Raw genomic sequence first — 57,671 nt, forward strand, 5'->3', positions numbered from 1 at the left:
TGCCGAATCAGACCATAACAAACACATTCATGGCTAAAGCCATTCCTACAAGTACACTTTACCTAGAACCTAGAACCTAGAACCTAGAACCTAGAGCCTAGAGCCTAGAGCCTAGAGTAGAGGGAGACTATTACCCAAAAACCCACACTGCGAGGCTGATCGCTGATAGCTCTGTGTTGGGTTTCGCTGCGAACTACCCAACCTACGCCAGACCCTCAAACTTTACTCTTTCTAACTCGTATCTTTCCCCTTTCTAACTTGTAACTTTACTCTCGCAAACTTGCTTCCCTAACCTTGTTATGCGATAAAGCGTTTTATATTTGTAATACAATTAAGGTGTACTGTGTCTCGTAAGAAAACGACCAAGTCAAAAGGCTCTTCAGGTTTAAATCGTAAAAATAGTGAAGCATTTATTGCTAAGTTCTCATCTCACCCAGATACGCATCTATGCCCGTCGGGCTTGATGTATAAAGTGATTGATGAAGTTGAAGGGGAGCGAGTAACAGAGTTTGATACAGTGGTTATTAATCAACGTATTATGCTTGCGGATGGCAATGTGATTGCCGACAGTTATAAAGCGGGTATGCCTGAGGTGTTCGCTTTATCCGAAGCTATAGAAGGGTTAAGAGAAGGTTTGTTATTAATGAATATCGGTTCTCGCTATGAATTTGTGATCCCTCCAGAGCTTGCTTGGGGTAAAAAAGGCAACGGTGGCAAGATTGGCGCAAATGCAGTGCTACATTTTGACGTTCGTTTAATGCGTTTAGCTTAACTCTCTGAGTATAGTTCCCTTAGCATAAGTCGACAGAGTACTTAAAACGCGTTAACGTTCACTATTGGTTTACTGAGGAACATTATGGGCGCAATTACTTCACGAGTTTACTTTCTTCGCCATGGCGAAATCGCTACACCTGGAATTCTTTCTGGGCAAATCGATGTCGGTTTATCTGAGCAAGGCCTTGAACAAATGCGCCAAGCCTCTGCTGAGTTCATAAATTTAAATGCCATATATAGTTCACCGCTAAAGCGTTGCTCAGTCCACGCTGATTATTTAGCAAATCAATACTCACTGAATGTACAGTATTATAACGCGCTAAAAGAGTTTAATTTTGGTGATTGGGATGGCCAAGACTACCAACAGCTTTGGCAGCAAACGAGTAAACCTCATATCGGTGATTTTTGGCAGCATCCTTGGCAAGTAAAAGTCCCCAATGGTGAATCTATGGCAGACTTTTACGCTCGGGTAGAGGCATGGTGGCAAACATTTTTACAATCACTGTATGAATCTAAGCATGAACAGTCATTGGTAATAAGTCATGCTGGGGTGATTAAACAAATCCTTGCTATTGTTTGTCAGATGCCAAAACAATCAGCCACGCATTTAAATGTTTTTCATCTTCCTTATGCAGGGCTTATTACACTCGATGTATATATAGATGAACAAGGACAAGCTTGGCCTAAAATTGTTTTTTAGCCATCTAGAGCGATATTCATTGAATTATTTACTTAGCCCGCCATAATACTCATATGCTATGGAATGGAGTGAAATTCTCCAGCTGTTCCCGCAACTGTGATCCATCTAAATAATGGTCAGCCAGATACTTAGCACTAACAACTAATCATCGAGCGGGTCAACTCACATCATTTTCTGGTACTTACCAGTGTTTTCTTGTGCGTTGTGATTACTCGCCAAGAGAGAATAAGCTTGCAACAAAATAGCCTTAGCGCTGCGCCATTAATATCAGTGTCTGATTTAAGTTGGGGTACTGCGAATAAAACTATACTTAAATCAATTAACCTTGAGTTAAAAGCAGGGCAATTTATCGGTCTACTCGGCCCTAATGGTGCGGGTAAATCAAGCTTGCTGCGTTGTCTTTATCGTTACTTGAAACCTCAGCAAGGGGTTGTGCTGCTAAGCGGTCAAGATATTTGGCAAATCAGTGCTGATGAATATGCAAAGCAGGTTGCAGTGGTTTTACAAGAGTCTCCATCGCAGTTTAATTTGTCTTTGTTCGATGTAGTGAGTTTAGGCTTAACACCTCATAAGCGACTTTTCAGCGCCACGTCTGCCAAGGATAAGCAGCGTATTTTTCAAGCGATTGAGCAGGTTGGTTTATCTCATCACAGTGAACAAGCATTTGATTCGCTCTCAGGTGGCGAAAAGCAAAGAGCGCTTATTGCACGCTCTATCGTACAACAACCTAAGTTGCTCATCATGGATGAGCCTACCAGCCACCTTGATGTTAAATACCAAATTCAAATAATGGAGTTAGCAAAGTCCCTTGATTTGACTGTGCTTGCCTCTTTCCATGATTTAAATCTTGCTGCGAGTTTATGTGATGAATTATTGGTGATTGATGAAGGGTGTTTGGTTTGTCAGGGACAACCAAAAGCGGTGCTAACAGAGCAGCTTTTGAGTGATGTATTTGGTGTCTGCGCAGCGGTATCTGCTCACCCGCAATCAAGCTCTGATAAGTTTATTCCGCACATCACTTATTTTTATGGTTATCAGACACAGGAGCATCAAAATGACTGATGCAATGCGTTTAAGTATCTGTGTTGTCGTAGGGCTTATTAGTTGTTTTTTAGCATTGAGCTTTGGTGCTGCAAATACGCCACTGAGTGATGTTTTTAATGGTTTGTTTAGCCAAGGTAGCGATGAATTTGTGCAGCGTATTATCTGGCAGTTGCGTATGCCAAGAACGGTGCTGGCATTTTTAGCTGGTTCTGGGCTTGCCCTTGCAGGATTAATTTTGCAGACCGTAACCCGAAACCCGCTTGCTGATCCTTACTTGTTTGGTATTTCTTCTGGGGCTTCATTTGGTGTGGTGTGCTTTATAGCCCTAACCGGTGTGAGTTTTGGCTTTAGTATGTCAGTTGCAGCATTTGCCGGAAGCTTACTTTCTATGCTGTTGCTTATTGCTATTGCAGGGCGTCGCCATGTTGGCCAAGTTGAGGCCATGTTACTTGCTGGTGTTGCTCTATCTTTCTTATTTAGTGCTCTGACTAGTCTGCTGCTTTATTTTAGTGATCCACAAGCCATCACCGCCATTTTGTTTTGGACGATGGGCAGTTTTTCTCGTGCCCAGTGGGACACTCTTTGGCTGCCATTTACCGTTATTATCGCCTGCATGACACTGATGATTGCATTTCGTCGTCAACTTAATGCAATGCTGCTTGGTGATGAAAGTGCTGCAACCTTGGGTATTCATGTGCAGCGCTTTCGGATCATGATGCTGCTGCTAAGTTCATTGATCACAGCGGTGCTTGTTGCTATGTGTGGAGGCGTTGGTTTTGTCGGCCTGATGATCCCACATATTGTGCGCTACTTTTCACCGCAAGGCAGCAGCCATAACTTAGTTATGACATCCTTGGTCGGAGGTATTTTTATGGTGTGGGTAGATGTGTTATGCCGAACCCTATTGAATAACCAAGAACTACCCGTAGGTGTGATCACAGCCGCTATCGGTAGCGTGTTCTTTTTATTCTTACTTTATTTTCGTAAACAGAGCAGGTAGCGAATGTTTAATATCATGCCTATTAATCAGCAGTTTTCAGCTGTAATTCAACAAAAAATAGACCTTAAAACAAAGCCGTTAGGCGCTTTGGGTCAGCTTGAAAGTTGTGCTAAACAATTAACGCTTATTTTTTCAAAGCAACTTGATAGTGAGCAGGCGCTAGTTGCCTTTAAACCGGTTATTTCAAACCCTTCTCTAGTTATATTTGCAGGCGATCATGGTGTGGCAAGCCAAGGTGTGTCGATTGCTCCTAGCAGCGTTACATCACAAATGGTGGCAAACTTTGCAGCAGGAGGTGCAGCGATTAATGTATTTTGTCGCCAGCTTGGCTGGCAGCTAGAAGTTGTTGACGCTGGAACATTCAGTACTTCACACGATAAAAGTGTGCATAACCAGCGTTTAGGTGAAATCACTGCACCACTGAATACTGAAATGGCCATGTCACTTAGCCAGGTTGAAAAAGGGTTTGCATTAGCCAAGCAGCGAGTTTATTCACTCTATGAGCAAGGTTGTAATACCATCGCCTTTGGTGAGATGGGCATTGGCAATACCACAAGTGCAGCGGCATTAATGGCTGCCTTGTTGTCGTTACCAGCCAGCCAGTGTGTTGGTAAAGGCACTGGTGTGAGCGACGAGGTTGTTGCTAAAAAAATCAAGGTTGTTGAGCAAGCCCTCCAATTGCATCAAGCTCACTTAGATGACCCACTAATGACACTCGCTGCATTAGGCGGTTTTGAAATTGTTCAGATCACCGGTGCCATTTTAGCTGCTGCGGAGCTCGGCATGGCGGTGATCGTGGATGGCTTTATTTGTACTGCAGCAGCGCTTGTTGCAACTCGCATTAATGCAAACGCTCGCGATTACATGATATTTGCTCATGCCTCTGATGAACAAGGGCACAAAGCAATGCTCAATGCCTTGCATGCAGCACCTTTATTGCAGCTTGATTTACGTTTAGGAGAGGGCACAGGTGCTGCGCTTGCTTTACCTTTACTGCAAGCATCTTTGGCGTTTTATAATGACATGGCAAGTTTTGCCGATGCTAATGTTGAGCAAGTTGTCTGATATGAGCGATGAACAACACACTTCTGACTCTACCCCAAGTCAGCTTCAACTATTTTTACTGGCGCTTAGTTTTTTAACGCGTATCCCCGTTAAGTTAAACTTTGCAGTATCGAGTCAGGCACTCAATCAGGCCAGCCGTTATTTTTCATTGGTCGGTGTGTTATTAGGTGTACTTTTAGCGCTGAGTTTTTTACTGCTAAGTTGGTTATTCCCTGCAGCCATTGCAGTCGCGTTAGTTATGGCGTTTAGCTTGATAATCACAGGGGCATTTCATGAAGATGGCCTTGCAGATGTCTGGGATGGCTTTGGTGGTGGTTGGCAAGTAGCAGATAAGCTGAGCATTATGAAAGATAGTCGCTTAGGTACCTATGGTGCTGCGGCGTTAGTGATGGCCTTATTAATTAAGTACCAAACACTCGTTGCACTTAGCGAGGTAACCAGTACTGTGATTATTGCACTTGTTTTAGGGCAAAGCTTGAGCCGGGTTGTTGCAACAAGCTTAATTGCAGATATGGACTATGTAAGTCAGGACGCCACATCTAAAGTAAAACCAATTGCGATGCATTTAAGCACGCAAAGTTATCAAATACTGCTAGCAACTGGCGGTGCGGTGTTAGCAGTAGCATGGTTGTTTTTTGGCTTCACTCTAGGGCAATTATTAATACTCATCAGTGTGCTTTTTGTTACTCGTTTACTATTAAAGCGTTGGTTTGAAAAGCAGTTATCTGGCTATACCGGTGATTGCTTAGGAGCAGCCCAGCAAGTGACAGAGCTTGTTACCTACCTTTGCTTGGTGAGCTTATTATGAGCCAGCAACATACTTTAATTTTAGGCGGTGCTCGCAGCGGTAAAAGCCGTTTTGCTGAGCAGCTGGCAACAGATTCAAACAAGCCGCTTATCTACATCGCCACAGCCAATGCGGCTGATGAAGAAATGACAGCCCGAATTAATAGGCATCAAGCTGAGAGGGCTAAGCATTGGCAACTTGTTGAAGAGCCTTTGTATTTGGCTAAAGCACTACAACAACACAGCCAAGCTGAAAACTGTATTTTAGTGGATTGTTTAACCCTTTGGTTGAGTAATTGCCTATGCCAGCAGGGGGAAGCATTTTGGCTTGAGCAAAAAGCGGCCTTACTCGATGTGCTATCGCAATTGCCGGGTGAGGTGATTTTTGTCAGCAATGAAGTGGGTCATGGCATTGTGCCGCTCGGTGAATTAAGCCGTCAGTTTGTTGATCATTCAGGCTGGTTGCATCAAGCCTTAGCACAGCAAGTTGCACGTGTTGAGTTTGTGATTGCAGGTCTTGCACAAACCTTAAAAAGAGAGCAATGATGAAAACATTAATGGTGCAAGGCACGACCTCAGATGCAGGTAAAAGTACTCTTGTAGCAGCACTTTGCCGGATCTTTGCTGAGCGAGGCATAAAGGTTGCGCCCTTTAAGCCACAAAATATGGCATTAAATAGTGCTGTAACCGCAGATGGTGGCGAGATAGGTCGCGCACAAGCTTTGCAAGCTGTAGCGGCAAAAGTGCCCGCAGAAGTCGATTTTAACCCTATCTTATTAAAACCTAATAGCGATACCGGAGCGCAGGTAATCGTTCATGGTAAAGCGCTGTCGAATATGGAAGCGGGCAGTTATCACGACTACAAAAAAGTGGCGATGGATGCTGTTCTTACTTCGCAGCAGCGCTTAAGTGAGCGTTTTGAATTACTGGTTGTTGAAGGTGCTGGGAGCCCTGCAGAAATTAACCTGCGCGAAAACGACATTGCCAATATGGGTTACGCTGAGGCGGTAGATTGCCCGGTGATCATTATTGCAGATATCGACAAAGGCGGTGTGTTTGCCCATTTAGTTGGAACGTTAGCCTTGTTGTCTGAGTCGGAGCAAGCGCGCGTTAAAGGCTTTGTGATTAATCGTTTTCGGGGCGATATAGCGTTATTACAAGGCGGCCTTGATTGGTTAGAGCAATACACCAATAAGCCAGTGCTTGGGGTATTACCTTATTTACATGACTTAGCACTAGATGCTGAAGATGCCGTTGCTATAACTAATCAGGTCGATAAACCGCAATTACGCATAGCAGTGCTGCTACTTCCTCATATCAGTAATCACACAGACTTTGATGCACTGCGATTACAATCAGAAATCGATTTACAGTATGTACGTCATACTCAGGCTATTCCAAGTGTTGATCTGATTATTATACCGGGCAGTAAAAATGTACTCAGCGATTTAGCGTTTTTAAAAAATGAAGGTTGGCATAAACAAATAACACGTCACTTGCGTTATGGCGGTAAAGTGCTCGGAATATGTGGTGGGCTGCAGATGTTAGGCAACTACCTTGCAGATCCACATGCTGTGGAGTCTAATTTAGGCAGCGCAGCAGGGCTAGGGCTTGCTGACTTTGAAACGCAATTAGGGCAACAAAAAGTACTAAGCCAAGTCTCTGGTATTCTTCATTTAAACAATAGCGATAAAGTAATTTCAGGTTATGAAATTCACGCCGGGATTAGTCAAGGTCCGGCACTTGAAAAGCCATTTTTGAGCTTTAATGATCACCCAAGTGGATTCAAAGTAGATGGTTTTATTAGTGATGATAACCAAATAGCAGGTACTTACTTACATGGCTTGTTCGATACCCCTGAGGGCGTATCTGAGCTAATAACTTGGCTTGCAACAAATAGCCAAATAAAGCCAATTGATATTAACTTAAACCGTGAACAGCAGTTAAGCCGTTTAGCTAGTGTAGTAGCAGAGAATCTCGATATTGAACAAATCATCAATATTTATGAGAACTTCAATTTAGAGACATAAGGAACAACAATGAGCGAACAGAATCAAGATAAGCACCAACAACGCCAACAAAAAGTAAAACAAAAAGTCGACGAACGGATTGCTGCTGCACAAAAAGAGCAGGGTATTTTTCAGGTTATAACTGGCAACGGTAAGGGTAAATCGACTTCTGGTTTTGGTACTGTTGCACGTGCGGTAGGTCACGGAATGAAAGCCGCTGTGTGTCAGTTTATTAAAGGTACATGGGAGTGCGGTGAACGCAACCTACTCGAAAAAGCAGGGGTTGAATTTGTTATTATGAACACCGGTTTTACTTGGGAAACACAAAATAAAGAGTCAGATACAGCTGCTGCGCAAGTGACATGGCAAGAAGCGAAAAGAATGCTGAAGGATGAGTCGATTAACCTCGTTATGCTCGACGAAATAACCTATATGATCACCTACGGCTATATTGATTTAGACGAAGTGCTAGAAGCCATTAGCTCTCGCCCTGCTATGCAATCGGTGATAATTACAGGTCGTGGTGCGCACCGTAAACTAACCGACTTAGCTGATACAGTCAGTGAAGTCAGAAACGTAAAACACGCTTTTGATGCAGGGATAAAAGCGCAAAAAGGGTTCGATTTTTAACATGAAGGCCATCAAGTTAGCACTTTTAGGTTTTTTATTTTATTTACCTGCATTGGCTCAGGCTCATGAAATTAAAGAGCCGCAGCGTATCGTTGCCTTAGCACCGCACATCGTTGAAAACCTATTTGCGATTGGAGCAGGAGAGCGCATTGTCGGTACCGTTGACTATGCAGACTTTCCTCAGCAAGCGAATGATATCGAACGAGTAGGCGGCTATTACGGCATTAACATGGAAAAACTGTTGTCGTTAAAACCAGACCTAGTTCTGGCTTGGAAAACGGGTAACAAAGCCGAAGATCTCGCTTACATTGAAAAATTAGGTATTCCGGTAGCGTACAGCAATCCAAATCAGGTTGATAATGTGGCTGATGAGCTGCGTAAACTAGGCACGCTTACGCATTTGCAAACCAAGGCAAATAAAGTAGCCAAACAGTTTGAAGCTAAACTCAATGCTATTCGTACTGCGCAAGAAGGCAAACCGAAAGTGTCAGTGTTTTATCAATTATGGCCTGAGCCAATGATGACAGTTGGCGGAAATACTTGGATCAATCAGCTATTAACTATTTGTCATGCGGATAATGTGTTCGCTAATAGTGATACAGACTACCCGCGCATTAGTATTGAAAATGTATTGGTTGCCAATCCAGAGGTAGTGATTATTCCAGATGAAAAATCGAAAAAGCCTCAGCCTAAAATTGATTGGCGACAATGGCCTGAATTGCCAGCGGTGCAACATAACCAGTTTATTAGTGTAAACGCAGACTTATTGCACCGTTTTACAACCCGAATGCTTGATGGTTTGACCGACATGTGTGGTAAAATAGACGTTTCTCGTCAGCAAATACAGGCTTCAAAATGAACGATTGGCAAACATTTCTAGATACCGAGCTTGCTAAGCCCTACATGCAAGAAACCTTGCAATATGTGGCCGATAGACGCGCAGCAGGCGTTACCGTTTATCCGAAAGACGAACAGGTATTCTCAGCTTTTGAAGCCACACCTTTAAATGAAGTTAAGGTGGTTATTTTAGGGCAAGATCCTTACCACGGAGAAGGGCAAGCCCATGGTTTATGCTTTTCGGTATTACCAGAAGTTAAAAAATTACCACCGTCTTTGAAGAATATGTACAAAGAGTTGGCTACTGATATAGAAGGTTTTGAGATTCCTCACCATGGTTATTTGCAAAGCTGGGCCGAACAAGGCGTGTTCTTACTCAACACGGTATTAACGGTTGAGCAAGGGCAAGCTCACTCTCATAAGCACCTTGGTTGGGAGCAATTTACTGATGCAGTAATTGCGCTTATTAATCAGCACTGTGACGGTGTGGTGTTTGTGTTATGGGGCGCACATGCTCAGAAAAAAGGCAAACACATTGATACCTCGCGTCATCATGTGATCCAAGGCCCGCATCCATCACCGCTTTCTGCACATCGTGGCTTTTTTGGTTGTCAGCATTTTTCAAAGACAAACCAGCTACTTACTGATCAAAATAAAGCGCCAGTAAATTGGTCGTTGCCGCAAATGCAAAAGGCCCTTGCGGGCCTTTAATTAAAAGTCTAATTCATCAAGCTCAATGCTGTCTGTGAAATAGTCTAACTCCTGTAGTTCTTTGCGAAGTTTATGCTTGTCTTTCAAAGCTTCGATTTCGCGCCATTTTCTCTTTTTATTTTTTGTAGAGGTCTTTTTTGTTTTACTAGGACCTTCTAATATTTCTAAAATATCGTCTAGGCTATCCATGAACTTCTCCTATTGATTTTTTGAACCTCGGAAATACCTATACCACAGGCTGCTCAAAAATAGAATAAAAAAGTGACAATACTGTTACAGAAGTGTGATTGATAGATGAATAGATCAAAGGTTTAGTTATTTTAGAAACAAAAACGCCACCTAGCGGTGGCGTTTTAAAAAATGCTGTAATTTGAATTACATTGCTTTAAAGCGTGCTTCTAATTCAAGCTGTGCTTGTGCAAAAGAACGAATACCCTCAGCAAGTTTTTCTGTCGCCATAGCATCTTGGTTATGTAACCAACGGAACTGACTTTCAGTTAGTGGTGCTGGTTTTTCTTCAACAGTAAAGTCGCTCTCTAGTAGGTACTCTTGTGCATCCGTTAATTGGCCTAACTCTTCTAAAAGACCCGGGCTAATCGTTAACTTATCACAGCCAGTCAGTGCGATGATCTCGCCTGTGTTACGGAAGCTTGCGCCCATAACAACTGTTTTGTAATCGTGGCGTTTGTAGAATTCGTAAATGCTACGTACAGATTGCACACCAGGATCGTTTAGCGGATCAGTTGGTTTTTCCATACCGTTAGCAACGTGCCAGTCTAAGATACGGCCAACGAATGGTGAAATTAAAAATACATTTGCATCGGCACATGCGCGTGCTTGTGCTTCAGAGAATAACAGCGTTAAGTTACACTTAGTGCCTTCTTTTTCAAGCTGCTCAGCGGCTTTGATGCCTTCCCAAGTTGATGCAACTTTGATTAGGATTTTATCTTTGCTAACACCTTCTTTTTCGTAAAGGCTCAGTAAAGTGTGGGCTTTGTCGATAGTCGCTTGAGTATCAAATGATAAACGTGCGTCTACCTCTGTAGAGATATAGCCCGGTACGATTTCGCTAATTTCTTTACCAATTAATACAGCAAAGTAATCACATGCTAATTCAAGTTGTTTAGCTGCATCTTGCTCGGTTTCTTTGGCATATTGCCACGCTTTATCTAAATAAGGCTTATACGCTTCAATTTCACTGGCTTTTAAAAGTAGAGATGGGTTTGTTGTTGCATCTTCTGGTTGGTGCTTTTTGATAGCTTCGATATCACCTGTATCTGCAACAATAGATGAATGCTGTTTAAGCCTTTGTAGTGCTGAAGTCATTTGCTTTCCTCATTCCAAGCAAGTTAAAAGAAAATCCATTATAGCGGCCTTTATGCTGCAACACTATGACAGTGTTTAATAGGTCAAATGTCCTTAATACAGAAAACTAGAACATTATGTATGAAAAGAACAGCGGATAAAGGCAGGACGAAACAAAACGTGCATTTTGATTCAATTAATGTTGAAATTGACATCAAACAAATTACAAGTCAATAGCTAAGTATGATCACTGTTATTTCACCTGCAAAAAATTTAGATTACGAAACACCAGCCACGACCGATAAATTCACTCAACCTGAATTACTCGAGCACAGCGAAGAGTTAATGTCAGTTTGCCGTGATTTAACACCAGCGCAAATTGGTAGCCTAATGAAAATCAGCGATAAACTAGCTGGTTTGAATGCGGCACGCTTCGCCGAGTGGTCACAGCCATTTACTCAAGATAACGCAAAACAAGCCGTGCTAGCCTTTAATGGTGATGTATACGGTGGCTTAGATGCGCAAACTCTAAGCGATGCTGATCTTGATTACGCACAGTCGCACTTACGTATTTTGTCTGGTCTTTATGGTGTGCTTAAACCATTAGATTTAATGCAAGCTTACCGCCTTGAAATGGGCACTAAGTTAGAAAACCCACGTGGTAAAAACTTATATGAGTTTTGGGGCAGTGTTATCGCCGAAAAGCTTAATACAGTGCTTGCTGAGCAAGATAGCAAATACTTGGTAAACCTTGCTTCGAATGAGTATTTTAAAGCGGTTGATAAAAAAGCATTAAATGCACAAATCATCACCCCACATTTTAAAGACTGTAAAAACGGCCAACATAAAGTGATCAGCTTTTATGCGAAAAAAGCCCGCGGCATGATGGCACGTTACATCATTGAAAATAAAATCACCCAATTAAGTGATTTAAAAGATTTCACCGTTGCAGGTTATTACTTTAGCAGCGATGCAACAGCAAAAGAGTTAGAGCCTGTTTTCTTACGAGAAGAGCAGAACTAAACTTTTAGCAAAATGAATTGGAAGAGCCGTGCTTAGCACGGCTTTTTTATGGTTTTAATACTCTAAATTAGAAATGGCGTTCATCTTGCTAAATACTTTGTTGAGCGATTAATTCAACAAGGTACAAAAATGTTAAAAATTCCGACAGTAAGTGAAGCTGAAAAGCTGATAGAAGAAAAACTCGGTGGCTGGGTTGATATCATCATAAGCCATATCCCTAACTTTATTGTTGCAGTAATCATTACTATCGTGTTTTCACTGCTGGCACGTATCGTTGGTTCAATGCTTAGAAAGCTATTACGTCGTTCGTTAGAGTCTTCGCAAATAGCAGACTTAATGTCATCGATAGTAAAAGTCATCGTATTATGTGTAGGCTTATTTGTAGCCCTTGATTTCTTGGGCCTCAGAGGCACGGTCACCTCATTACTTGCTGGTGCTGGTATTGTTGGTCTTGCGATTGGTTTTGCCTTTCAGGACATGACAGAGAACCTTATAGCGGGTATTGCTATGGGTATTCGCAAGCCATTTAAAACTGGCGATGTTATTCGCACCGAAAGCGTGTTTGGTACTGTACGGGCGATTAACCTTAGAAACACCCTCATTGAGAACTTTTATGGGCAACTTATCTTAGTCCCTAACAAGATTTTATTTAGGAACATACTCAGTAACTACAGTACCTTAGGTGTGCGTCGTATCGAAGTGCCTGTGGGTATTTCGTATGCCGATGACCCCGAGCAAGCCGCAGAGGTGATTGTTAAAAAAATCAATGAGTTTGATTTTGTAATTAAGCAAGAAGAAACCGCTGTTTACGCCGAAAGCTTTGGTGATAGTAGCGTTAACTTACTAGTTTGGTTTTGGATTAAATACCCCGGCGAAGCGGATTTCATGACAGTACGCCACAAGGCTGTTGTGGCAGTTAGAAACGCCCTAAGCGAAGCTGATATGACCATCCCATTCCCAATCCGCACGTTAGATTTTGGTATCAAAGGCGGCGAGAAATTAAATGCCATGATAAGCGAAAAACAGCAAGATAAAGACGCTGAGGTAGAGCAAACCGATGAGTAAAATTTACTGACTCATCGGCGAGATTTACACAGGGAAGTGTGTTTGAGGAGGGAAGTTAAGTAAAAGGTATAGTTGATTACTAGCACCAATAAGCTAAGCTTGATTGTAGTAGTATAAAATAGGATTATATCTGGATTTGATCTATTTAAGATGAGTAAATTATGGCGATGGTAAAAAAAAGTATCACTGTGACTGCCCAACAAGAAAAATGGATGCAAGCCCAGCTCGCTTCAGGAAATTATGCGAGTGACAGTGAGTTACTTCGAGATTTGATTAGAAAAGAGCAAATGCGAGCTTCTGAAATTGAAGCTATTCGTATGAAATTGATTGAAGCAGAGAAAAGTGGACTCTCAGATAAATCACCAAATCAAATGTTAGCTAGTTTCAAGGAAGAAGCGAGTAAGGATGGGAAGTTATAACCTTATTTAACCCTCATTACATGTCGTTTCTAATCCAAGCTCGTTCATTAGGGTAGTCGACTATTACTCTCAAGTACTGTAGTGCTGATCCCCCTAGCGCACCATCAATTTGTTTGTCCATCATTGAAGACATAAATTGATGAAAATTATTATCTTCTCTCCGAGTAAACCAAACAGGGCCCACCACTTTATTTGCTATTTTTAGCTCTGGCACTCTGATCATTGACTGTTTAGATAACAAACATGCTTTTTCTATCACCGTCCATTCAGGATGAGATTTCACCCAATTGTCAAATATGGACGCAGTGATAAAAGAGGTTGCAACTTTTTCACCGGATAAATTAAGTTGCTCAAGAGCTTCATTTGAAGGCCAAGCAGAAGCGCCCGTATCGAATAACATTGGAATCGTTACACCATCTACCGATATATTAATGCTCGGAAAACCTAACGTATAATTACCTAATTCATTCTTTTGGAAACCTAGAGGTACTTCTGAGAAGTTATTGGTTTCAGGTAGGTTGGATAAAATTGTGATGCTTTTATCTAGGTAATTAAAATCGATGATTTTTTCAGCATGCCACCTGCCGCCTAGGGTGCCATCCAACTTATTAGATGAATTTATTTCTTTTCTTGGCACTACTTGTAACTGACCTGCCCACCAATTGTTCAGTCCTGCGACGGGTATCCAAGCACTTTTATCAAATTGCGGCATGTCAGTAACTTTAATGACACCGTCTTCTGTTTCTCTACTTTCAACCTTCCATTGATATTTTTCACTGAGTTCTTTTGAAATAGCATTCCAACCACCACCAGTATCGGTGAAAAATTTTACTGTTGTGCCATCACTGAGCTTTGGGGTTAAGTAGATTAAATTATTATCAAATTGACTTGGTAGTTCAGTGGATACGCAAAACAGAGGAGTAATAAGTAGTAAAGCAAATATCAGTTTTTTCAAAATAAACCTTCCAATGGTGATTTGAGTATATTGATGCATTATGTCGATATCTGAGAAATAACTCAAATAACCTAAATAGGTTAAATAAGCATGAAGTAAGTTGATAGTTTTAACTTGCGCGAAATAAATTTTACGCCTACATTAAAGTATTGCACCCTAACAACAGGTATGCACAATCGGCTTATCGCTGACAGCTTAAGGCTTACAGCTTTGTTAAAGTTTTGTCCTACAAAAAAAGCGCAAGCAGTTTAACTGGTTGCGCTTTTTATCTATTTGATATGCCAACGATTAGTGAAGGATACGTGCTCTGATTGTCCCTTCAACTGCACTTAGCTCTTTAAGAGCGACTTCTGATTGGTCTGTATCTACATCAATTACTACGTAACCAATTGATTCGTCAGTTTGTAAGTACTGGGCTGCGATATTAATGCCGTGCTGTGCAAACGCTTGGTTAATTTGCGTTAGAACACCTGGGCGGTTGTGGTGCACGTGTAATAAACGGCTGCGGTTTGCAAGCTCAGGCAGTGATACTTCAGGGAAGTTAACTGCCGTAATGGTTGAACCATTATCTGAGTACTTAGCAAGTTTACCTGCTACTTCAATACCGATATTTTCTTGTGCTTCTTGTGTTGAACCACCAATATGCGGAGTCAGAATCACGTTATCGAACTCGCGCAGCGGTGATACGAACTCTTCATCATTTGATTTTGGTTCTACAGGGAACACGTCGATTGCAGCGCCGCTCAGCTTTTTATCACGCAGTGATTCTGCTAATGCATCGATATCAACAACAGTGCCACGAGAAGCATTGATCAAGATGGCGCCTTGCTTCATTACTTCAAGCTCAGCCATACCAATTAGGTTCTTCGTTTGCGGTGTTTCTGGTACGTGTAAGCTAATAACGTCAGCACGTTGTAGTAACTGAGTTAGGTTATGAACTTGTGTTGCATTACCCAGCGTTAGCTTGTCTTCGATATCGTAGAACTCAACGTTCATACCGATATTTTCAGCCATGATACCTAGCTGTGTACCAATGTGGCCGTAACCAATAATACCTAACGTTTTACCACGTGCTTCAAATGAACCGTTGGCTGATTTTAACCAACCACCGCGGTGTGCTAGGGCATTACGCTCTGGAATACCACGAAGTAATAATAAGATTTCACCAAGTACTAATTCTGCTACAGAGCGGGTGTTTGAGAATGGTGCGTTAAATACTGCAATACCACGTTCACGAGCACCTTGTAGGTCGACTTGGTTAGTACCGATACAGAAGCAGCCGATTGCGACTAGCTTTTCAGCTGCTTCTAATACCGCTTCATTAATATGAGTGCGAGAACGAAGGCCTACAAAGTGCACATCTTTAATGCGCTCAATGAGCTCGTCTTCAGGTAAGGATGTTTTTACGTAATCAATATTACTGTAGCCATTACGCTTAAGCGTTTCTACAGCACTTTGGTGCACGCCTTCCAGCAAGAGAATTTTAATTTTGTCTTTTGCTAACGATACCTTACTCATATCCTCATTCCTATTTACTTTATTTGCGGCCCATTTTTGGTGCCGATAATGACTTTATCTGCGCCGCGATGGGCAAATAAGCCGTTTGTTACTACACCAACAATCTGGTTGATTGTTAGTTCTAATTCTTTGGCGTTGCTGATGTCTAAATTGTGCACGTCTAATATGACGTTACCGTTATCTGTCACAACACCCTCACGGTAAACAGGGTCACCGCCCAGTTTTACTAGTTCACGAGCTACATAGCTGCGTGCCATTGGGATCACTTCAACCGGCAGTGGAAATGCGCCTAATGTTGTAACTTCTTTAGATTCATCAACAATACAAACAAATTGTTTTGCTACCGCTGAAACGATTTTCTCGCGTGTCAGCGCTGCACCACCGCCTTTGATCATCTCATTGTGTGGGTTGATTTCGTCTGCGCCATCAACATACACATCAAGGCTTGATACATCGTTTAGTTCGAATACTTCAATACCCAGTGCTTTTAACTTTTCAGTTGAAGCCTCAGAGCTTGAAACTGCACCAGTAATGGTGTCTTTTACTGTATCAAGTGCATCAATAAAGTGATTCACTGTAGAGCCTGTACCTACACCAACAATGGTATTTTCATTTACAAACTCTAGGGCTGCCCAGGCAGCGGCTTTTTTTAATTCATCTTGCGTCATAATTATGTGCTCAGTTAGCTGTCAGAGAGGGCCTATAGTATACAAACAGTTTGCTTACCATTGGTAGATTTTCTCTGGGGTTATAATGTGTTTTAACGGTACATCCCACGATTCAATTGGCAATGCTGAAACATGCTGACATTGATGGGCAAGGCCTATCAAAATCGGTTTTTGCCAGTTTTCTTGGTAATACCGAGCCAACGTTTTGTCATAAAACCCACCGCCCATTCCTAAACGGTTACCTTGATCATCAAATGCCACTAATGGCATAAGTAAAATATCAAGCTTGTCTAAAGGACATATTTGACTGCAATTCAACTTGGGCTCCAAGATACCATAGCGGTTTGCAGTCATGGGTGAATTTTCTTCATACCTCTGAAAGTATAAAGTTGTGCCATTGAAGGGGTGGATGATAGGCAGATATAAATGCTGTTCTTGCATCCATAATTCTTTAATTAACAAAGAAGTGTCTAATTCACCATCACTGCTGAAATAAATGCCAATATGGGCATTTTTAGGTGTTTTTAGCGATTTTAGGTGTTGAGTAAAATTCACTTTTAGCGCAATTGCTGCATTTTTTTGTTGTTCAACAGTCAGTGAATTGCGCTTTTTTCGAATAGATTGTCTGATTTCTGCTCGTGTGTTGCTCATGTCAATATTAGTGTTAACTTTCTAAAAAGGAGAAAAGTTCAGGAAAAAGCTCCACTACACCCAAAATGATCAATAACACAATGACCATTGCAATAAGCGAATAGAGTAGGGTGTTTGAGCGTTTTTTAACAGGCTCTGTTAATTCGTCTTCAAGTAGCAAGTCATCTTCTTGCCAGCTATCGTCGCTATCAGCAACGCTATTATTTTCAAGCTCAGGTAAACGTTGCTCTAAGTCATCAAGTTTTTCTTCTAGGCGAATAAGACTACTGGTGATGTAATCTAGGGCATCAAAAATACGTTCTTCACGCTCTTTGGCCTGTGCGGCTGTATTGCTTGGTTGGCTGCCGGTGGCTGCTTGGTTAATCGGTTGGAGCTTGGCTTTAATGCCAACACTGGCGAGTAACTTTGCTTGTTTTAGTGCTTTATCTTGCTCGCTTGGTGCAAATAATGGCTTATGCTCAAACAGGGTCGCAACTTTATCTGTTGTAGTTTTTAGTTTTGCAGCTAGTTGCTCTGTTGCTTGTGCTTGGTCGACACCGGCTTCAAGCCCTGCAAACATAACGCGAAATTTTTCTGCCATTTGCTGATTATCCAAATCCTTAAATCAATGACTTGAGTATATACCCAAAAAGATTAGCGTAAAAACAAAAGCCCGTATAAAACGGGCTTTTTCTGTTATGGTTTTGCAAATACGCTGTTTAGTATTTTGCAGCTTTACCTTCGGCAGGCAGTGATTTAAGGATAAAATCACGTAAGTCATTATTTGATGACTCAAGATCAGCATGACGTAAATACATCATGTGACCACTGCGATAGCCTTTAAAGCTTAAGCGATCTTTCATTTTGCCACTTGGATCTAACTGCCACATTGTGTATTTAGCATCAAAGTAGTTTGTAGCACCATCGTAGTAGCCAGATTGAATCATCACGTTTAAGTATGGGTTTTGTGCCATTGCTAAACGTAAGTTTTCACCTGTGTTGTTGCCTGAGCGATCCCAAGGGTGAACATTACCAAATAGGTTATATTTGATATCGGTTTTGTAATTAAGCTCTTCACGTAGGTAATAGTTAATCGCTGGCGTGAATGAGTGTAACCATGAAGTAAGCTCAGCCCAGTAATCAGGTGACTCACCTGCATCACGCTTGTCGATTCCTAGGTAGCGAGAATCTAAACGGCCCACAGTTTGGCCGCGCTCGCGTAATAGCTCTTTCCAGAAGAAGTTATTTGGAATATCAAGGTTATTTTGCTCAACAAACTTCTCAGATAAACCTGCGTATTTTGCTGCTTGCTTGATGATGGCACGTTTTTCATCAGCAGGTAAGAAACCACCTTTAGCAATTGCAGGTAAGAACTTATTCACTGTGAATTGTTCAACTTCAGGTAATAACTCGTCTAAGTCTTTTGCTTGTAAATCTGCGCTAAGGGCTTTGTGGTACCAAGCGGTTGCTGCAAAGTAAGGTAGGCGGTTAGCAGCTTCTACCGGGCCTTCACGTTTAATACCAATTTCAGTTGGTGATACTAAGATAACGCCGTTGATATACATCCATTGGCGATTTTGTAATTCATGAGCAAGACCAGAAACACGAGTCGTACCATAGCTCTCACCAATTAAGAACTTAGGTGAACGCCAACGCTCGTTGCGAGAAACAAAGGTGTTTAACCATTCTGCTAAGTATTTGATGTCAGCGTTAACACCAAAGAACATTTTTTGTTGGTCTGACTTACTTGGCAACTCACCTTTTTCATTTTCAAGAACGCGCGAGTAACCGGTGTTAACTGGGTTAATATAAACAATATCAGCTACGTCTAAAATTGAGTAAGGGTTATCTTTTACGCCATAAGGTTGAACAGGGTAACCTTCGTCATCAATTTTTAATACACGTGGTCCAGTATAAGCAAGGTGCATCCATACTGACGCAGAACCTGGGCCACCATTAAACGAAAAAACTAAAGGGCGTTTTGTTCTATCGTCTACTTTATCGCGGGTATAATAAGTATATTGCAGCGTTGCAACGGCATCACCTTGCTCATTCCAAACTGGCTGCGTGCCTGTGGTTGCGGTATATGAAAAGCGCTCACCATTAATGCGGGCTTTGTGCTCTGTTACCACTTTGCTGTCAACGTCAATACGACGTCCGTTATCAGCAAAGCTTGGAGTACTGAAGGTCAGTGTTAGTGCTGTCACTGACAAGCCAATAAAACTAACTAGTTTCATGTTGATTCCTTATTATTCGAATTGCAGCTATTAAAAAGTAAAGCAAACTCGATGACAAACTAATGAGACTAGTGACCAATATTAGCTGTTAAACAGAAAAATAACCGAAAATGCTGAGCTGGTTACAAAAAAGTGCATTTTTTTAGCAAAGATATTTTGCTTAATTATTTAGCTAGATTAAAAAATGGCGTATATTTAGCGTGTTTATAATCTGTGTACACGTGCTTAAGAAAGAGAAGTTGCAATGCAAAGAGTATTAGTAGTTGAAGACAGTAAAGTAGTACAGCAAGTGTTACGTCACCTCGCTGCTCACTATTTAGATGTGGCTGTCGACTTTGCGTGGTCTTTAAAAGAGGGCGTCTCTTTAATTTCTGAGCACGATTACACTTTAGCTTTAGTCGATTTAACGCTACCTGATGCGATGAATGGCGAAGTAGCTAAATACACCTTATCAAAAAACATCCCGACCGTTGTTCTAACATCAAAAATTGATGAATACATTCGCCAGCAAATGTTAGAGCTTGGTGTGGTTGATTATGTGGTTAAAGATAACCGTGACTCATACCATTATGCGATCAAACTTGTTGCACAATTACTTAGAAACGATGGTAGTAAAGCGCTGGTGGCTGATGACTCAGTACTAAGTCGCACTTTAATGAAGCAAATGCTCGAAAAGCAGTTGTTTGATGTACGCGATGCTCAAGATGGTGAACAAGCATTACAAATGCTTAAAGACGATCCTGAAATCAAGCTACTACTTACTGACTATGCAATGCCAACAATGGATGGTTTTGAGCTCGTTAAAGCGGTGCGTAATTTCCGCGGCCGTGATGATTTAGCTATTATCGGTTTATCAGGTGCCGGTAAGCATGGTTTATCGGCGCGTTTTATTAAATACGGCGCTAACGACTTTTTAACTAAGCCGTTTATGAATGAAGAGTTTCATTGCCGTGTTATGCAAACCATGGAGCAGCTTGCTTTAATAGCCGATATAAAAGAAAGCGCATACCGCGACCATTTAACTGGCTTGCATAATCGTCGTTATTTTTATCAATACGCAGAAAAACTGCTTAAAAATGTTGAGCAAGAAAACGTATTGGCTTTGCTTGATATCGACTTCTTTAAAAATGTGAACGACCAGTTTGGTCACGAAGCGGGTGATCAGGCGCTAAAACAAGTGTCTTCATTTTTAAAGACTAAGTTTGATGACTTCACTATCGCGAGAATCGGCGGCGAAGAATTTGCCGTGGTACTGCATAATATGGACTTAGCTAAGGCCGAATCAAGGCTCAATACCTTCAGAGAGCAGTTAGCAAGCCATGCCTTTTCAATTAACGGTGAGCCATACTCATTAACCATGAGTATTGGTATGACCCAATTCCAAAAAGTATCGCTTACAGCTGCGATGCGCATTGCTGACAAGGCCTTATATCAAGCCAAACAGCAAGATCGGAACTGCTTAGTTAAACTATAGTTGTGCTAATTGCACCAGCGCTGGTTAATTGTTAAAAAAATGCACCAATAGGGTGCATTTTTTTTGTGCAAAAACCAATTTTTATTTTTAAGTTATTGAAAATAAGTAATAAAAAATAGTGGCACAAAGGTTGGATTGTATAAGCCAACAGGATAACAATAAGCGTCCGAAGGGGGCCACTATGAAAATGATTAGTGCAATAATAAAGCCATTCAAACTTGATGATGTACGTGAAGCATTGGCTGATTTAGGCATTGAGGGGATGACAGTTGTCGACGTTAAAGGCTTTGGCCGTCAACGTGGTCATACTGAGCTATATCGTGGAGCTGAATACCAAGTCGATTTTATTCCAAAAATCAAACTTGAAATTGCAACTCGTAGCGAAAATTGTCAACGCGTTGTTGAAACCATCACAAAAATTGCTTCAACAGGCAAAATTGGTGACGGCAAAATTTTTGTTTACGACTTAGACCAAATCGTTCGTATCCGTACGGGCGAACTTGATGAAGAAGCAATTTAAGGGGGAATTATGGAAAACACTATCGTAGAGTTGAAGTTCTCACTCGACACTTTTTACTTTTTAATGTCGGGTGTTTTAGTAATGTGGATGGCGGCTGGTTTCGCTATGCTTGAAGCAGGTTTAGTTCGTGCAAAAAATACAACAGAAATCCTAACTAAAAACGTTGCACTATTTTCTATTGCCTGCACTATGTTCTTATTAGTGGGTTACAACATCATGTATGTTGATAACGCAGAAGGTGGTTACATCCCTTCATTTGGCGCATTAATCGGCACTCAAGCTGCTGATGCGGATCACTCTTTAGAGTCTGATTTCTTCTTCCAAGTTGTGTTCGTAGCAACAGCTATGTCAATCGTATCTGGTGCGGTTGCTGAGCGTATGAAGTTATGGGCATTCTTAATTTTCACTGTTGTTTTAACTGGTTTCATCTACCCAATCGAAGGTTACTGGACTTGGGGCGCAGGTTTCTTATCTGAAATGGGCTTTGTTGACTTCGCTGGTTCTGCAATCGTTCATGGTGCAGGTGCAGCAGCAGCGCTAGCAGGTGTGCTTTTCCTAGGTGCTCGTAAGGGTAAATACGGTAAAAACGGTGAAATCTACCCAATTCCTGGTTCTAACTTACCGTTAGCAACTCTAGGTACATTAATCCTTTGGATGGGTTGGTTCGGCTTTAACGGTGGTTCACAGCTACTTGTTTCTGACGCTGAAAACGCAACAGCGGTTGGTAAAATCTTCTTAAACACTAACGCAGCAGCAGCGTGTGGCGCAATCGCAGCACTATTCGTATGTAAAGTGTTATGGGGTAAAGCTGATTTAACTATGGTTCTTAATGGTGCACTAGCAGGTCTAGTAACTATCACTGCAGAGCCTGCATCTCCAACGCCATTACTTGCTTGTTTACTTGGTCTATTAGGTGGTTCACTGGTTGTATTTAGCATCGTTGCTCTTGATAAAGCGAAAATCGATGACCCTGTAGGTGCTATCTCTGTACACGGTGTATGTGGTGCATTAGGTATCATGTTAGTACCACTTTCAAACTCTGATGCAACCTTTGTTAATCAATTAATTGGCTTAGTATGTATCTTAGGATTTGTGTTCATCGCGTCATCAATCGTATGGGCAATCCTGAAAAATACCATGGGTATCCGTGTTACCGAAGAAGAAGAACTAAACGGTATGGATCAACATGACTGTGGTATTGATGCTTACCCTGAGTTTGTATCAGTTCGCAGTAACTAATCTTGGTGCGTGCAAATAGCACGCCCATAACAATATCATTGTGTGTTCAAATCAAAGCTCTACTTAGGTAGGGCTTTTTTGCGTTTAAATAAGTCTTTTCTGATAGGCGAAATCGCTATTTTTTGACTATGCTTAATGTTCATTTCTAACAAGGAAAAACGATGGATAACAAACTCTTGCTTATAATTATTTCGCTGTTTTTACCGCCTGTTGCGGTATTTTTAAAAGCGGGCGCAGGTAAAGACTTAGTGATTAACATTATTCTATGCTTTATCTTCTTTATACCTGCTGTGATCCACTCACTCTGGTTGTGTACACGCTAAACGAGTTTAAGTGACTGTTAATTTTACAGGTGTTAATATTGCGCTGTTCAAGGCGTAATCCTGTAAAATTAACTGACCAATAGCGAACTCAATGGCTGATAAAAAAACTCCTGCAAAAAAATCGTCTAGTAAACCGAAGGCGACATCAAAAAAAACTACCGCTAAGCGCTCACGCGCACCTCAAGGGCCAGCTAAAGCTAGTGTATTAAGAAAACTTTGGTCAATTTTTTGGAAGCTTTCACTTGCTGTGATTGTTGCCATGGTGCTGTATCTAATTTATTTAGATGCAAAAATTACTCGCCAATTTGAAGGCAATAAATGGCAGTTACCTGCACAAGTGTATGCTCGTGCAATGAGCTTTTATCCTGGGCAGTATTTGTCTCAGCAAGAGGTTATTTGGGAGTTAAACCGTTTAAATTATTCATCTGTAAATAAGCTAAGCCGTACAGGCCAGTATGTTAAATCAGCTAACAGTATTAAAGTGTACCGCCGTGAATTTGAATTTTATGATGGCCTTGAAGATTCACAAGTGATTGAGCTGCGTTTTTCAGGGCAGAAATTAGCAACCATCAAAGATAAATTTGGTCGTCGTTTAAATAGCGCTCGATTAGAGCCTGTTCAAATAGCTCGCATTGGTAATGATTCAAAACAAGACCGCGAGTTTGTGCCGCTAGATAAATTTCCGCCGATGCTAAAAGACACTTTACTGGTGGTTGAAGATCGTAATTTCTATCAACACCATGGCGTATCTGTGTGGTCAATTATGCGCGCTTTATACAGCAATATTAAAGCCGGACGTACAGTGCAAGGGGGCAGTACCTTAACCCAGCAATTAGCAAAGAATATATACCTTACCCGTGAGCGTTCACTGGTACGTAAGTTCAATGAAGCGCTTATCGCTCTGATATTAGATTACCGCTACAGCAAAGATGACATTTTAGAAGCTTACCTCAATGAAGTGTATTTAGGTCAGTCTTACAATCAAGGCGTTCACGGTATGGGTCTTGCCGCTGAGTTTTATTTTTCAAAGCCTGTGGATGAGCTTGAATACGACCAAATTGCGCTATTAGTGGCTATGGTTAAAGGTCCTTCATATTACAACCCACGTCGTTATAGTGAGCGTGCAATGGAGCGTCGTGATCTAGTACTGCGCTTAATGGTTGAAAATAAATTGATTGATACCCGTGAATACCGTGCGGCATTAAAGCGTCCAATTGATATTGCACCAATGAAAGACAGTCTGCAAAAGTCGTATCCGGGTTACTTAGAATTAGTTAATCGAGAATTAAAGCGCCTGCTACCTGATCAGCAAGTGTTAGATGCCGGGGTGCGTGTATTCACCTATTTTGACTTACAAAAGCAAACGGCCATGGAAGAGTCGGTTGAGGCAAGTTTACCTTATCTAGAAAGACGCCCTAAAACAGAAGAGCTTGAAGCGGCGATGATCTCTGTCAACGTTGAAAAGGGTGGGGTGTCGGCATTAGTTGCGGGCCGTGACGTACGTTATTTTGGTTTTAACCGTGTACTTGATACCAAACGTAATATTGGTTCACTCGTTAAGCCTGCCGTTTATTTAACAGCATTTGAAAGTGGTCAGTTTAATGTTGCCACCTTGGTGGATGACTCTCCGCTGCAAGTGACTAATGAGCAGGGGAAAGTTTGGCAACCAGAGAACTTCGACAAGCAGTTCCGCGGCCCTATGCCACTATACAAAGCATTTAGTAACAGTATTAATATTCCTGCGGTTAACACTGGCCTTGATGTTGGAGTTGATAAAGTAGCTGATACCTTAAAGCGTTTAGGTGTAGAAGGGCGTATTGATCAATACCCGTCATTACTTTTAGGTGCACTTGAGCTTTCAAGCTTTGAAGTAGCGCAGCTATATACAACCCTTGCTGCTGATGGTCAGTACCGCGAATTAACGTCTATTTCAGCACTGACTGACTCAGTAGGTAAGGTGCTTTATAAACATGATGTCAGCTCACAAAAACGTTTTGATGATGCATCAATTTACATGACTAAGTACGCAATGAAGCGCGTGACAAAAGATGGTACAGCAAAGCGTTTAAACGCCCACTTCCCATCAATTCAACTTGCAGGTAAAACAGGCACTAGTAATGATTTACGCGATAGCTGGTTTGCAGGTTTTGACCAAAATACCGTAACTGTTGCATGGATTGGTCGCGACGATAACAAGAGCACAGGTTTAACGGGCAGTGTTGGCGCACTAGAAGCTTACATTCGTTACCTTAAACCACTCAACCCTGAAGCCATAGCGGATACTCGCCCTGCTTCTATTCGTTGGGCATTCATTAATGAAGAAACTGGTCTGCAAGCGCCTCCTGGTTGCGGCAAAGTGGTGCAGCTACCCATTCGTGCCAGTGAGTTTGAGCCTAGACCAACTTGCGTTAGAGATTAACATCACTAACTCGCATTAATACTTAAATAAACGAATTGGCAAAGAATAAAAAAAGCCCCAGCATTGAAAAATGCTGGGGCTTTTTATTAACTTGCTTAACGCTTATTAAAGCTTCGCGAATGCGCGCTCTGCTGCTGCAATGGTGTCGTTGATCTCTTTTTCAGAGTGCTCAGCGCAAACAAAGCCTGCTTCAAACGCCGAAGGAGCTAGGTAAACACCTTCTTCTAGCATTAAATGGAAGAACTTTTTGAAGCGCTCTAAATCACACTCAGTCGCTTGTTGGTAGCTAGTTACTTTTTCTTTATCAGTAAAGAAGAAACCGTACATACCACCTGCGTAGTTTGTTGTAAGTGCAATGCCTGCTTTTTTAGCTGCGGCTTCAAAGCCTTCACAAATTGCTTTGCTCTTTGCTTCAAGTTCATCGTGCAGGCCTTCAGCACTTAATAGCTCTAAAGATTTTAAGCCGGCAGCCATAGCAATTGGGTTACCTGATAATGTACCCGCTTGATAAACTGGGCCAACAGGTGCGATGTAATCCATGATTTCTTTCTTACCACCAAAAGCACCTACTGGCATACCGCCACCGATCACTTTACCTAAACACGTTAGGTCTGGCTTGATGTTGTAGTAAGCTTGTGCGCCGCCTAAAGCAACACGGAAACCTGTCATTACTTCATCAAAAATAAGTACAGATTTGTATTCATCACACACCTCACGTAAACCTTCTAAGAAGCCAGGTACAGGTGGAATACAGTTCATGTTGCCAGCAACTGGCTCAACGATGATACAAGCGATTTCGTCAGCGTATTTTGCGAAAATTGCTTTTACTTCATCAAGGTTGTTAAACGACACAGTTAATGTGTGCTTAGCAAAATCTTCAGGAATACCCGGCGAGTTAGGTACACCCATAGTCAGTGCGCCTGAACCTGCTTTTACTAGTAGTGAGTCAGCATGACCATGGTAACAGCCTTCAAACTTTAAGATTTTGTCACGGCCAGTGAAACCACGTGCTAAGCGAATTGCACTCATTGTTGCTTCAGTACCTGAGCTTACCATACGTACTTTTTCGATTGATGGTACTAGCTCTTTTACTTTTTCGGCCATTAAGATTTCAGTTTCGGTTGGCGCACCATAGCTTAAGCCATTTTCAACGGCTTCTAATACCGCTTGTTTAATAGCTGGGTGGTTGTGACCCATGATCATTGGTCCCCATGAACCAACGTAATCGATATAACGGTTACCATCAGCATCAAAGGTAAAAGGACCTTCTGCTTTAGTGATGAATAAAGGAGTACCGCCAACGCCATTGAAGGCACGAACTGGTGAGTTAACACCGCCTGGGATTGATTCTTGCGCGCGATTAAAAAGATCTTGGCTAATTGTCATGAATAGTCCTATTTGGTTGTCACGTTAAATGAGTTGGTTTGCAAGGGCTCAAAGAGCCCACACGAAGTAGCTTAGCTATTACGTTTACGGCTAAACCAAGGCACGTCGACTTCATATTGCTCAACTTTGTCGGCAACATCTAAGGTTAGAGCAAACAACGCCATGCGAATTAACACGCCATTTTGCACTTGGCGGAAAATTGCTAGGTTGTCGTTGCTATTTAAATCGTTATCTAGCTCGTTTGCTTCTAAACGGCTGTCACGAGGAAGTGGGTGCATCAATACAGAGTTAGGCTTACAGTGTGCGTTGTAAATAGCCTGACTGATACGGAAACCACCACGGTATTTGTTAGCTTCTTCTTGAGAAGGGAAGCGCTCTTCTTGGATACGGGTTTGATAAACAATATCGGCGGCCAAGTTGCCTTCCATTTTATCTACTACTTGAATTTTATGACCTGCGTTATCAACAGCATCTAAAATGTAGTCTGGCATTTGTAAGCCATCAGGTGCCACCATAGAGAATTTAACGTCTTTATAATGGCAAAGTAATTTAGATAAAGAGTGCACAGTACGGCCGTATTTTAAATCACCTACTAGGGCAATATGCATACCGTCGATACTTTGGTTGAAACGACCTAGCTCACGTTCAATCGTTAGTAAGTCTAGTAAGGCTTGTGTTGGGTGCTCATTCGGGCCGTCACCGCCATTAATCACTGGCACGTCACACCCGGTGGCAAACTCAGCAACAGAGCCTGCGTCAGGGTGGCGCATTGCGACTGCATCTGCATACGCTGAGATCACGCGTGCGGTATCATACAAAGATTCACCTTTTGCAAGCGCTGAGCTTTGCATGCCCGTTGTTTCACGAACCAAACCACCTAGTAAGTTAAATGCAGTACCAAAACTTACGCGAGTACGCGTGCTTGGTTCAAAGAACAAGTTCGCTAAAATTGCGCCCTCTAAAACATTGGTGCGCTTTTGCTTTTTAGCATAAGGCTCCATTTTCTTAGCAACTGCAAAAATACGTTCAATACAATCTCGATCAAGCTGATTGACCGACAGGATATTTTCACCTTGGAAACTTAGCATGGGGTTTGTTCCTAATCACATTTATAGGGCGCTGGCACTCGGTATGGGAGGCCGCATAAATTTGCGCAGTACTATAGCAAATTTTTAGCGTTCACAGCAGCAAATTATAAGTTAGGTTTAATAATTGCCAGTGCCACTATAGCTAAAAGGATGAGTACCGGAACTTCATTAAAAATACGGTAAAAGCGATCGCTACGTGTATTGCGGTCATGCTTAAAGTCAGCCAGTAATTTAAAGCAATAGCCGTGGTAGATATAGAGAATAATCACTAGCACCAGTTTGTAGTGCAGCCACATGCTGTATCTAAACCAGTCTCGACCATATTCAAAAATGGTCAGTACGCCAAACACCAATGTTAAAATGGCAAACGGCGTCACAAAAAACAGTAAGCGGCGTTCCATTACTTTCAGCATTGAGTTACAGGCTTTTTCTTCACTCATTGCGTGGTAAACAAAAAGACGTGGCAGGTAAAAAATACCGGCAAACCAAGCAATCATAAAAAATACGTGGAAGGTTTTATAAACTAATAGCGCAGTCATTTAAGCATCCATTTTAATTGTTATAACAAACTGTTGCGTATGGTAAGGATATGTCTGATTTGGTCCCAACGCAAAAGGCCCATAATCTGTTGGTTATCAAGCAGGTTGTAAATATACACAGCACCGCTGCGTTTATCTTTTAATATGTCAAAAGCATCGGCTAATGTTGCTTGGCTACTAAGGCCGGCAAGGCTGACATATTTGATATTACTTTCTTGATCAGACATCAGGCTTAAATCATATTCAGCAAGACGATAGCCATTCTCTTCATCATGAACAATCAGCGGGGTTTGGCTATCGAGGGCATCGAGCGACTCTTTAATTTGTTGTTTGTCGTCACTGTAAAGCAGCTTGAACTGCTCATCCATTTCATCCATCACACCTACTTTTTGTAATGCTTCGGTAGCAGGCGATATTTGATACTCAAGCCCTTGGAAATCGAGTTGTTGCATGAAAATAGAGCGGTTACCAAAAAACTGTAGTGCTGTAACATAAGCCGTTGAGATCACCAGCATGGCTGGCACAATAATCTCGGGGCTTGAGGTCAATTCCATAACTGTAGTAAGCGCAGCCAGTGGTGCGTGTAATGTTGCAGCCAATAACCCCGCCATGCCAAGCATGCTATAAGTCCCTGTGATATCAACACCCGGACTAATGAACTGTGCGAAAAAGGCCATCAAGGTGCCCATTAATACCCCAAGCCCAATAACAGGGCCGATGATCCCACCTGGAATACCTAAACCAATGGCAAATAAGGTGGCGAGTAATTTGGCAATCAAGATGGTTGTTAAAAACTGCACATCATCTGGCGATTCAATAGCAATAGTGATAGCACTCATACCTGAGCCCATTGCATGAGGAACCATATATGCAATTAGGCCAGCTATTAACCCTGCGAGTAATAGACGAGGGAACATACTTAGTGGTTTAAAAGTACGGATTATAAGCATCAAGTTTTGGTTAAATGCATAGGCAACAGCGCCAAGTGCCATACCAAAAATGATTAAAAATGGGTAATGCCAACCACTTAACGGGTTCATGGTAATAAGGGCAAGCTCTGAAGCGTCACCAAATACAAATTGAGTGGCTAATGCGCCGGTAACCGCTGCGAGCATAATGGGCACGAAAATATGCACTTTATATTCCCTAAGTACCACCTCCATAACAAAGATGACGGCTGCCAGTGGGGTGTTAAATGAGGCAGCAATACCGGCTGCAACACCACAACCGGTGAGGGTACGCATTGCATTGTGCGGAAGATGTAATTTATCGGCCAGTAAACTGGCACCTGTTGCACCCATATGTACAGAGGGGCCTTCTCGACCGACCGAAAAACCACTAATAAGGGCTAATGCGCCACCAACAAATTGGTTCACCGTGTTATAAAGCGGCATATGACCATAGTGTTTTTTTATACGGTGAATTACAAATGGAATGCCAAGACGATAATGCTTAAAGCCTGTTAGGGCGGCGAATAAGGCAATTAATAGGGCTGCACCAACTGGCAGTATCATTCGCTCATAGGTTGGTAAAGTGGTGAAGTCATCAGGCTTATCTAAAAATAAGCTTTGAAAAAACATGATTGTGAGGCGAAAAAGTATGATCAACACTGCCGCAATTAACCCTGCACTTACACCAAGTAAGCACAATTGCACAGATGTTTTAGGCTTTGCTAGGCGACGTCTTAGTCTCTCAAGCCACATGCATATTTCCTCACAGCACTTTTGAGCCGCAGTTTAGCAAATCAAATTAACTAAGTCGTTGGGATTTTATAATTTTATCTGCATTTTGGGTAAATCTAGCTAATCTTTGCTGCCATTATTAATTTGCTGCGTTAATTCAGGCAAGCGAGCTGAAATAGCTTTAGATATTTCATCTACCAGTGGGGCATGTTTTTTATGAATAACCGTGTTGATAGCCATTTGCCTTAGTACCACCACTGAAAAGTCTTTTTTAAAGGTAGTTATATCGTTATTGAGCGCAGGATAAAGCGCGTAATCGACACGTCCTTTTTTTAGCATGGTAAGCGTGTGACTTAAATCTTCGTTATGAATGATCTCGGCTTTAATATCAAACTCATTAAGCATTTCTATATCACCAATCGAGCTCATAATTAGGTTGTTAGGGTTGTATAAATTATCTCTATCGCATGGCAGCGACTTTCGACATAGGAGCACTAAGTTAATAACGCCAAGGCTAGGTTCTACGACAATAATATTCTCGAATTTACGCATATTACTTTGTGAGCGCACTATATCGCCGTCAACGATGCCTGCATTTAATAACAATACGCCTCTTCGAGATGGTGTTGCTTGCATCTGGACTTTGATATTTAAATCATTATAAACATCACTCATTAACGCTTTAAATGGTGCTACACGCGGAATATCTATATAGGTTAACAACAGCTTTTTTGGCCGAGAGTAATTTGTTGCAGATAGCTTTGCGCCAGTAAATAAATCATTAAGTAAGGCTATTTTAGCTCGGTTTTCAGGGTCATTCCGTATACCAATCACTAATGGGGAGTCGGTAAACTGAGTTACTATTTTTGGCTCAGGTAGGTTTTGTTGCTCAGCAAAATAGTTAAGTACTTTTGGCGCAGTAATCGCAAAATTAATCTGCTTAGTTTGCATTAAGTGGAATAGCTCTTCATCGTTTGCTGTTTGCACAATGCTGCCAGCATAGGATTGAATCACTTTTTCGACCACACCCGGGTAAATATAAGGCTCAACAACGCCAACTTTGTTCTCATTAAAAAGCTGTTCAAGATTTTCAAAATCTTGTGAATTAGACTGAGTGGTAATGACAGCTAATTGAGAATTTAAAATAGTGGTTGAAGCTATAAAGCCAGGTATCATTTCAGAGGGCCAAGCCGGGTAATAACCCAGGTAGCCGGTTAACTGGGCTTTTTTTATTGCATCTTGCCAAGGTAAATATTCAACTTCGAGGTTTATCGATTTTTTGGCAAGCGTGTCTCTTAATAGAGCAATAGCATCACCGCCATTTTCCATTTTACTACTGGCGTATGGCGGGGCTTCTAAAGAGGTGATTTTCCATGTTTCTTGGTACGTGCTATCAGCAGCTGCAAGCGAGCTGAAAACAAGTACCATAAAATAATAAAAGCGAGTAAGCATGGAAAAAGAATCATTATTAATTGTTTAATAAGTATACGTCTAAATTAGACTTTTTAGCATTATTAATTTGCTTATTTGCAGTTCATAACATTACAACTAAAGCAGTGATGTTTTTGGTCATACATACGCTTATCGGCCATGCTAAGTAATTCATCAAATGATTGCGCATCATCTGGATATAAGGCAAAGCCAACACTCGCTTCTACATGCAAGTCACCATATTCTGATTTTATTGGCGCCTTAATCGCACAGATCAATCGTGATAGTGCACGGTTTATTTGTACTTGGTTTTCTATGTCGGTAACAATAACTACAAACTCATCACCACCAATGCGAGCAACGCAATCGGTTTTTCGAGCGGTGTCTTGTAAGCGTTTAGCAACTTCTATCAGTACTTTATCTCCCACTGCATGGCCATGGGTATCGTTGATTGGCTTAAACTTATCAAGATCAAAATACAGACAACCTACCTTAGAGCCTGTGCGCTCAACTCGGGCAAACTCTTGCTTGATGAATCGCTCAAGCGCGCTACGATTCGCTAAACCTGTTAAATGGTCTGTTTGTGCCAATTGCCTAATTTTCTTCTCTGCTATAACACGCTTCGTGATATCGAAATTAACACCAATCATGCGGTTGCCGTATATTCGCCCATCAGCATTGATATAGCGGGTTTTTCCAGAAGGCAGAACAATTTGAAACTCTGCATGGAATTCTTCACCATTTAAAATTGCGAGTTTCAACTTGTTAGTCACGTCTTCATATTCATCTGGGTGCAAGCTATTTGCCCATGCTGAATAGTCCCCTTTAAATTCTGATTTTGGAATTTCAAATAAGGTATGCATCCAGTCATCCCAAATCAGTTCATTAGTGTCAAAATTCCACTCCCATATACCAATATGAGCCGCATCTGCAGCCATAGACATGCGTTGGTGTAAGCTTTCAAGCTCGGTTTTTGCTTGTTTTAATTCAGTGACATCTTCAGAAACGTCCAATAAATATTGCGCTTTACCATTACTGTCTTTAATAGTGAGCTTCCGTGTCCTTAAGTAATGAGTATTACCATCAATGGTAACTGGCTTTTCCTCTATAGTTAGAGTGTCATCACTTTTCAATACATCGCGATCGGTTTGCACGAAACTAGCTGCCTGTTCATTACTGAAAATATCAAAGTCATTTAAACCGATTAGTTGGTCTTTATTTTTACCGAGGAGTTGCTCACCCGCTTTATTCACATGGCTAAAAGTTAGATGCTCTGCTTCTTTTACAAATAACATGATGGGTAAATTATCGAAAATAGTTTGCGTAAAGGCCTCTTGGTTTCGAATATCAGACAAATCTTTTATTGTCGCCACATAAGGACCTGACTCTTTTTTACCAATAGAGCTGATGGTTAACGTAATAGGAAAACGTTTTTTATTCGCTCGTTGTCCTTTTAAGAGCCGACTGCTACTTTTACCCGCCGTTCTTTTGCTGAGTTGTGAATCTCTGAGGATTTCATCAAGTTCTAACGATCTTTCAGGGATCAGGGTGCGAATATGTTTGCCTATTAAATCATGCGGCTGATAGCCAAAAACATGGATAACAGCCGGGTTTGCAAATTCAATTTTTCCTTCATTATTAAAGCTAATTACCACATCTTGTACGGTATTAAGTACTGCTTTCAGTTTTGCTGATAATAAGCTCCTTGCTCTGAGTTCAACAGTACCCAATACAAACAGACTTAATGCCACCAGAATAAAAATAATAAGTTGTGCTAACGTCGAGTAGTCGTGGGTTGTAACATAGGTGGTGTATTCAGTTTCAAAAACCGACATCGAAATCATGCCAATGTAATGCATTCCCGAAATTGCACTGCCCATTATCAAGGCCACCACTAAGTTCATCCGTGTTTGATGAACCCCTTTGGCAAGTCGAAAATCATTAATTTTTAATGCAATACCTGACAGCACAATAGCGACGATAATAGATAAAGAGAACAACCAAGGCTCATAAGCCATTGTTGCAGGCATCACCATCGCCATCATGCCAACAAAATGCATCGAGCCAATGCCAGCACCCATTAGCACACTTCTAAATAGTAGCCCTTTGTCGGTTTGCAGTGCTGGTGATAGCACGATGTAACTGGCAAACACACTTGGCAATATTGATATCAAAGTAATGCTAATGTTGTATTCAATAGGGATGGGTAAGGTATAAGCAAGCATACCTACAAAGTGCATACCCCAAATTCCTATACCTAAAAAACACGAAGCCATGATGGTCCATATCTGACTTTCATTTTTTAGATAAGAGTGTTTGATTCGAGCAGATAATAAAAAAGAGATATACGAAGCAAATACGGCTGTGAGAATAGAAGCAAACACAAGGAGCAAATCGTATTCAGCTGGAATGACCTGCGCACTGCTTAAATTATCAGTTATAAAATGCAGCTTGAAATGCTCTATCACAATTATCTTCCCTCAGTGCAAACTCATGCCAGCCAAAATGTAGTGCAAATAAACTTTAGTCCAAGGCGAATGGGTTAGCCAGTTACCCTCACCATAATTGAGATGCTCTTCTGGTGATACTTGATTAAAACACTCGGGTATTAGATAATTGCGGCCAATATAGGTTTTGAGGGTTTTGGTATGTCAGATGAGTTGCCAATCAAGTTCAGCGATGCAGCAGCTGTTCGTGTTAAACAGTTAATCGAAGAAGAAGAGAATCCAGATCTTAAACTACGTGTTTATGTAACAGGTGGTGGTTGCTCAGGTTTCCAATATGGTTTTACTTTTGATGAAAAAGCTAACCCTGGCGATTTAGAAATTGTTAAAAATGGTGTAACGCTTGTTGTCGACCCTATGAGTATTCAATATTTAGTTGATGGTACCGTGGATTACACCGAAGGGCTTGAAGGCGCACGCTTTTTTGTTAATAACCCAAATGCAACAACGACCTGTGGTTGCGGAGCCAGCTTCAGCGTTTAAGAATTATTTAAAAAAGCCACTTTATGTGGCTTTTTTATTGCTTTAATTTCTCATAATATCTTGCCTCTGCTAAATTTTACGCATTATTAGAAGGAATTTTGCGTTGCCAAATATAACTACAACAATAGAAAAGAAACCCTATATTTTAGCTATCGCCATTGTTTTGGTGATTGTACTGTGGATGCTATCTGGGGATAGCAAAGCAGATCAAAAAGCACAGCAAAGTGATCAGCAAGTTCAAGAGCGCTTGCCTAAAGTGCAAGTGATGCCGTTGGTCGCTAAGAATATTAATAAAAACCTAACTTTTTATGGAAAATCAGAGCCAGACAAAATCGCGAATATTAGCGCTAGGCAAGCAGGGCAAGTACTCGAAATTTTGGTTGAAGAAGGTCAGTTTGTAAAACAAGAACAGGTTATTTTACGTCTCGATAAATCTGATTTAGCCGCCCAAATTACATCAGCAGAAGCCTTAGTTGCACAGTACCAAACTGAATACGAAGGCGCGCTTAAACTTAATCAGCAAGGTTTACAAAACAAAGTATTGACCATGCAAGCACAAGCTATGTTGCAACAAGCAAAAGCAACTTTGGCAAGCCTTGAATTAAAGCTAGAGCGCACTGAAGTACGTGCTGCTTTTGATGGCGTTATCAACAAACGTTTAGTCGAAATTGGTGATTATGTTGGCATAGGCGACCCTATTTTGCAGCTCGCTGATTTAGACCCGTTAATTGTCAGAGCCGATGCGACTCAAAAAGAAGTGCAAGGCTTAGAAGTTGGGCAAGCTACCTTTGCTCATGTGTTAAATGACAAAACCTATCCGGGTCGAATTCGTTATATTGCCTCTGTTGCTGATGACAGCACCAATACATTTCGCATCGAAGCGGCGTTTGAAAACCCAGGTATGAAATATAAAGCAGGTTTTTCGACTCAGCTTAATATTGAGTTGCCAACTGAGCCTGCCATGTTATTAAGCCCGGCTTTTATGGCCCTAGATGAACAAGGTAATATCGGCGTAAAAGTCGTGAATGACGACAATATTGTAGAGTTTAAGTCGGTAAATTTAGCTAAAAGTACCGAGCAGGGCGTTTGGCTTTGGGGTTTAGGCGAGCAAGCGAATGTTATTACCCTTGGTCAAGGTTTTGTGCGTGCCGGTGACAAAGTTGAGCCTGTGTTTACTGAAGCAACGAGCAACTAAGTATGAAAAACTTAATCGAAGCGTCGTTGACTCACACGCGTACAGTTTTATCTATTTTCATCCTGTTGCTGATCTCGGGGTGGGTGACATATCAAACCATCCCTAAAGAAGCGAACCCCGATGTCACCATTCCCTTTATTTATGTGTCGATTATTCATGATGGTATTTCCCCTGAAGATGCTGAGCGGCTATTAGTTAGGCCGATGGAGATTGAGCTTCGCTCAATTGAAGGCGTAAAAGAAATGTCAGCGGTAGCTAGTGAAGGGCATGCTTCTGTGACCCTTGAGTTTATCGCGGGTATGGATCCCAAAGAAGCCTTAGCTGATGTACGAGATAAAGTTAGTTTAGCCAAGGCAAAGCTGCCTTCTGAATCAGAAGAGCCAGAAGTTCATGAAATCTTGATGGAAGATCAGCAGCCAACAATTACATTAACCTTGTCAGGTGATGCGCCAGAGCGAGGTTTGCTAACCCTTGCCCGTAATCTTAAAGATGAACTAGAAAGCATTTCTAGCGTATTAGAAGTTGATGTAGGTGGTGACCGCGAGGATATGGTCGAAATTGAGGTCGATCCACTGGCGATGATTTCTTATGGCCTTGAACCGAATGACATTATTCAACTGCTATCAAATAACAACCGCTTAGTTGCTGCCGGTACCCTTGATACTGGTAAAGGCCGCTTTGCTGTAAAAATTCCGTCGGTATTTGAGACGATTCAGGATGTGATGGAGCAACCTGTGAAAGTTGTTGGCGATAGGGTGGTGCGTTTTATGGACGTAGCAAAAATTCGCCGAGCATATAAAGACCCAACCTCAATCGCACGTATTAATGGCCGCCACGCGGTTTCGCTGGAAGTAAAAAAACGTGCTGGCGAAAATATTATTGATACGGTCGATCAAGTTAAAAAAGTGGTGAATGAGGCCAAGAAAATTTGGCCTGATCATATACGAGTTGATTACACCGGCGACATGTCAAAAGACGTGAAAATGATGCTCTCTGATCTGCAAAATAATGTGCTGTCTGCTGTATTGTTGGTGGTTATCGTTATTGTGGCGGTACTTGGCGCGCGCACCGCCTTCTTAGTAGGTATTGCCATTCCAGGTTCATTCTTAACCGGGATTTTAGTGATCTCCGTGTTTGGTTTAACGGTGAATATCGTGGTGCTTTTTGCTCTCATCATGGCTGTCGGTATGCTGGTGGACGGTGCAATCGTTGTTAGTGAGTTTGCTGACAGAGCAATGAGTGAAGGCAAACCGCGCAAGGCTGCTTATAAACTGGCTGCTGAGCGAATGGCATGGCCAATCATCGCTTCTACGGCAACGACATTAGCGGCCTTTGCACCGCTAATATTTTGGCCGGGAATGATGGGCGAGTTTATGAAATACTTGCCGATTACGCTTATTGCCACCTTGACTGCGTCATTACTTATGGCATTGGTGTTTGTGCCAACGATTGGTGGATTAATAGGAAAGTCACGGCCGCTCTCTGAACAGCAAAAACAGGATTTAGAGTTAGCAGAGTGCGGCGATTTAACGCAAATCAAAGGGATGCTTGGGCGTTATATTCGAGTGCTTGATTATGCAACAGAGCGCCCTTGGTGGAGCCTAGCTGCTGCAATCGTGTTTTCTATTTTGGTATTCTTTGCATTTGCTGTCTCTAAGTTAGGCGTTGAGTTCTTTCCTGATGTTGAGCCAAATGGCGTTAATATCAAAGTACGTTCTTACAGTGACTTATCTATTTTTGAAAAAGACGTGATCATGAAAGACATTGAGTCACGCATTTTAAAAGTGGAGGGTATTAAAACCTTGTATGCTCGTACTGGCGGTAAAGATCAGGTAGGCACGTTTAGAATGAATCTAAAAGATTGGGATGAGCGTCCACCTGCCGAAGATATAATCAGTCAAGTTAACGAAATCACGGCAAGTTATGCCGGTGTCGAAATCGAACTTCGTAAAGATGAAAACGGCCCCGGTGGTGGCAAAGCGCTAAGTATTGAGCTGAGCTCTCGATTTGTTGATGTGCTTAACAGTGAAGCTAAACGAGTAAGGCAAGCCATCGAAAATGATGGCGCGTTTCGAAATGTTGATGACAGTGCTTCAAAACCAGGTATTGAGTGGCAACTTAAATTGAACCGTTCGGATGCGGCTCGTTTTGGTGCGGATGCCAGTATGCTAGGGGCCAATGTTCAGCTTATTACCAATGGTTTGAAACTGGGTGAATACCGCCCTGATGATGTTGATGACGAGATTGATATTCGCGTACGCTTCCCGCATGACAAGCGAGATTTAGGACGTCTTGAAACGTTGCGTGTAAAAACTATGCACGGGCAAGTGCCAATTAGTCACTTTGTTGAGCGCCAAGCAGCTCCTAAGGTCGATACAATTCGCCGCGTTGATTCTCAGCGCGTTGTTACCGTTAATGCCGACATGAAACCAGGTGAACAACTTGCTAAAGCGTTGCCACGCTTACAAGCGCAACTAGAGGAGCAAGGACTAGATCCGCGCGTGAAAATTAAAGTGCGTGGTGAAACCGAAGATCAAGATGAATCAGAAGCCTTCCTTGAGCAGGCTTTTGTAGTTGCCCTGTTTGTGATGGGTATCATTCTGGTAACGCAATTTAATAGTTTTTATCAAGCATTTTTGATTTTAAGTGCCGTACTGTTTTCAACTGTGGGTGTTTTCTTAGGTTTAATCGTATTACAGCAACCGTTTGGTATCGTGATGTCAGGCATCGGGGTTATCTCGCTTGCAGGTATTGTGGTTAATAACAATATTGTATTGATTGATACCTATAATGTTTTACGTAGCCAAGGTCTTGCTGCAAAAGATGCGATTTTACGAACTGGTGCTCAGCGTTTAAGGCCAGTATTGTTAACGACTGTGACCACCATTTTGGGATTAATGCCGATGGTACTGCAAGTGAATATTGACTTATTTAACCGTCATATTGATTTTGGTGCGCCATCTACTCAGTGGTGGGTGCAATTGGCCACGGCTGTTGCGGGTGGTTTAACATTTGCCACTGTATTAACACTGGTACTTACGCCTTGCTTGTTAATGCTGCGAGATCGTCGTCGGTAATCGGTAAATTCGTTACTGATTAATTAAAAATGAGTGACCCTAGTGTTGGGTCACTTTAATCATCAGTAAAAAGAAGCCTAAAACTAACGCAGAGGCGATTAAAATATACACAAACCCTTTCTTGCCTTGCTTAATTGGTACACGATTTTGTTTTAAAAATAGGTACCAAGCTACACACAGTACAATTGGCAACAAAAATAATATACGAAACATTTCCTAGCCTTTTTCGGTATTTACATACACTTTAAGCATAAATATGCAGAATTTAAAGTGATACTTTCATCTTGTTACACTTCCAATTGATCAATTTTTTGGTACAGTTAACCAGTTAACTATAGAGCACATGCTTTAATTTTAGCTACACTTAAGCTTGTATACTAAAAAGGTCCATACCTAAAAGGTGGACATTTGTATAATTAATCATTCAAACTGAAAATTATTAGTATATAATGTGTCCAAGAGTGAGACGGGCAAATTTCACTCTTAAATTATTAACTTGAATCATCTAGTAGGAGATGTATTTTATGATGGGTAAAACAGTTTCTTCTGAAGAAAACTCGAAATTAACGAAATGGCTTAAAACTAAGCGTCATGAGAAAGGTCATACAATGCGTAGCCTTGCACAGGTTTTAGGTACGCCGCATTCTTTCATTGGTAAAATTGAAAACCAAGAACGTCGTTTAGATGTAATTGAATTCATGCGTTATTGTGATGCTTTAGAAGTTGACCCGTACGAAGGTCTTAATTTACTTAAAGACGCTTAATTATTCATTACTAAAAGCGAAACGCCGCTTTTAAAGTAATACAAATAGTGCAAGGAAGCGCTATTTAAAGTCTCTCCCTTGCATCACCCTCTCTTTAATCACATACGTATCAGATTTGTTAATTGTTTTGGTGATAGTTGTTTTCTAACGCATAAAGCTTATGACGAATTAAGAATAAAAATACCAGTGATGGGATCACCATCAATGCAGTTAGCACAAAGAACATCGCCCAGTTTCCACCTAACCAGTCATCAATAACCACGCCGCTGTAGCTCGACAGTAAGGTTCTGCCTAAATTACCTAATGAAGCAAGTAGTGCATAGTGGGTCGCACTAAATGCTCTATCACATAACATGGATATAAACGCCACCATGGCAACCAGTGACCAAGCTTGGGTGAAACCATCAATAATAATAGCAAACGCGTACAGGCTTAGTTTAGGACCTGCAATCGCAATCCAAGCAAAGGCAAGGTTTGAGGCTGCCATCGCAATACCACTAATAAACAAGCCTTTTACAATGCCATAGCGTTGATTGAATAAGCTTCCTAAAAAAGTAAAAGCGATGGTGAGCACTGCAGTGCCCACTTTTGAGAAGGTCGCTATGTCACTATTTGAAAAGCCCACTTCTTTATAAAACACGATAGACATTCGCCCTAAAAAGGCTTCACCGATTTTAAATAAGAAAATAAAGGCCAATAATGCCAATGCTGTTTTTACGCCATTACGGGCAAAGAAGGTTCTGAAAGGATCAAAAACGGTTACAGCAAGCCATGCAATAACTTTAGCAAAGCGAGTCTGCGTACTACCAGCTAGCTTTTGTTGATAGGTTTGTTCAAGCTCAGCTTGCACAGCATCACGGTTTGATTCGGGTTCTTTTGCCCACAATACGCTGCTCATTAATAGCAGCATTACCACAGATAAGAAAAAGTAAACTTGTGGCCAATCAATTGAAGGGATGTCGGCCATATAAAATGGCAGGGCGCCTAATAGGGCGTAACCGCTCCACCAACCTGAAGTGGCCATTGCAGCCGCTGCGGTGGCTTTGTGGCTTTCGTTTTCGGCTAAAGTGTCGATACGAAACGCATCAATAGCAATATCTTGAGTCGCAGAAGCGATAGCAATAACTAAACACAGCGCGGCAGCAAACCAGAGGTTGGCCTTGATATCGAGCCCAGCAAGTGAAAAGGTGCCAATAAAAATCACTGACTGGCAAAGTAAAATCCAGCTACGGCGCTGGCCTAGCCAGTTAAATAAAACAGGTAACTTTACACGGTCAACGAGCGGTGACCATAAAAAGTTAATGCTATACGCACCAAACACGATGCCAAATAGCCCGATCATACTGCGGCTTAAGCCTTCGTCTTTTAGCCAAGCCGACATGACAGAGCCAATCAATACCCAAGGAAAGCCACTACTGATACCAAAGATGAATATATTGATTAAACGTTTATCTTTGAAGTACGAGAAATACTCTGAAATAGAAAGGGGTTTTGTCATAGTGTTGCCAGTTTAAGGGGCATGCGCCCCTATTTATTATTGATTAGCGTCAAGCACTTTTACATTTAAGATAACAACAGGATCTTTGGGTACAAAGCTGTAACCTATTTTTTCGTTAAAAGCGGTTTCGACACGCATGATTTTGTCTAGTGTGTCATAGCCATCCATGACCATACCGAATACGGCAAAGCCCCAGTCGCGACCAGGATTAAGATGATCGTTATCGTCCATGTTAAAGAAAAACTGACGAGTACCTGAGTGAGGTTTACGGTCTTGATATGCCATTGCGATGCTATACATATCGTTTTTTAACCCGTTGCCACTTTCATTAAAAATAGGGTCACCTTCGTACAGACCATCATAGTCTTTATCGTAACCACCGCCTTGAATAACAAAATCACGTTCGTTGTCTTCATCACGTTCTACACGGTGAAACACACTACCTTGATAGCTACCGTCGGCAACGTAAGTTAGAAAGTTATTTACGGTTATTGGTGCGCGTGAACGATCCATTTCGACCACAATACTGCCAAGCGTAGTGACAATTTCTACGCGTGGAAACATATTATCTTTTTGAATAAATTTACCCTCAGTCGCTGCGAATGAACTGTGAGCAAAAAACAATATAAAACTAAGTAATAAAATACGCTTCATAGTTAACCTTCTAAATAGGCGATTAATTCTGGGTCAGATACAATGCGGGTAATTATTTGCTCAGTCAACTTATTAAGCTGACCTTCTACTTTTGCACGGTCATGGCTGAGTGGCCCTTCTAGGTTTGCATTACCACGGTATATCTTGCTGAAAGTGCTTGAGTTTCTGATTACTCTTAAGCCTAATTCAATAGTTGCGTCACTTGTGTGAGTCATCATCTTTTCAGTAACAACTGCTTGTAGCTTATGAATATCTAATTCAAAGCGTGTTGTCGCCAAGTTTGATATACTCGCCCCATTACGGCTTAATGCACTGTCTAGAGCGCTTTTCACTGAATCAGTTATACCTGGGCTGGCAAGCGTTTTAGTTTTATCTGATTCAATAATTTTTAGGGTCACGTTGTCGCCGCGTAAATCAATTACGCTAGTACTAACGCTAGTACTAAGGTTTGAAATTTTGCCGCCTTGATAAACGGGGTTTAAAATTAATTGATTGGGTTGGTTGCTACATGCCGCAAGCGCAAGCACCGCACATAAAGGAAGTATTTTTTTCATTTAGTTAGCTCCATTAATTATTCTTTGTTGCACTTAGTACGACAAACTTTTTGTTAGACCCTAACAACTTACAATTGCCGAACATGCGTTTTAACTTTTCATGATAGTCTAGATGACGATTACCAATAATTCTTAATTCACCACCGTGCTTTAATGTGTGTTTTGCCTGTTTGAACATTTGCCATGCAATATGATCAGTAACCGCTTGCGCTTGGTGGAATGGCGGATTACATAAAACGAGGTCAACACTGTTAGGTTGAAAATCGGTTAAGCAATCGTTTTGGACAAACTCACACTGCTCTAATTGCTCTGGTAGGTTGTGAGCGACGTTTAATTTAGCTGATTCAACGGCCATAAACGACTCATCAACGAAGGTCACATGGGCTTTAGGGCAACGCTTTAAAGTCATTAAGCCAACAACACCATTACCACAGCCTAAATCAATGATGCTGCGGGCTTTACTTGTTTGTGGCAAATAGTTAAAGAAAAAGCGCGCGCCAATATCTAGTGAATCTCGTGAAAAAACATTAGCATGGTTTTGTATTTCAAATTCACTGCCTTCAAGTGGCCAGTTAACAGGGAAGGGGGCAACTTTATTAAGGCCGCTGGTTTTACTGATGATTAAGCGGGACTTTTTAACCGCTAAGCTGGTTGATGTTTCACCGATATACTGACTAAAAGCCTTTATAGTTGAGTTGTGAATGTCTTTCGTTTTTCCAGCTGCAATAACATCAATGTCGGCAGGTAAAGCTGCACTGATTGCGGCAAGTTGATGCTGAAGATAGCCTAAATTGCGTGGCACTTTTAATATCACTAAATCAACCTGATTAGGTAATGCTGCTAATGAGTCCAGTTGCGTTAAAGAATCTGTTGATAACTCATTAGCTTGTAAATTATAGCGGGTAGCTTGATGACCAATATACGAGTCGTTAACTGAATAAACTGTTAACGTATTAAAGGCACAGGCTAAAGCGCCAAAACTGTCATTGAGTATCAGGATTGAATTTGCATCTGGATAGTGCTCTTGTACATAATTGACAAGGTACTCATCGCCTGAGTCCCACGCTTGAAGACTGCGATTCTTTTGATCTAACGGAAAGCGTTCTAGGGTATAGGTGTTATCACCGAGCTGTGCTTGGGTGGTCATCATGATTTTACGAATGTATTAATGTATAGGTAAATTCTAACATGCAACAGCCAAACGCCAACCCTAATCATTTACCTGATGGATTTTCTTACCAAGCTAATGCATTGAGTGCACAAAAAAGCCTCGAGTTATTTTACTTTCTTCAGCAACAGCTCAATTGGCAACAACCAACTATAAAAGTGTACGGAAAAAGCCATGTGATCCCACGTTTGCAATGCTTTATTGCTGATCAGAACGTAAGTTATGGTTACTCGGGTTCACAGTTAATCGTTGAGCCATGGCCGGAGGTGCTTGATGCTATGCGTGTACGCTTATCAAGAACTTTGCAGATACCATTCAATGCGCTTTTAGTTAATTTGTATCGAGATGGTCATGATTGTATGGGCTGGCATAGTGACGATGAGAAAGAACTTGGGGAGCAACCGACAATCGCTTCTGTATCACTAGGGGCCGAACGGATATTTAAAATAAAGCACAAACATAATAATGAACAACATAGCATTGTGCTGCAAAGTGGCAGCTGTTTAATCATGAATGGTTTTAGCCAGCGCGATTACCAGCATAGTTTGCCAAAGCAGCAAAGACTCAAACACCCTCGAATTAACCTCACCTTTCGTTCAATCATATAAAATCATTGGCAAAATGAGTCATGCCCTTGATATAGTAGCTGCCAATTATTTTCTTATTAAAGGTCTATGACACATGTCAATGCAACAACAAATTGAGCAAAAGCTTGCTGCGGGTATCGAATGTAAACACCTGAATGTTGTCAATGAAAGCCATATGCATAGCCGTGGAACTGAATCGCATTTTAAAGTGGTGGTTGTGAGTGAAGAATTTGCAGGTAAACGTTTACTTGCACGTCATCGTCAAATTAATGAGCTATTAAAAGATGAATTAGCAAACCATATTCATGCATTAGCGATTCATACATTTACTCCCGAAGAGTTTAGTGAACAACATGGACAGGCACCTGAATCACCTAAATGCTTAGGTGGCTCAAAGTTCGACTAATTTAGCAGGACAGCCACCTAAAGTTAGAAGGACAGTCACTCAAAGTTAGCAGGACAGTCACTCAAAGTTAGCAGGACAGTCACTCAAAGTTAGAAGGACAGTCACTCTAAACTGCTTGTCACTTGGGGTTTTAAGCTCGAAAGATTTAAGTGGGTCTGAAAAGTTTTACTGATCAGACCTGTATTTTAACTATTAGCCTTTAAACTAGCGCTAATTTTTATTGTGATAGATATAGGATGATCAATGGTCATTAAGCCGAAAATTCGTGGATTTATCTGCACTAACGCGCATCCAGTAGGGTGTGCTGAGCACGTACAAGAACAAATTAATTATGTGAAAGCGCAAGGACCACTGAGCAATGCACCTAAGAATGTATTAGTGATTGGTGCGTCTACAGGTTACGGCCTAGCATCACGTATCACAGCTGCATTTGGTGGCGGTGCTAAAACGTTAGGTATTTTCTTTGAAAAAGAAGGTAGCGAACGCAAAACGGGTTCTGCAGGTTGGTACAACACTGCAGCATTCCAAGCAGCCGCTGAAGAAGCTGGTTTATGGTCTAAAAATATCAATGGCGATGCGTTTTCTAACGAAATCAAGCAAAAAGCAATTGATACTATCAAAGCTGATCTAGGTAAAATTGATTTAGTTATCTACAGCCTAGCGTCACCTCGTCGTACTGATCCAAATACAGGCGAAACTTACTCATCAACACTTAAGCCTATTGGCTCAGATATCACAACGAAGAACCTAAACACTTCAAAGCGTGTGATTGATGAAGTAACGGTTGAAGCAGCAAGTCAAGAAGACATCGACAATACAATTAAAGTAATGGGCGGTGAAGATTGGGAAATGTGGATTGACGCATTAAAAGAAGCGGATGTGCTAGCTGATAACTTCAAAACGACTGCTTACACTTATATCGGTAAAGAGTTAACGTGGCCAATTTACGGTCATGCGACAATTGGTAAAGCGAAAGAAGATCTTGACCGTGCAACTCAAGCAATCAAAGAGTCTACAAAAGGCTTAAATGGTGAAGCGTATGTTTCTTCATTAAATGCGGTTGTGACACAAGCAAGCTCGGCAATTCCAATTATGCCTTTATATATCTCTGCTTTATTCAAAGTAATGAAAGCAGACGGGACATATGAAGGTACCATTGAGCAAATTCACTCACTATTTACTGAAAACCTTTACGGTGAAACCCCACGTTTTGACGAAGGTGGTCATTTATTCCAAAACTACAAAGAGTTAGAAGATGATGTTCAAGCTCGTGTACAACATGTTTGGGATACAGTAGATACAGATACGATTGACGAATTAACGGATTACGTGGGTTACCACAATGAATTTTTACGTTTATTCGGTTTTGGTATCGACAGTGTAGATTACGAGCAAGATGTGAATCCTGATGTTGCGATTTCACAGCTGATCGATTAATCACTGAACAAACTTGATTTTGTAAAGTCGCTTTTTTAAGCGACTTTTTTGTTTATGGGTGAAAATAAAACATCATCAATAGCACTTTGGTCTATATTGAATTTTATTCAAAAGGTTTTTGTAGTCTAAATAACCGTATCTGTCGTATAAATTTCATATTTGCTCTCGCATAGTCACCCTGATTGATGTTAAAATTCGGGCAATATATGTGAGGAGTTTACTGCGTTGCTTGTTTGGGGTGTTAAACAGGCTATTCTTTGATACTTAGAGTTTAACTTGAGCATATCAAATGGCGACGTGGTTGGTACGATTTTTCAGTTTCTTTCCGTTAATGTAATGCAAGTGCGTATGATCAACATAAAAAAAGGTCTGGATTTACCGATAGAGGGCGCACCTCAGCAAGTTATTCACGATGGTTCTGCCGTCAAACGTGTAGCTGTGCTAGGTGAAGAATATATTGGTATGCGTCCAACCATGCATGTTCGCGTGGATGACCAAGTCAAAAAAGGCCAGGTACTTTTTGAAGACAAAAAGAACCCAGGCGTCTTATTTACTGCACCAGCTTCTGGGGTAGTTAAAGAAATCAATCGTGGTGCTAAACGTGTGCTGCAATCTGTTGTTATTGAAGTTAATGGCAGTGAGCAAATCACCTTTGACTCTTTCAAGGCCGACGAGCTTTCGGGCTTAGACCGTGAAAAAGTTAAAGAAGTACTAGTTCAGTCAGGTCAATGGACAGCACTACGTGCTCGCCCATTCAGCAGAGTAGCTGCTTTGGATGCAAATCCTAGCTCTATCTTTGTAACGGCTATCGACACTAACCCGCTAGCTGCAGATCCTGCAGTAATCATTGCTGAGAACACTCAAGCATTTGAAGCTGGTTTAGCTGTGGTATCTCGTTTAACTGACGGCAAAGTATTTGTTTGTAAACAAGCTGGTAGCCAAGTGCCTAGTTCATCAATCCCTCAAGTAGAAGTACATGAGTTTGGTGGCAAGCATCCGGCAGGTCTTGTTGGTACACACATTCATAACTTAGACCCAGTTTCTGCAAGCAAGCAGGTTTGGCACTTAGGTTACCAAGACGTAATCGCGTTTGGTAATTTATTCCTAACAGGTGAAATCTTCACAGACCGTGTTGTTTCTCTTGCTGGTCCACGTGTTAAAAACCCACGCTTAGTGAAAACTCAGCTAGGTGCATCTTTAGATGATTTAGTTGCTGGTGAATTAGAAGACGGTGATAACCGTGTAATTTCTGGTTCTGTATTATCAGGCGCTATTTCTCAAGGTCCACACGCGTTCTTAGGTCGTTACCATGTTCAAGTATCTGTATTACTTGAAGGTCGCGAAAAAGAGCTATTCGGTTGGATCGCACCAGGTGCTAACAAGTTCTCAGTAACACGTACCTTCTTATCTCACCTTGCTCCTAGCCGTCTATTTAACATGACGACTTCAACAGGTGGTTCGAAGCGTGCCATGGTTCCAATTGGTAGCTATGAGCGTGTTATGCCTTTAGACATCCTACCTACACTATTATTACGTGATTTAATCGCACGTGATCTTGATGGTGCTATTTCGTTAGGTGCGCTAGAGCTTGATGAAGAAGATTTAGCATTATGTACCTTCGTTTGTCCAGGTAAATACGAGTACGGTTCAATCCTACGCGATTGCTTGACTACGATCGAGAAGGAAGGCTAGAGAGATGGGTTTAAAGAAATTTCTAGAAGATATTGAGCCGCATTTTGAACCGGGTGGTAAACACGAAAAATGGTATGCGCTTTACGAAGCTGCAGCGACTATTTTCTACACGCCTGGTTATGTAAATAAAGGCAAAACACACGTTCGCGATAACATCGACCTAAAACGTATGATGATTTTAGTGTGGATGGCGACGTTCCCTGCAATGTTCTTTGGTATGTTCAACATCGGTCATCAGGCCGCTGGTGCTTTAGCGCAAGGTTTTGAACTAGCAAACACATGGCAAGTTGGTCTGTTCCAATTATTCGGTGGTGAATTAACTGCTGACTCTGGTTGGGGCGCGAAAATGTTTTACGGTGCCTGCTTCTTCCTACCAATATACGCAGTAACATTTGCTGTGGGTGGTTTCTGGGAAGTATTATTTGCTTCAGTGCGTAAGCACGAAGTAAATGAAGGTTTCTTCGTAACATCTGTATTATTCGCACTGATCCTGCCTGCGACGATTCCTTTATGGCAAGTTGCACTAGGTATTACGTTTGGTGTTGTAATCGCTAAAGAAATCTTTGGTGGTACAGGTCGTAACTTCCTTAACCCTGCTCTTGCCGGTCGTGCGTTCTTATTCTTCGCATACCCTGCGCAAATTTCAGGTGACACAGTATGGACAGCAGTAGATTCATTCTCTGGTGCAACTATGCTTGGCCAAGCTGTTGTTGGTTCACTTGATTACAGCAACATGGAGCTATGGTGGAATGCGTTCTACGGTTTCATTCAAGGTTCTGTAGGTGAAACGTCAACACTAGCACTATTAATCGGTGGTTTATTCCTAATTTATGTGCGTATCGCTTCATGGCGTATCGTACTAGGTGTATTCCTAGGTATGGTTGCAACGGCATTCTTACTAAATACAATTGGTTCAGAAACCAACGCTGTATTTGCTATGCCTTGGCACTGGCACTTAGTTCTTGGTGGTTTTGCATTTGGTATGTTCTTCATGGCAACAGACCCAGTATCTGCATCATTCACAGACAAAGGTAAGTTCGCTTACGGTGCGTTAATCGGCTTTATGGTTGTAATGATCCGTGTTGTTAACCCGGCATTCCCAGAAGGTATGATGCTAGCAATCTTATTTGCTAACTTATTTGCACCATTATTCGATCACTTTGTAGTGCAAGCTAATATCAAGCGGAGGTTGGCACGTAATGTCTAGTAATAACGAATCAATCGGCAAAACGCTAACCGTTGTTGTTGCACTATGTTTAGTGTGTGCAATCATCGTATCGTTTGCTTCAGTTCAGCTTCGTCCTTTACAGCAAGCTAACAAAACACAAGATATTCAACGCAATATCTTAGCGGCTGCAGGCATTGAAGTATCAGGTACTGTGTCAGATACCTTTAACTCAAAAATTGAAGCACGTGTTGTAGACATGAACACAGGTGAGTTTGTTGAAGGTGCTGATCCTAACTCATTTGACTTCGAGAAAACAAAATTCGACCAAGCTCGTAGCTTTGCGTTGAAAGCAGAAGGAATTAAAGACATCGCTGGTATTCAGCGTATGACAAAAAATTCACCTGTATATATTTCGAAGAAACCTGATGGTTCTACAGACGCAATCATTCTACCAATCCAAGGTTATGGCCTTTGGGGTGTAATGTACGGCTTCTTAGCGCTTGAAAGCGATGGTGAAACAGTTAAAAACATCAACTTCTTCAAGCACAACGAAACGCCAGGTCTAGGTGGTGAAATTCAAAATCCACAATGGACTGCTAAATGGCAAGGTAAAGAGTTACCAATCAATATCATGAAGAGCGGTGCGAAGAACGAACATCAAATCGATGGTCTTTCTGGTGCAACATTAACTTCAAACGGTGTTGATCACACAGTTGACTTCTGGACTGGCGAGCATGGCTTTGGTCCATTCCTTGCGAAAGTACGTGAAGGAGCGTTGAAATAATGGCTGATACTAAAGAAATGAAGTCGGTCCTATTTGGCCCGGTATTCGCAAATAACCCGATCGCATTACAAGTACTAGGTATTTGTTCTGCGCTAGCGGTAACATCAAGCTTAAAAAATGCACTAATCATGTCAATCGCATTGACACTAGTAACTGCGTTTTCTAGCTTGTTTATTTCGTCAATTCGTAACCACATCCCATCATCTGTACGTATCATCGTGCAAATGACGATCATCGCATCACTTGTAATCGTTGTTGACCAAGTACTGCAAGCATTCTCTTATGCAACTGCTAAAGAGCTTTCAGTATTCGTTGGTCTAATCATTACAAACTGTATCGTAATGGGTCGTGCTGAAGCATACGCAATGAAGTCACCACCGTTAATGTCTTTCTTAGATGGTATCGGTAACGGTTTAGGCTACTCAGTAGTACTACTAACTGTTGGCTTCATCCGTGAGTTATTCGGTAAAGGTTCACTATTCGGTGTTGATATTATCCCATTAGTACAAAATGGTGGCTGGTATCAACCAATGGGTCTATTGATTTTACCACCGAGTGCATTCTTCATTATTGGTTTATTCATCTGGGTACTTCGTACCTTCAAGAAAGACCAAGTAGAAGCAAAAGCGTAAGGGGCGAGCAGTGGAACATTATATTAGTTTATTTGTAAAAGCGGTTTTCATTGAAAACTTAGCTTTAGCCTTCTTCCTAGGTATGTGTACTTTCCTTGCTGTATCAAAGAAAGTAACAACGTCAATCGGCCTAGGTGTGGCAGTTATCGTGGTACTAGGTATCTCAGTACCTGTAAATAACTTGGTTTATCACGCTGTTCTTGCACCTGGTGCATTAGAGTGGCTTGGCTACCCAGAAGCAGACCTTAGCTTCTTACGTTTCTTGACTTTCATCGGTGTTATTGCAGCACTTGTACAAATTCTTGAAATGGCATTAGATAAGTTCTTCCCTGCACTTTACAACGCGTTAGGTATCTTCTTACCACTGATCACAGTTAACTGTGCGATCTTCGGTGCGGTATCTTTCATGGTTGAGCGTAACTATAACTTCGGCGAGTCTGTTGTTTATGGTATCGGTTCAGGTGTGGGCTGGGCACTAGCAATTACTTTACTTGCTGGTATCCGTGAAAAAATGAAGTACTCAGACGTTCCTGATGGCTTACGTGGTTTAGGTATTACTTTCATCACTGTTGGTCTTATGGGTCTTGGCTTTATGTCATTCTCTGGTATTTCACTTTAATAGGTAGCGAGGATAAATCATGAATGAGATTTTCTTAGGCGTTGGTGTTTTCATCGCTATCGTTGTTATTTTAGTTTTAGTTATCATTGGTGCTAAATCTAAATTAGTAGCAAGCGGCGATATCATCATCGGAATTAATGGCGATCCAGAAAAAGCTATTAAAACATCTGCAGGTAGCAAGCTATTAGGCGCGCTAGCTGATTCAGGTATCTTCGTTTCATCTGCATGTGGTGGCGGTGGCTCTTGTGGTCAGTGTCGTGTACACATCAAAGAAGGTGGCGGCGATATCTTACCAACAGAACTTGATCACATCTCTAAAGGTGAAGCTCGTGAAGGCTGCCGTTTAGCGTGTCAGGTAAATGTTAAGAACGACATGGAAATTGAACTTGAAGAGTCAATTTTCGGTGTTAAGAAGTGGGACTGTACTGTTATCTCTAACGATAACAAGGCAACGTTCATCAAGGAACTTAAGTTACAAATTCCTGATGGCGAGTCAGTACCTTTCCGTGCCGGTGGTTATATTCAAATTGAAGCACCAGCTCACCACGTTAAATACGCTGATTTCGATATTCCAGAAGAGTATCGTGGCGACTGGAACCACTTCGGTTTCTTCGATCTGGAGTCTAAAGTAGACGACGAAACAATTCGTGCATACTCAATGGCTAACTACCCAGAAGAAGAAGGCATCATCATGCTTAACGTGCGTATCGCTACGCCGCCGCCAAGAGACCTAAGCCTTCCATGTGGTAAAATGTCTTCGTACATTTGGTCATTAAAAGAAGGTGATAAAGTGACTATTTCTGGCCCATTCGGTGAGTTCTTCGCGAAAGACACTGATGCAGAAATGGTATTCGTAGGTGGTGGTGCAGGTATGGCACCAATGCGTTCACATATCTTTGACCAACTTAAGCGTTTAAAATCTAAGCGTAAGATGAGCTTCTGGTATGGTGCGCGTTCTAAGCGTGAAATGTTCTACGTAGAAGATTTCGATGGCTTAGCAGCAGAAAACGATAACTTTGTATGGCACACAGCACTGTCTGATCCACAACCAGAAGATAACTGGGAAGGTTACACAGGCTTCATCCATAACGTACTTTATGAAAACTACTTGAAAGATCATGAAGCGCCAGAAGATTGTGAGTTCTACATGTGTGGTCCTCCAATGATGAACGCGGCTGTTATCAACATGCTTAAAGATCTTGGTGTAGAAGACGAAAACATCTTATTAGATGACTTCGGTGGCTAACACCATACACAAAACAATAAGTTTTGGTTAGAATACAGGCCTCGTAGCACATAGTGTTACGAGGCTTTTTTATTTCTATACCTAACCCTGTGGTATCTAAAAGGTGAATGCTATGAATAGAGTGTTTTATCGCCAAGGCTTGATGGCCTTTTTTCTATTAACAATGACTTTACTCATGGCTGGCTGCAGCCAAGCTGATAAGGCTGAAGAGCTTTATTTTGAAGGTAAGACGATGGGCACCACTTATCATATTAAGGTGTTTGCAGAGTCTTCAAAGGTTGCAGGTGTTGATTTACATCCTGAAATTAAGCAAGTACTTAAAGATGTAAACCAATCTATGTCAACTTACATTCCCGATTCAGAAATTAACCAGTTCAACCAGTTACCAGCAGGGCAGGTAATGCCAATAAGCGCTGATTTTAGAAACGTGGTAGCTGAATCAATTCGCCTTGGCGAATCAACAAAAACGTTAGATGTGACTATGGGGCCACTTATTGACTTGTGGGGCTTTGGTCCAGATAAAAAGCCGACTAAACGCCCAAGCGATGAAGACTTGGCTGCAATGGTTGCCAAAATTGGTGTTGATAAGCTTGAACTTACAGATGCTGGTCTGATGAAAACAATTGATGGCTTAGAGCTGTCGTTTTCTGCTACAGCAAAAGGCTATGGTATTGATAAAGTAGCACAAGTGATAGAAAGCCATGGTTTCACTAATTATATGGTTGAGATAGGTGGTGAGCTTCGTGTGTCGGGTATTAAGCCTAACAACATCTCCTGGAAAATTGCAATTGAACAGCCTGATGCTGAGCCTGGCGTGCGTAAAGTGCATAAAGTAATTGAGCCGGGCACTAATGGTATTGCGACATCAGGTGATTACCGAATTTTTTACGAAATGGATGGTGTTACCTATAGTCACTTAATTGACCCTGTAACAGGCATGCCGAGCCGTCATGATTTGGTATCAGTTACTGTTTTACACCCATCAGCGATGACTGCAGATGGCTTAGCTACGGCAATCACTGTGATGGGCATGGAAAAAGCGCAGAAATACGCTGAAGAGCACGATTTGCCGGTGTACTTAATTGGTAAGTCAGACAATGGCTTAGTAACTTATTCAAGCCCTGCATTTAAACCGTATTTGTAGCAGGGCAAGAAGCAGTGCATATCCAAGTTACCTCAAGATGCAGAATTCAGCGTTTCACAGGTGCTTAATATCAAGGCGTTCAGTCCCTTTTAAGAAGTAACAACGATGAGAGTAAGCGCCTGTGAAGTGCCCAAAGGGTTGGTTTAAAAGCGATTTATACTGCGTTATTGATTTTAACAATAGAACCACTATTGCTTGCAATCAATGCCTTGCCTAAATCGCTTTTAATTCCAACTGAAACTCGCACCTTGAGGTGGTTTGGGTATATAATACATGCAGCCTAATTAGTTGGGCTCGATTTAATTGCTGACGATAGGGGCAAAGCAATGTCACTTTTTCTTCTTACATTTGGTCTACTTATTTTAATTGTGGCAGCGATGGCTGTCGGCATGATTGTGCAAAAGAAATCTATGGCCAGTAGTTGTGGTGGCCTAGGCGCTGTTGGTATCGACAAAGCCTGCGACTGCGACGACCCATGTGACAAGCGTAAAAAGCGCATGGCAAAAGAACAAGCCTGGAAAGAGAATCAAATTCTTTAACCACAGAAAAAGCGCCTAAAAGCGCTTTTTTAATACCTAAATTTTACAAGGACAGTCACTGTTAAATTTTCTGAGACAGCGACTCTCTTTTATAAGCCCAGTCATTGTTAAATATATTTTATGTGGACAGTCATCTTTAATTTTAAATTTAGTTTTTTGACTGCTTTTAGACGTTGATCATTTTAGCTTTAACTCGATGACTTGAACGTACTCTTCATTATCAAACTTCAAACTTTCTAGTGTAATTGCGCTCTCAAGTTGTTTAAAGTTAACTGGTTCTGAGGTTTTTAAATTAGTTGCAGACTTGATAGGGGTTGCAAGTTCTATACTTAATGTATCTGCTTGCCAGTTGAGAATATGAATAAAAATACTCTCATTGTTATGGGTACTTACTCCCCAGTTTTGTGGGGAAATAGGGCCGCCTCGAGTACCGTATATACTTTTACCGAACACCTTCAGCCACTGGCCAATTTCTGCAAACGTTTTTAGGTTTTCTGGTTGGATCTTGCCGTTAGGCATAGGCCCAGTATTTAGTAAATAATTAGAGTTTCTTCCTGCGGCACTTACTAAGGTTTGCACGAGCTCTTTAGTCGTCTTGTAATTATCATCAGTTAAACTGAATCCCCAGCTACCGTTCATTGTTTGTGCCATTTCTAAAGGTAATTCACCTAATCGTTCTTGATTAGTAGGAAGCTGTTGTTCAAAGCCCTGATAATCTTCTCCCGGAACAGTAAATCTATGATGGTTATTTACGATTAAGGTTGCTGGTTGTAATTCATGGATCATTTTATAAGTGCGTTGTAGTTGCCAGTTATCCCAATTGTGGGAGTCTTCTTGATCCCACCAACCATCAAACCAAATACCACCAATTGGGCCATATTGAGTTAAAAGTTCTTTTAATTGCGCATCTTGAAATTGCAGGTATTTTTCCCAGTCACCACTTTTTTCTCGCTTAGTGTAATGGCCTGTTCGGCCCCATGGGTAGTAATCTGGGTGATGCCAATCAAGCTGAGAGTAGTAAAAGAAAAGTTGTAAACCATGTTTATGAGCTGAATTAGCAAGCTCTTTTATAGGGTCTTTTTTATAAGGTGTACTATCGACAATATCAAAGTTAGAAACTTTACTGTCGTACATAGCAAACCCATCATGATGCTTTGAAGTAATAACAATATACTTTGCTCCAGCATCTTTAAACGCCTTAACCCATTGATCTGCATCGAAGCCTGTTGGGTTAAAAAATTCAGCTAAACGCTGATACTTAGGGCCTGAAATTCGTAAGTCTTCCATGATCCACTCGGCTCCATATGGGCTTCCTACACCACCAAGCTGGCTATACAGCCCCCAATGTAAAAAGATGCCAAACTTATTATCTTGAAAACGTTCTCGGGCTTTTAAGTTTTCAGGAGCTGGTGTGTAGGCTTGTGCTTTATCTGGGTCAATTGCGACGCCTGTCCCAGCATGCCCTACACTTGAAAATATAAGCAAAGCTATTATCAGCAAGCAGTTAAATGTATTCACTTTATACCTCATAAACTAGGTTCTTTACTTAAAAGTAGCAGGAAATCATTGGCCCAAAAATAAAGGCAATTATGCATATTCGAAAATTTTATATATGCAGAAACATAGAAATACGACGTTAAAAGTAAAACTCATTAGCACGGACAGTCACTTTTATCTGTTAACTTAATCTTGCGGCAAAACGGATTTTGTCTACACTTTAGTTACAGCTAATGCATTTCAAATTATCAGTTCAAGGAGTGAACGATGGCTTTAGCAAGGAAGCGGCAAATCTGTTTGTCGAACACCAAGTATTATCATTGTGTATCCCGTTGCGTTAGACGCGCTTACCTTTGTGGAGAAGACGCACTCACTGGTAAATCATATGAACACCGCCGAGGATGGGTCGAAGATCGCCTACTTTTTCTTGCGAAGGTATTTTGTATTGATGTATGTGCTTATGCCGTGATGAGCAATCATACGCATCTTGTTATTTATGTTGATGATAAAAAAGCAAACAGGTTATCGGATAAAACCATTCTATTACGTTGGTTTAAGCTCAGTAAAGCAACGCCTTTAGGTCAAAAATTCCTTCATGGTCAGCCGTTAAGTGACGGCCAACAAGTCTTCTTAAATAAAGAGGTTGCTGAATACAGAGCGCGCCTTTCGAACATTAGTTGGTTCATGCGAATGCTTAATGAATATATTGCCAGACGTGCAAATAGAGAAGACGAGTGTACGGGTCACTTTTGGGAGGGGCGTTTCAAAAGCCAAGCGCTCCTTGATGAGTCAGCACTTTTAGCATGTATGGCCTATGTTGATTTAAACCCTGTTCGTGCTAAAGCTGCGAGCACGCCGGAGCAATCGGACTATACCAGCTTTAAAAAGCGATTCCAGAGTGCGAAGGAGTCAAAGCAACCTAAGGTACTAGCTCGTTTTATTGGTGGCATGAGTAAGTATAAATCAAAGGGTATACCTTTTGAGTTAAAGTCATACTTGTTACTGGTAGAGCAAACTGGGCGTTGTATCAGCGCGGATAAGCCGGGATATATAGAGCATCATTTACCTCCTATTCTTGAAAGGCTAAATTTCGAAGCTGAAAGCTGGTTAACACTAACAACCCACTTTGAAAACTTATTTCATGGAGCTGTAGGTCGAGTGGATGCAATTGAAAATTATTGCAGTAAAACTGCTCGTAAGCGACGAAGTAACCTAGCAAGCTGTAAGTTATTACTTGCTAGTTAATCTTAAATTTCTCTCGACTTTTATTTTTTGCAAACTCTTGCAGCTAATTTGTGCTTTTAATTCTCATAAAGCTAAATCTTTTATATTGGTTTTTATTATTAGATTAAGCTAATAGGGTGCTTTGCCTGCACAGCTATTATTTTAGGTTACAAATTTAAGGTATTTGGAGGTTTAACAGGCACTTTTAACAGTGCCTGTCCTTTTAAATCGTGTTCAATCTAAATTAATTAGCTCAGCCCCTAAAACTGCGTACTTATTTTTGCCATTTGCTTGTAAGAAAAAGGCGGCAGGCGCATGAAGTGAAGGTATTGATGTAAATACACTTTTGCATGCGTAAACTGGCCAATTTGTGGCGTTTTCTAGCATATTAATATCGCCAGAAAAGCAACTATACCCTTGTATTAAAAGCTCTTTATATCTATTTTCGGTAAGCGTTAACGGCTCATTTAATACAAAGCTGTTACCTACCTTAAAGTTCAGGCTGCTTGCATCTAAACTTGTGTAACCTTGGCGGATACTGCTTATATCACCCAATTCTTTAATGATGGGTGACTGTCCTTTGTTGTTTATTGCAATATCTATCTGGTAATCGCCAAGTTCACTCTTTACAGTCACATCGTCTATTAGTAAGTCTACCCAATTGTCTTTAGCGTTAAATGGTATAGCGTGGTACTGGGCTATTTTAGCGCTTTTCCATTCTCCTAAAGTTATTGAATCAATGGCCTTTTTATATAAAACACGGTTAACTTTACGTGCTATTTGGCGATTTGGGTCGTTTGGGTAAGCGCCTGATTCAATTAATATAGTTCGGATACCTTTTTCCGAAAAAGTATCTCCAAAACTGCGATAAGAGTAACTGTCGTTGTACTTGCCTAAGTGCCCCGGGATCATTGTTTCAACTGTTTTGGCTAAGTGGGCAATAAACTGCATAGCCTCACCACGACTTTTATTTACTTCTCTTGCTTCATTATAGGCGGGTGCTAGCACTGAAATGGTGGCTTGTTTTCCCATTTTACCTGCACCGTAATAGGCATTCTGATCATGTAAGTTAAAGCCAAAGTCAGGTTTGAATGCATCTGCCGCAGCCATGAGTATTTGCCCTTCTTTTGTGCGAAGAGCTTTTGCATCACGATTTAAATCAATACCTTGTGCATTATGGCGGGTTTGAACAGCAGCGCCATCCGGGTTCACCATAGGGATTATGAGAAGAGTTATTTTCTGTTGCCAGCTTTCTAGCCATTGTGCGTTTTCATCTGCGGTTATAAAGCTTAAAAAATCCATTAGTGCGGCAGTAGCTGTGT

The 57,671-nt window shown here is 41.4% G+C and carries 56 protein-coding genes and 1 riboswitch (1 of these 57 running past the window's edge); of the genes, 35 read left to right on the forward strand and 21 right to left on the reverse strand.

Going from position 1 to position 57,671, the window contains the following annotated elements; all coding sequences use genetic code 11:
* The first annotated feature begins 343 nt into the window (after window positions 1–343).
* The 11 genes from VRK28_RS11940 to ung all read left to right on the forward strand — a co-directional run bounded on the left by VRK28_RS11940 (window position 344) and on the right by ung (window position 9,556).
* A complete protein-coding gene (locus VRK28_RS11940) occupies window positions 344–772 on the forward strand; it encodes an FKBP-type peptidyl-prolyl cis-trans isomerase (protein WP_062566688.1) in 429 nt (142 codons plus the stop codon).
* Window positions 773–856: 84 nt separating this feature from the next.
* Window positions 857–1,474 carry a histidine phosphatase family protein gene (locus VRK28_RS11945; protein WP_062566689.1) on the forward strand — a complete coding sequence of 206 codons (618 nt, stop codon included), beginning with the start codon at window positions 857–859 and terminating at the stop codon, window positions 1,472–1,474.
* 60 nt (window positions 1,475–1,534) lie between these two features.
* Window positions 1,535–1,602, forward strand: a riboswitch (cobalamin riboswitch).
* A 103-nt stretch (window positions 1,603–1,705) separates the two neighbouring features.
* Window positions 1,706–2,536 carry an ABC transporter ATP-binding protein gene (locus VRK28_RS11950; protein ID WP_062566690.1) on the forward strand — a complete coding sequence of 277 codons (831 nt, stop codon included), beginning with the start codon at window positions 1,706–1,708 and terminating at the stop codon, window positions 2,534–2,536.
* Window positions 2,529–3,518, forward strand: coding sequence for a FecCD family ABC transporter permease (locus tag VRK28_RS11955; protein ID WP_062566691.1), 990 nt, complete (start codon window positions 2,529–2,531; stop codon window positions 3,516–3,518). Before VRK28_RS11950 ends, VRK28_RS11955 begins: the two co-directional genes overlap by 8 nt.
* A gap of 3 nt (window positions 3,519–3,521) precedes the next feature.
* Window positions 3,522–4,583 (forward strand): nicotinate-nucleotide--dimethylbenzimidazole phosphoribosyltransferase, encoded by a 1,062-nt coding sequence (gene cobT / locus VRK28_RS11960; protein ID WP_062566692.1) that lies wholly within the window; start codon window positions 3,522–3,524, stop codon window positions 4,581–4,583.
* A gap of 1 nt (window position 4,584) precedes the next feature.
* Entirely contained in the window at window positions 4,585–5,391 is an 807-nt protein-coding gene (locus VRK28_RS11965) for an adenosylcobinamide-GDP ribazoletransferase (RefSeq protein ID WP_062566969.1), read from the forward strand.
* Window positions 5,388–5,915 carry a bifunctional adenosylcobinamide kinase/adenosylcobinamide-phosphate guanylyltransferase gene (gene cobU / locus VRK28_RS11970; RefSeq protein WP_062566968.1) on the forward strand — a complete coding sequence of 176 codons (528 nt, stop codon included), beginning with the start codon at window positions 5,388–5,390 and terminating at the stop codon, window positions 5,913–5,915. The genes VRK28_RS11965 and cobU overlap by 4 nt, the downstream gene beginning before the upstream one ends.
* On the forward strand, window positions 5,915–7,399 hold the full coding sequence (locus VRK28_RS11975) for a cobyric acid synthase (RefSeq protein WP_062566693.1): 1,485 nt from the start codon (window positions 5,915–5,917) through the stop codon (window positions 7,397–7,399). The genes cobU and VRK28_RS11975 overlap by 1 nt, the downstream gene beginning before the upstream one ends.
* Window positions 7,400–7,408: 9 nt before the next feature.
* Entirely contained in the window at window positions 7,409–8,008 is a 600-nt protein-coding gene (cobO, locus tag VRK28_RS11980; RefSeq protein WP_062566694.1) for a cob(I)yrinic acid a,c-diamide adenosyltransferase, read from the forward strand.
* 1 nt (window position 8,009) lies between these two features.
* The gene (locus VRK28_RS11985; protein WP_062566695.1) at window positions 8,010–8,867 is read left to right on the forward strand and encodes a cobalamin-binding protein; all 858 of its coding nucleotides are present in this window, start codon (window positions 8,010–8,012) and stop codon (window positions 8,865–8,867) included.
* Window positions 8,864–9,556, forward strand: coding sequence for a uracil-DNA glycosylase (ung, locus tag VRK28_RS11990; RefSeq protein ID WP_332393999.1), 693 nt, complete (start codon window positions 8,864–8,866; stop codon window positions 9,554–9,556). Before VRK28_RS11985 ends, ung begins: the two co-directional genes overlap by 4 nt.
* Here the strand turns inward: ung and VRK28_RS11995 are convergent, their stop codons facing one another.
* The gene (locus VRK28_RS11995) at window positions 9,557–9,745 is read right to left on the reverse strand and encodes a DUF3545 family protein (protein ID WP_332394000.1); all 189 of its coding nucleotides are present in this window, start codon (window positions 9,743–9,745) and stop codon (window positions 9,557–9,559) included.
* 186 nt (window positions 9,746–9,931) lie between these two features.
* Entirely contained in the window at window positions 9,932–10,882 is a 951-nt protein-coding gene (tal, locus tag VRK28_RS12000; protein ID WP_054562329.1) for a transaldolase, read from the reverse strand.
* Window positions 10,883–11,104: 222 nt separating this feature from the next.
* Here tal and yaaA point away from each other — a divergent pair, with 222 nt between their 5' ends.
* From yaaA to VRK28_RS12015, 3 genes are all read left to right on the forward strand, one after another.
* Window positions 11,105–11,884 carry a peroxide stress protein YaaA gene (yaaA, locus tag VRK28_RS12005; protein ID WP_332394001.1) on the forward strand — a complete coding sequence of 260 codons (780 nt, stop codon included), beginning with the start codon at window positions 11,105–11,107 and terminating at the stop codon, window positions 11,882–11,884.
* Between the two features lie 129 nt (window positions 11,885–12,013).
* Window positions 12,014–12,949, forward strand: a complete 936-nt coding sequence (locus VRK28_RS12010) for a mechanosensitive ion channel family protein (protein ID WP_332394002.1) — start codon at window positions 12,014–12,016, stop codon at window positions 12,947–12,949.
* A gap of 161 nt (window positions 12,950–13,110) precedes the next feature.
* The gene (locus VRK28_RS12015; RefSeq protein WP_062566698.1) at window positions 13,111–13,368 is read left to right on the forward strand and encodes a ribbon-helix-helix domain-containing protein; all 258 of its coding nucleotides are present in this window, start codon (window positions 13,111–13,113) and stop codon (window positions 13,366–13,368) included.
* Window positions 13,369–13,384: 16 nt separating this feature from the next.
* Here VRK28_RS12015 and VRK28_RS12020 read toward each other — a convergent pair whose 3' ends face one another.
* The 6 genes from VRK28_RS12020 to VRK28_RS12045 all read right to left on the reverse strand — a co-directional run bounded on the left by VRK28_RS12020 (window position 13,385) and on the right by VRK28_RS12045 (window position 19,376).
* Window positions 13,385–14,323 (reverse strand): hypothetical protein, encoded by a 939-nt coding sequence (locus tag VRK28_RS12020; RefSeq protein WP_332394003.1) that lies wholly within the window; start codon window positions 14,321–14,323, stop codon window positions 13,385–13,387.
* 288 nt (window positions 14,324–14,611) lie between these two features.
* On the reverse strand, window positions 14,612–15,841 hold the full coding sequence (gene serA, locus VRK28_RS12025; RefSeq protein ID WP_054554254.1) for a phosphoglycerate dehydrogenase: 1,230 nt from the start codon (window positions 15,839–15,841) through the stop codon (window positions 14,612–14,614).
* Window positions 15,842–15,855: 14 nt separating this feature from the next.
* Window positions 15,856–16,509 (reverse strand): ribose-5-phosphate isomerase RpiA, encoded by a 654-nt coding sequence (gene rpiA / locus VRK28_RS12030; RefSeq protein ID WP_054554255.1) that lies wholly within the window; start codon window positions 16,507–16,509, stop codon window positions 15,856–15,858.
* A 54-nt stretch (window positions 16,510–16,563) separates the two neighbouring features.
* Window positions 16,564–17,160, reverse strand: coding sequence for a 5-formyltetrahydrofolate cyclo-ligase (locus tag VRK28_RS12035; protein WP_332394004.1), 597 nt, complete (start codon window positions 17,158–17,160; stop codon window positions 16,564–16,566).
* A gap of 13 nt (window positions 17,161–17,173) precedes the next feature.
* Window positions 17,174–17,740 carry a hypothetical protein gene (locus VRK28_RS12040; protein WP_332394005.1) on the reverse strand — a complete coding sequence of 189 codons (567 nt, stop codon included), beginning with the start codon at window positions 17,738–17,740 and terminating at the stop codon, window positions 17,174–17,176.
* 118 nt (window positions 17,741–17,858) lie between these two features.
* On the reverse strand, window positions 17,859–19,376 hold the full coding sequence (locus tag VRK28_RS12045) for a S10 family peptidase (RefSeq protein WP_054562323.1): 1,518 nt from the start codon (window positions 19,374–19,376) through the stop codon (window positions 17,859–17,861).
* A gap of 244 nt (window positions 19,377–19,620) precedes the next feature.
* On the opposite strand from VRK28_RS12045, the gene VRK28_RS12050 reads away from it, so the two are divergent.
* The 5 genes from VRK28_RS12050 to mrcB all read left to right on the forward strand — a co-directional run bounded on the left by VRK28_RS12050 (window position 19,621) and on the right by mrcB (window position 25,351).
* The gene (locus VRK28_RS12050; protein ID WP_062566702.1) at window positions 19,621–20,850 is read left to right on the forward strand and encodes a diguanylate cyclase; all 1,230 of its coding nucleotides are present in this window, start codon (window positions 19,621–19,623) and stop codon (window positions 20,848–20,850) included.
* Between the two features lie 181 nt (window positions 20,851–21,031).
* A complete protein-coding gene (locus tag VRK28_RS12055) occupies window positions 21,032–21,370 on the forward strand; it encodes a P-II family nitrogen regulator (RefSeq protein WP_054554260.1) in 339 nt (112 codons plus the stop codon).
* A 9-nt stretch (window positions 21,371–21,379) separates the two neighbouring features.
* Window positions 21,380–22,609: an ammonium transporter gene (locus tag VRK28_RS12060; protein ID WP_332394006.1), complete on the forward strand. Its 1,230-nt coding sequence runs from the start codon at window positions 21,380–21,382 to the stop codon at window positions 22,607–22,609.
* A gap of 161 nt (window positions 22,610–22,770) precedes the next feature.
* A complete protein-coding gene (locus tag VRK28_RS12065) occupies window positions 22,771–22,932 on the forward strand; it encodes a YqaE/Pmp3 family membrane protein (RefSeq protein ID WP_082401591.1) in 162 nt (53 codons plus the stop codon).
* Window positions 22,933–23,023: 91 nt separating this feature from the next.
* On the forward strand, window positions 23,024–25,351 hold the full coding sequence (mrcB, locus tag VRK28_RS12070; protein ID WP_272982261.1) for a penicillin-binding protein 1B: 2,328 nt from the start codon (window positions 23,024–23,026) through the stop codon (window positions 25,349–25,351).
* 105 nt (window positions 25,352–25,456) lie between these two features.
* Here the strand turns inward: mrcB and hemL are convergent, their stop codons facing one another.
* The 6 genes from hemL to VRK28_RS12100 all read right to left on the reverse strand — a co-directional run bounded on the left by hemL (window position 25,457) and on the right by VRK28_RS12100 (window position 33,753).
* Window positions 25,457–26,737: a glutamate-1-semialdehyde 2,1-aminomutase gene (gene hemL / locus VRK28_RS12075; RefSeq protein ID WP_054562319.1), complete on the reverse strand. Its 1,281-nt coding sequence runs from the start codon at window positions 26,735–26,737 to the stop codon at window positions 25,457–25,459.
* Between the two features lie 71 nt (window positions 26,738–26,808).
* Window positions 26,809–27,825 (reverse strand): aspartate carbamoyltransferase, encoded by a 1,017-nt coding sequence (locus tag VRK28_RS12080; protein WP_054554265.1) that lies wholly within the window; start codon window positions 27,823–27,825, stop codon window positions 26,809–26,811.
* A 104-nt stretch (window positions 27,826–27,929) separates the two neighbouring features.
* Window positions 27,930–28,364 (reverse strand): CopD family protein, encoded by a 435-nt coding sequence (locus VRK28_RS12085; RefSeq protein ID WP_063527350.1) that lies wholly within the window; start codon window positions 28,362–28,364, stop codon window positions 27,930–27,932.
* Window positions 28,365–28,384: 20 nt separating this feature from the next.
* Window positions 28,385–30,067, reverse strand: a complete 1,683-nt coding sequence (locus VRK28_RS12090; protein WP_062566705.1) for a chloride channel protein — start codon at window positions 30,065–30,067, stop codon at window positions 28,385–28,387.
* A gap of 99 nt (window positions 30,068–30,166) precedes the next feature.
* Window positions 30,167–31,498, reverse strand: a complete 1,332-nt coding sequence (locus VRK28_RS12095) for a transporter substrate-binding domain-containing protein (RefSeq protein ID WP_332394007.1) — start codon at window positions 31,496–31,498, stop codon at window positions 30,167–30,169.
* A gap of 71 nt (window positions 31,499–31,569) precedes the next feature.
* Entirely contained in the window at window positions 31,570–33,753 is a 2,184-nt protein-coding gene (locus VRK28_RS12100; protein WP_332394008.1) for a diguanylate cyclase domain-containing protein, read from the reverse strand.
* A gap of 372 nt (window positions 33,754–34,125) precedes the next feature.
* Between VRK28_RS12100 and erpA the strand changes: the two genes are divergently transcribed.
* The 3 genes from erpA to VRK28_RS12115 all read left to right on the forward strand — a co-directional run bounded on the left by erpA (window position 34,126) and on the right by VRK28_RS12115 (window position 38,736).
* The gene (gene erpA, locus VRK28_RS12105) at window positions 34,126–34,464 is read left to right on the forward strand and encodes an iron-sulfur cluster insertion protein ErpA (protein WP_036966451.1); all 339 of its coding nucleotides are present in this window, start codon (window positions 34,126–34,128) and stop codon (window positions 34,462–34,464) included.
* A 103-nt stretch (window positions 34,465–34,567) separates the two neighbouring features.
* Entirely contained in the window at window positions 34,568–35,659 is a 1,092-nt protein-coding gene (locus VRK28_RS12110; protein ID WP_062566708.1) for an efflux RND transporter periplasmic adaptor subunit, read from the forward strand.
* A gap of 2 nt (window positions 35,660–35,661) precedes the next feature.
* Entirely contained in the window at window positions 35,662–38,736 is a 3,075-nt protein-coding gene (locus VRK28_RS12115) for an efflux RND transporter permease subunit (RefSeq protein WP_062566709.1), read from the forward strand.
* Between the two features lie 39 nt (window positions 38,737–38,775).
* Here VRK28_RS12115 and VRK28_RS12120 read toward each other — a convergent pair whose 3' ends face one another.
* Complete coding sequence (locus VRK28_RS12120; protein ID WP_165385093.1) at window positions 38,776–38,949, reverse strand: hypothetical protein; 174 nt, start codon at window positions 38,947–38,949, stop codon at window positions 38,776–38,778.
* 311 nt (window positions 38,950–39,260) lie between these two features.
* Here VRK28_RS12120 and VRK28_RS12125 point away from each other — a divergent pair, with 311 nt between their 5' ends.
* On the forward strand, window positions 39,261–39,500 hold the full coding sequence (locus tag VRK28_RS12125) for a helix-turn-helix domain-containing protein (RefSeq protein ID WP_054562310.1): 240 nt from the start codon (window positions 39,261–39,263) through the stop codon (window positions 39,498–39,500).
* Between the two features lie 118 nt (window positions 39,501–39,618).
* Here the strand turns inward: VRK28_RS12125 and VRK28_RS12130 are convergent, their stop codons facing one another.
* Genes VRK28_RS12130 through VRK28_RS12145 form a run of 4 tightly spaced genes read right to left on the reverse strand, consistent with a single transcriptional unit; the run spans window position 39,619 to window position 43,353 of the window.
* Window positions 39,619–40,998, reverse strand: a complete 1,380-nt coding sequence (locus VRK28_RS12130) for an AmpG family muropeptide MFS transporter (RefSeq protein ID WP_054562309.1) — start codon at window positions 40,996–40,998, stop codon at window positions 39,619–39,621.
* Window positions 40,999–41,034: 36 nt separating this feature from the next.
* Window positions 41,035–41,652, reverse strand: coding sequence for a peptidylprolyl isomerase (locus tag VRK28_RS12135; protein ID WP_054562308.1), 618 nt, complete (start codon window positions 41,650–41,652; stop codon window positions 41,035–41,037).
* Between the two features lie 2 nt (window positions 41,653–41,654).
* Window positions 41,655–42,206 (reverse strand): YajG family lipoprotein, encoded by a 552-nt coding sequence (locus VRK28_RS12140; RefSeq protein ID WP_054562307.1) that lies wholly within the window; start codon window positions 42,204–42,206, stop codon window positions 41,655–41,657.
* 13 nt (window positions 42,207–42,219) lie between these two features.
* Window positions 42,220–43,353 carry a methyltransferase gene (locus tag VRK28_RS12145; protein ID WP_054562349.1) on the reverse strand — a complete coding sequence of 378 codons (1,134 nt, stop codon included), beginning with the start codon at window positions 43,351–43,353 and terminating at the stop codon, window positions 42,220–42,222.
* A 41-nt stretch (window positions 43,354–43,394) separates the two neighbouring features.
* Between VRK28_RS12145 and VRK28_RS12150 the strand changes: the two genes are divergently transcribed.
* The 11 genes from VRK28_RS12150 to nqrM all read left to right on the forward strand — a co-directional run bounded on the left by VRK28_RS12150 (window position 43,395) and on the right by nqrM (window position 53,628).
* Window positions 43,395–43,982: an alpha-ketoglutarate-dependent dioxygenase AlkB family protein gene (locus VRK28_RS12150; protein ID WP_062566710.1), complete on the forward strand. Its 588-nt coding sequence runs from the start codon at window positions 43,395–43,397 to the stop codon at window positions 43,980–43,982.
* 73 nt (window positions 43,983–44,055) lie between these two features.
* The gene (locus tag VRK28_RS12155) at window positions 44,056–44,367 is read left to right on the forward strand and encodes a BolA family protein (protein WP_054554277.1); all 312 of its coding nucleotides are present in this window, start codon (window positions 44,056–44,058) and stop codon (window positions 44,365–44,367) included.
* Window positions 44,368–44,610: 243 nt separating this feature from the next.
* Window positions 44,611–45,804: an enoyl-ACP reductase FabV gene (gene fabV / locus VRK28_RS12160; RefSeq protein ID WP_058586502.1), complete on the forward strand. Its 1,194-nt coding sequence runs from the start codon at window positions 44,611–44,613 to the stop codon at window positions 45,802–45,804.
* 348 nt (window positions 45,805–46,152) lie between these two features.
* On the forward strand, window positions 46,153–47,496 hold the full coding sequence (locus tag VRK28_RS12165) for a Na(+)-translocating NADH-quinone reductase subunit A (protein WP_054562348.1): 1,344 nt from the start codon (window positions 46,153–46,155) through the stop codon (window positions 47,494–47,496).
* A 4-nt stretch (window positions 47,497–47,500) separates the two neighbouring features.
* The gene (locus VRK28_RS12170) at window positions 47,501–48,703 is read left to right on the forward strand and encodes an NADH:ubiquinone reductase (Na(+)-transporting) subunit B (protein WP_062566711.1); all 1,203 of its coding nucleotides are present in this window, start codon (window positions 47,501–47,503) and stop codon (window positions 48,701–48,703) included.
* Window positions 48,696–49,448 carry a Na(+)-translocating NADH-quinone reductase subunit C gene (locus VRK28_RS12175; RefSeq protein WP_054562304.1) on the forward strand — a complete coding sequence of 251 codons (753 nt, stop codon included), beginning with the start codon at window positions 48,696–48,698 and terminating at the stop codon, window positions 49,446–49,448. The genes VRK28_RS12170 and VRK28_RS12175 overlap by 8 nt, the downstream gene beginning before the upstream one ends.
* Window positions 49,448–50,080 (forward strand): NADH:ubiquinone reductase (Na(+)-transporting) subunit D, encoded by a 633-nt coding sequence (locus VRK28_RS12180; RefSeq protein WP_054554281.1) that lies wholly within the window; start codon window positions 49,448–49,450, stop codon window positions 50,078–50,080. The genes VRK28_RS12175 and VRK28_RS12180 overlap by 1 nt, the downstream gene beginning before the upstream one ends.
* Window positions 50,081–50,090: 10 nt before the next feature.
* Window positions 50,091–50,699, forward strand: a complete 609-nt coding sequence (gene nqrE, locus VRK28_RS12185; RefSeq protein WP_016708692.1) for an NADH:ubiquinone reductase (Na(+)-transporting) subunit E — start codon at window positions 50,091–50,093, stop codon at window positions 50,697–50,699.
* A gap of 19 nt (window positions 50,700–50,718) precedes the next feature.
* Window positions 50,719–51,945, forward strand: coding sequence for an NADH:ubiquinone reductase (Na(+)-transporting) subunit F (gene nqrF / locus VRK28_RS12190; RefSeq protein ID WP_054562303.1), 1,227 nt, complete (start codon window positions 50,719–50,721; stop codon window positions 51,943–51,945).
* 112 nt (window positions 51,946–52,057) lie between these two features.
* Window positions 52,058–53,089, forward strand: a complete 1,032-nt coding sequence (locus tag VRK28_RS12195) for an FAD:protein FMN transferase (RefSeq protein WP_304638029.1) — start codon at window positions 52,058–52,060, stop codon at window positions 53,087–53,089.
* A 326-nt stretch (window positions 53,090–53,415) separates the two neighbouring features.
* On the forward strand, window positions 53,416–53,628 hold the full coding sequence (gene nqrM, locus VRK28_RS12200; RefSeq protein ID WP_036966498.1) for a (Na+)-NQR maturation NqrM: 213 nt from the start codon (window positions 53,416–53,418) through the stop codon (window positions 53,626–53,628).
* Between the two features lie 177 nt (window positions 53,629–53,805).
* Here the strand turns inward: nqrM and VRK28_RS12205 are convergent, their stop codons facing one another.
* Complete coding sequence (locus tag VRK28_RS12205) at window positions 53,806–55,146, reverse strand: alpha-L-fucosidase (RefSeq protein WP_208855500.1); 1,341 nt, start codon at window positions 55,144–55,146, stop codon at window positions 53,806–53,808.
* 246 nt (window positions 55,147–55,392) lie between these two features.
* Between VRK28_RS12205 and VRK28_RS12210 the strand changes: the two genes are divergently transcribed.
* On the forward strand, window positions 55,393–56,370 hold the full coding sequence (locus tag VRK28_RS12210; RefSeq protein ID WP_062566713.1) for a transposase: 978 nt from the start codon (window positions 55,393–55,395) through the stop codon (window positions 56,368–56,370).
* A 213-nt stretch (window positions 56,371–56,583) separates the two neighbouring features.
* Here the strand turns inward: VRK28_RS12210 and VRK28_RS12215 are convergent, their stop codons facing one another.
* Window positions 56,584–57,671: the 3' portion of a M14 family metallopeptidase gene (locus VRK28_RS12215; protein ID WP_062566714.1), read on the reverse strand. The gene runs 268 nt beyond the window's last position; 1,088 of the gene's 1,356 nt are visible here — the last part of the coding sequence; its start codon lies off the right edge, out of view — the gene reads right to left on this strand; its stop codon occupies window positions 56,584–56,586.

Origin of the sequence: Pseudoalteromonas sp. P80D2, assembly GCF_036680945.1 — a bacterium.
GTDB lineage: Bacteria > Pseudomonadota > Gammaproteobacteria > Enterobacterales > Alteromonadaceae > Pseudoalteromonas > Pseudoalteromonas shioyasakiensis.

Coding starts and splice junctions, on each gene's coding strand:
- VRK28_RS12135 (WP_054562308.1), bottom strand. CDS start 41,652: ATGAAGCGTATTTTATTACTTAGTTTTATATTGTTTTTTGCTCACAGT.
- VRK28_RS12170 (WP_062566711.1), top strand. CDS start 47,501: ATGGGTTTAAAGAAATTTCTAGAAGATATTGAGCCGCATTTTGAACCG.
- VRK28_RS12115 (WP_062566709.1), top strand. CDS start 35,662: ATGAAAAACTTAATCGAAGCGTCGTTGACTCACACGCGTACAGTTTTA.
- fabV (WP_058586502.1), top strand. CDS start 44,611: ATGGTCATTAAGCCGAAAATTCGTGGATTTATCTGCACTAACGCGCAT.
- VRK28_RS12080 (WP_054554265.1), bottom strand. CDS start 27,825: ATGCTAAGTTTCCAAGGTGAAAATATCCTGTCGGTCAATCAGCTTGAT.
- VRK28_RS12095 (WP_332394007.1), bottom strand. CDS start 31,498: ATGCTTACTCGCTTTTATTATTTTATGGTACTTGTTTTCAGCTCGCTT.
- mrcB (WP_272982261.1), top strand. CDS start 23,024: ATGGCTGATAAAAAAACTCCTGCAAAAAAATCGTCTAGTAAACCGAAG.
- VRK28_RS12155 (WP_054554277.1), top strand. CDS start 44,056: ATGTCAATGCAACAACAAATTGAGCAAAAGCTTGCTGCGGGTATCGAA.
- VRK28_RS12060 (WP_332394006.1), top strand. CDS start 21,380: ATGGAAAACACTATCGTAGAGTTGAAGTTCTCACTCGACACTTTTTAC.
- VRK28_RS12165 (WP_054562348.1), top strand. CDS start 46,153: ATGATCAACATAAAAAAAGGTCTGGATTTACCGATAGAGGGCGCACCT.
- VRK28_RS12015 (WP_062566698.1), top strand. CDS start 13,111: ATGGCGATGGTAAAAAAAAGTATCACTGTGACTGCCCAACAAGAAAAA.
- VRK28_RS12175 (WP_054562304.1), top strand. CDS start 48,696: ATGTCTAGTAATAACGAATCAATCGGCAAAACGCTAACCGTTGTTGTT.
- VRK28_RS11995 (WP_332394000.1), bottom strand. CDS start 9,745: ATGGATAGCCTAGACGATATTTTAGAAATATTAGAAGGTCCTAGTAAA.
- serA (WP_054554254.1), bottom strand. CDS start 15,841: ATGAGTAAGGTATCGTTAGCAAAAGACAAAATTAAAATTCTCTTGCTG.
- VRK28_RS12065 (WP_082401591.1), top strand. CDS start 22,771: ATGGATAACAAACTCTTGCTTATAATTATTTCGCTGTTTTTACCGCCT.
- yaaA (WP_332394001.1), top strand. CDS start 11,105: ATGATCACTGTTATTTCACCTGCAAAAAATTTAGATTACGAAACACCA.
- VRK28_RS12120 (WP_165385093.1), bottom strand. CDS start 38,949: ATGTTTCGTATATTATTTTTGTTGCCAATTGTACTGTGTGTAGCTTGG.
- cobU (WP_062566968.1), top strand. CDS start 5,388: ATGAGCCAGCAACATACTTTAATTTTAGGCGGTGCTCGCAGCGGTAAA.
- VRK28_RS12210 (WP_062566713.1), top strand. CDS start 55,393: ATGGCTTTAGCAAGGAAGCGGCAAATCTGTTTGTCGAACACCAAGTAT.
- VRK28_RS12150 (WP_062566710.1), top strand. CDS start 43,395: ATGCAACAGCCAAACGCCAACCCTAATCATTTACCTGATGGATTTTCT.
- VRK28_RS12100 (WP_332394008.1), bottom strand. CDS start 33,753: ATGGCTTCGTGTTTTTTAGGTATAGGAATTTGGGGTATGCACTTTGTA.
- VRK28_RS12085 (WP_063527350.1), bottom strand. CDS start 28,364: ATGACTGCGCTATTAGTTTATAAAACCTTCCACGTATTTTTTATGATT.
- VRK28_RS12090 (WP_062566705.1), bottom strand. CDS start 30,067: ATGTGGCTTGAGAGACTAAGACGTCGCCTAGCAAAGCCTAAAACATCT.
- nqrM (WP_036966498.1), top strand. CDS start 53,416: ATGTCACTTTTTCTTCTTACATTTGGTCTACTTATTTTAATTGTGGCA.
- VRK28_RS12180 (WP_054554281.1), top strand. CDS start 49,448: ATGGCTGATACTAAAGAAATGAAGTCGGTCCTATTTGGCCCGGTATTC.
- VRK28_RS12145 (WP_054562349.1), bottom strand. CDS start 43,353: ATGACCACCCAAGCACAGCTCGGTGATAACACCTATACCCTAGAACGC.
- VRK28_RS12130 (WP_054562309.1), bottom strand. CDS start 40,998: ATGACAAAACCCCTTTCTATTTCAGAGTATTTCTCGTACTTCAAAGAT.
- erpA (WP_036966451.1), top strand. CDS start 34,126: ATGTCAGATGAGTTGCCAATCAAGTTCAGCGATGCAGCAGCTGTTCGT.
- cobT (WP_062566692.1), top strand. CDS start 3,522: ATGTTTAATATCATGCCTATTAATCAGCAGTTTTCAGCTGTAATTCAA.
- VRK28_RS11955 (WP_062566691.1), top strand. CDS start 2,529: ATGACTGATGCAATGCGTTTAAGTATCTGTGTTGTCGTAGGGCTTATT.
- VRK28_RS12035 (WP_332394004.1), bottom strand. CDS start 17,160: ATGAGCAACACACGAGCAGAAATCAGACAATCTATTCGAAAAAAGCGC.
- VRK28_RS12040 (WP_332394005.1), bottom strand. CDS start 17,740: ATGGCAGAAAAATTTCGCGTTATGTTTGCAGGGCTTGAAGCCGGTGTC.
- tal (WP_054562329.1), bottom strand. CDS start 10,882: ATGACTTCAGCACTACAAAGGCTTAAACAGCATTCATCTATTGTTGCA.
- VRK28_RS11975 (WP_062566693.1), top strand. CDS start 5,915: ATGAAAACATTAATGGTGCAAGGCACGACCTCAGATGCAGGTAAAAGT.
- ung (WP_332393999.1), top strand. CDS start 8,864: ATGAACGATTGGCAAACATTTCTAGATACCGAGCTTGCTAAGCCCTAC.
- VRK28_RS12125 (WP_054562310.1), top strand. CDS start 39,261: ATGATGGGTAAAACAGTTTCTTCTGAAGAAAACTCGAAATTAACGAAA.
- VRK28_RS12050 (WP_062566702.1), top strand. CDS start 19,621: ATGCAAAGAGTATTAGTAGTTGAAGACAGTAAAGTAGTACAGCAAGTG.
- VRK28_RS11965 (WP_062566969.1), top strand. CDS start 4,585: ATGAGCGATGAACAACACACTTCTGACTCTACCCCAAGTCAGCTTCAA.
- VRK28_RS11985 (WP_062566695.1), top strand. CDS start 8,010: ATGAAGGCCATCAAGTTAGCACTTTTAGGTTTTTTATTTTATTTACCT.
- nqrF (WP_054562303.1), top strand. CDS start 50,719: ATGAATGAGATTTTCTTAGGCGTTGGTGTTTTCATCGCTATCGTTGTT.
- VRK28_RS12140 (WP_054562307.1), bottom strand. CDS start 42,206: ATGAAAAAAATACTTCCTTTATGTGCGGTGCTTGCGCTTGCGGCATGT.
- VRK28_RS12195 (WP_304638029.1), top strand. CDS start 52,058: ATGAATAGAGTGTTTTATCGCCAAGGCTTGATGGCCTTTTTTCTATTA.
- rpiA (WP_054554255.1), bottom strand. CDS start 16,509: ATGACGCAAGATGAATTAAAAAAAGCCGCTGCCTGGGCAGCCCTAGAG.
- VRK28_RS12010 (WP_332394002.1), top strand. CDS start 12,014: ATGTTAAAAATTCCGACAGTAAGTGAAGCTGAAAAGCTGATAGAAGAA.
- hemL (WP_054562319.1), bottom strand. CDS start 26,737: ATGACAATTAGCCAAGATCTTTTTAATCGCGCGCAAGAATCAATCCCA.
- VRK28_RS11945 (WP_062566689.1), top strand. CDS start 857: ATGGGCGCAATTACTTCACGAGTTTACTTTCTTCGCCATGGCGAAATC.
- VRK28_RS12055 (WP_054554260.1), top strand. CDS start 21,032: ATGAAAATGATTAGTGCAATAATAAAGCCATTCAAACTTGATGATGTA.
- VRK28_RS12045 (WP_054562323.1), bottom strand. CDS start 19,376: ATGAAACTAGTTAGTTTTATTGGCTTGTCAGTGACAGCACTAACACTG.
- cobO (WP_062566694.1), top strand. CDS start 7,409: ATGAGCGAACAGAATCAAGATAAGCACCAACAACGCCAACAAAAAGTA.